At 38.1% G+C, this 57671-nt stretch carries 48 protein-coding genes, 6 tRNA genes, 1 pseudogene and 1 CRISPR repeat array (1 of these 56 running past the window's edge); of the genes and pseudogenes, 38 read left to right on the plus strand and 17 right to left on the minus strand.

The window, feature by feature from the left end; all coding sequences use genetic code 11:
* A protein-coding gene (gene rpiB / locus MHH51_RS01525; RefSeq protein ID WP_147212769.1) for a ribose 5-phosphate isomerase B crosses the window boundary here: on the plus strand, nucleotides 1–88 show its 3' end. The gene continues 395 nt to the left of window position 1, outside the view; 88 of the gene's 483 nt are visible here — the last part of the coding sequence; the start codon falls outside the window, past its left edge; its stop codon occupies nucleotides 86–88.
* Between the two features lie 139 nt (nucleotides 89–227).
* Here the strand turns inward: rpiB and MHH51_RS01530 are convergent, their stop codons facing one another.
* The gene (locus MHH51_RS01530; protein WP_147212768.1) at nucleotides 228–1007 is read right to left on the minus strand and encodes a DeoR/GlpR family DNA-binding transcription regulator; all 780 of its coding nucleotides are present in this window, start codon (nucleotides 1005–1007) and stop codon (nucleotides 228–230) included.
* A gap of 384 nt (nucleotides 1008–1391) precedes the next feature.
* On the opposite strand from MHH51_RS01530, the gene MHH51_RS01535 reads away from it, so the two are divergent.
* On the plus strand, nucleotides 1392–2159 hold the full coding sequence (locus tag MHH51_RS01535) for an SDR family oxidoreductase (protein ID WP_147212767.1): 768 nt from the start codon (nucleotides 1392–1394) through the stop codon (nucleotides 2157–2159).
* Between the two features lie 62 nt (nucleotides 2160–2221).
* Here MHH51_RS01535 and MHH51_RS01540 read toward each other — a convergent pair whose 3' ends face one another.
* Complete coding sequence (locus tag MHH51_RS01540; RefSeq protein WP_147212766.1) at nucleotides 2222–3871, minus strand: ribulokinase; 1650 nt, start codon at nucleotides 3869–3871, stop codon at nucleotides 2222–2224.
* 253 nt (nucleotides 3872–4124) lie between these two features.
* On the opposite strand from MHH51_RS01540, the gene MHH51_RS01545 reads away from it, so the two are divergent.
* The gene (locus tag MHH51_RS01545; protein WP_339284119.1) at nucleotides 4125–5219 is read left to right on the plus strand and encodes an alcohol dehydrogenase catalytic domain-containing protein; all 1095 of its coding nucleotides are present in this window, start codon (nucleotides 4125–4127) and stop codon (nucleotides 5217–5219) included.
* A gap of 60 nt (nucleotides 5220–5279) precedes the next feature.
* Here the strand turns inward: MHH51_RS01545 and MHH51_RS01550 are convergent, their stop codons facing one another.
* The 7 genes from MHH51_RS01550 to MHH51_RS01580 form a co-directional block, all read right to left on the minus strand.
* Nucleotides 5280–6056 (minus strand): SDR family oxidoreductase, encoded by a 777-nt coding sequence (locus MHH51_RS01550; RefSeq protein WP_147212764.1) that lies wholly within the window; start codon nucleotides 6054–6056, stop codon nucleotides 5280–5282.
* 146 nt (nucleotides 6057–6202) lie between these two features.
* Entirely contained in the window at nucleotides 6203–7144 is a 942-nt protein-coding gene (locus MHH51_RS01555; protein ID WP_339284121.1) for a hypothetical protein, read from the minus strand.
* A 264-nt stretch (nucleotides 7145–7408) separates the two neighbouring features.
* Entirely contained in the window at nucleotides 7409–9061 is a 1653-nt protein-coding gene (locus MHH51_RS01560; RefSeq protein ID WP_339284123.1) for a glycerol-3-phosphate dehydrogenase/oxidase, read from the minus strand.
* A gap of 36 nt (nucleotides 9062–9097) precedes the next feature.
* Nucleotides 9098–10105: a 2-hydroxyacid dehydrogenase gene (locus MHH51_RS01565; protein ID WP_147212790.1), complete on the minus strand. Its 1008-nt coding sequence runs from the start codon at nucleotides 10103–10105 to the stop codon at nucleotides 9098–9100.
* 92 nt (nucleotides 10106–10197) lie between these two features.
* Nucleotides 10198–10956 carry a 3-oxoacyl-ACP reductase family protein gene (locus MHH51_RS01570; protein WP_339284125.1) on the minus strand — a complete coding sequence of 253 codons (759 nt, stop codon included), beginning with the start codon at nucleotides 10954–10956 and terminating at the stop codon, nucleotides 10198–10200.
* A 47-nt stretch (nucleotides 10957–11003) separates the two neighbouring features.
* The gene (locus MHH51_RS01575) at nucleotides 11004–11804 is read right to left on the minus strand and encodes a hypothetical protein (RefSeq protein ID WP_339284127.1); all 801 of its coding nucleotides are present in this window, start codon (nucleotides 11802–11804) and stop codon (nucleotides 11004–11006) included.
* Between the two features lie 206 nt (nucleotides 11805–12010).
* Nucleotides 12011–12376, minus strand: a complete 366-nt coding sequence (locus tag MHH51_RS01580; protein WP_260052880.1) for a helix-turn-helix transcriptional regulator — start codon at nucleotides 12374–12376, stop codon at nucleotides 12011–12013.
* 278 nt (nucleotides 12377–12654) lie between these two features.
* On the opposite strand from MHH51_RS01580, the gene MHH51_RS01585 reads away from it, so the two are divergent.
* Nucleotides 12655–13245, plus strand: coding sequence for a class D sortase (locus tag MHH51_RS01585; protein WP_339284130.1), 591 nt, complete (start codon nucleotides 12655–12657; stop codon nucleotides 13243–13245).
* Nucleotides 13246–13300: 55 nt separating this feature from the next.
* Here MHH51_RS01585 and MHH51_RS01590 read toward each other — a convergent pair whose 3' ends face one another.
* The 3 genes from MHH51_RS01590 to fabI form a co-directional block, all read right to left on the minus strand.
* Nucleotides 13301–14542: a zinc ABC transporter substrate-binding protein gene (locus MHH51_RS01590; RefSeq protein ID WP_339284132.1), complete on the minus strand. Its 1242-nt coding sequence runs from the start codon at nucleotides 14540–14542 to the stop codon at nucleotides 13301–13303.
* A 364-nt stretch (nucleotides 14543–14906) separates the two neighbouring features.
* A complete protein-coding gene (locus tag MHH51_RS01595) occupies nucleotides 14907–16334 on the minus strand; it encodes an aldehyde dehydrogenase family protein (protein ID WP_147212796.1) in 1428 nt (475 codons plus the stop codon).
* Between the two features lie 143 nt (nucleotides 16335–16477).
* On the minus strand, nucleotides 16478–17254 hold the full coding sequence (gene fabI, locus MHH51_RS01600; RefSeq protein WP_339284133.1) for an enoyl-ACP reductase FabI: 777 nt from the start codon (nucleotides 17252–17254) through the stop codon (nucleotides 16478–16480).
* A gap of 537 nt (nucleotides 17255–17791) precedes the next feature.
* Between fabI and MHH51_RS01605 the strand changes: the two genes are divergently transcribed.
* The 10 genes from MHH51_RS01605 (at nucleotide 17792) to MHH51_RS01650 (ending at nucleotide 23366) form a co-directional block, all read left to right on the plus strand.
* A tRNA-Glu gene (locus MHH51_RS01605) sits at nucleotides 17792–17866 on the plus strand.
* A 5-nt stretch (nucleotides 17867–17871) separates the two neighbouring features.
* Nucleotides 17872–17947 (plus strand) — tRNA-Val (locus tag MHH51_RS01610).
* 4 nt (nucleotides 17948–17951) lie between these two features.
* Nucleotides 17952–18027, plus strand: a tRNA-Thr gene (locus MHH51_RS01615).
* A gap of 41 nt (nucleotides 18028–18068) precedes the next feature.
* Nucleotides 18069–18153: transfer RNA gene (locus tag MHH51_RS01620), tRNA-Tyr, on the plus strand.
* A 10-nt stretch (nucleotides 18154–18163) separates the two neighbouring features.
* A tRNA-Gln gene (locus MHH51_RS01625) sits at nucleotides 18164–18235 on the plus strand.
* Between the two features lie 197 nt (nucleotides 18236–18432).
* A tRNA-Lys gene (locus MHH51_RS01630) sits at nucleotides 18433–18505 on the plus strand.
* Nucleotides 18506–18940: 435 nt separating this feature from the next.
* Nucleotides 18941–20230, plus strand: coding sequence for a hydroxymethylglutaryl-CoA reductase, degradative (locus MHH51_RS01635; RefSeq protein ID WP_339284135.1), 1290 nt, complete (start codon nucleotides 18941–18943; stop codon nucleotides 20228–20230).
* Nucleotides 20227–21183 carry a mevalonate kinase gene (gene mvk, locus MHH51_RS01640; protein ID WP_147212699.1) on the plus strand — a complete coding sequence of 319 codons (957 nt, stop codon included), beginning with the start codon at nucleotides 20227–20229 and terminating at the stop codon, nucleotides 21181–21183. Before MHH51_RS01635 ends, mvk begins: the two co-directional genes overlap by 4 nt.
* Nucleotides 21184–21266: 83 nt before the next feature.
* The gene (gene mvaD, locus MHH51_RS01645; RefSeq protein ID WP_339284137.1) at nucleotides 21267–22241 is read left to right on the plus strand and encodes a diphosphomevalonate decarboxylase; all 975 of its coding nucleotides are present in this window, start codon (nucleotides 21267–21269) and stop codon (nucleotides 22239–22241) included.
* Between the two features lie 12 nt (nucleotides 22242–22253).
* Entirely contained in the window at nucleotides 22254–23366 is a 1113-nt protein-coding gene (locus tag MHH51_RS01650) for a phosphomevalonate kinase (RefSeq protein ID WP_339284139.1), read from the plus strand.
* Between the two features lie 256 nt (nucleotides 23367–23622).
* On the opposite strand, the gene MHH51_RS01655 is transcribed toward MHH51_RS01650, so the two are convergent.
* Nucleotides 23623–23775: an aspartyl-phosphate phosphatase Spo0E family protein gene (locus tag MHH51_RS01655; RefSeq protein WP_077605006.1), complete on the minus strand. Its 153-nt coding sequence runs from the start codon at nucleotides 23773–23775 to the stop codon at nucleotides 23623–23625.
* 136 nt (nucleotides 23776–23911) lie between these two features.
* On the opposite strand from MHH51_RS01655, the gene sigW reads away from it, so the two are divergent.
* From sigW to glmM, 5 genes are all read left to right on the plus strand, one after another.
* Entirely contained in the window at nucleotides 23912–24475 is a 564-nt protein-coding gene (gene sigW / locus MHH51_RS01660) for an RNA polymerase sigma factor SigW (protein WP_339284141.1), read from the plus strand.
* A 15-nt stretch (nucleotides 24476–24490) separates the two neighbouring features.
* Entirely contained in the window at nucleotides 24491–25132 is a 642-nt protein-coding gene (rsiW, locus tag MHH51_RS01665; RefSeq protein ID WP_147212696.1) for an anti-sigma-W factor RsiW, read from the plus strand.
* Nucleotides 25133–25413: 281 nt separating this feature from the next.
* Nucleotides 25414–26235, plus strand: coding sequence for a diadenylate cyclase CdaA (gene cdaA / locus MHH51_RS01670; RefSeq protein WP_147212695.1), 822 nt, complete (start codon nucleotides 25414–25416; stop codon nucleotides 26233–26235).
* Nucleotides 26228–27460 carry a CdaR family protein gene (locus MHH51_RS01675; protein WP_147212694.1) on the plus strand — a complete coding sequence of 411 codons (1233 nt, stop codon included), beginning with the start codon at nucleotides 26228–26230 and terminating at the stop codon, nucleotides 27458–27460. The genes cdaA and MHH51_RS01675 overlap by 8 nt, the downstream gene beginning before the upstream one ends.
* A 34-nt stretch (nucleotides 27461–27494) precedes the next feature.
* On the plus strand, nucleotides 27495–28838 hold the full coding sequence (gene glmM, locus MHH51_RS01680) for a phosphoglucosamine mutase (RefSeq protein ID WP_147212693.1): 1344 nt from the start codon (nucleotides 27495–27497) through the stop codon (nucleotides 28836–28838).
* A gap of 58 nt (nucleotides 28839–28896) precedes the next feature.
* On the opposite strand, the gene MHH51_RS01685 is transcribed toward glmM, so the two are convergent.
* Complete coding sequence (locus MHH51_RS01685; protein WP_147212692.1) at nucleotides 28897–29463, minus strand: NADPH-dependent FMN reductase; 567 nt, start codon at nucleotides 29461–29463, stop codon at nucleotides 28897–28899.
* A gap of 3 nt (nucleotides 29464–29466) precedes the next feature.
* Nucleotides 29467–30534, minus strand: coding sequence for an LLM class flavin-dependent oxidoreductase (locus MHH51_RS01690; protein WP_339284146.1), 1068 nt, complete (start codon nucleotides 30532–30534; stop codon nucleotides 29467–29469).
* A 365-nt stretch (nucleotides 30535–30899) separates the two neighbouring features.
* On the opposite strand from MHH51_RS01690, the gene MHH51_RS01695 reads away from it, so the two are divergent.
* Nucleotides 30900–32693 carry a S9 family peptidase gene (locus tag MHH51_RS01695; RefSeq protein ID WP_339284148.1) on the plus strand — a complete coding sequence of 598 codons (1794 nt, stop codon included), beginning with the start codon at nucleotides 30900–30902 and terminating at the stop codon, nucleotides 32691–32693.
* A gap of 90 nt (nucleotides 32694–32783) precedes the next feature.
* On the opposite strand, the gene MHH51_RS01700 is transcribed toward MHH51_RS01695, so the two are convergent.
* Nucleotides 32784–33377, minus strand: a complete 594-nt coding sequence (locus tag MHH51_RS01700; protein WP_147212690.1) for an AAA family ATPase — start codon at nucleotides 33375–33377, stop codon at nucleotides 32784–32786.
* A 186-nt stretch (nucleotides 33378–33563) separates the two neighbouring features.
* Nucleotides 33564–34649: a CRISPR direct-repeat array (repeat unit 32 nt; unit sequence ATTTCAATCCACTCACCCATATAAGGTGAGAA).
* Between the two features lie 740 nt (nucleotides 34650–35389).
* Between MHH51_RS01700 and glmS the strand changes: the two genes are divergently transcribed.
* The 9 genes from glmS to MHH51_RS01745 all read left to right on the plus strand — a co-directional run bounded on the left by glmS (nucleotide 35390) and on the right by MHH51_RS01745 (nucleotide 48524).
* Nucleotides 35390–37192: a glutamine--fructose-6-phosphate transaminase (isomerizing) gene (glmS, locus tag MHH51_RS01705; protein WP_147212689.1), complete on the plus strand. Its 1803-nt coding sequence runs from the start codon at nucleotides 35390–35392 to the stop codon at nucleotides 37190–37192.
* Nucleotides 37193–37301: 109 nt separating this feature from the next.
* A complete protein-coding gene (locus tag MHH51_RS01710; RefSeq protein ID WP_048407014.1) occupies nucleotides 37302–38141 on the plus strand; it encodes a heteromeric transposase endonuclease subunit TnsA in 840 nt (279 codons plus the stop codon).
* Nucleotides 38138–40294, plus strand: a complete 2157-nt coding sequence (locus MHH51_RS01715) for a Mu transposase C-terminal domain-containing protein (RefSeq protein WP_339284151.1) — start codon at nucleotides 38138–38140, stop codon at nucleotides 40292–40294. Before MHH51_RS01710 ends, MHH51_RS01715 begins: the two co-directional genes overlap by 4 nt.
* Nucleotides 40269–41963, plus strand: coding sequence for an ATP-binding protein (locus MHH51_RS01720; RefSeq protein WP_063636937.1), 1695 nt, complete (start codon nucleotides 40269–40271; stop codon nucleotides 41961–41963). Before MHH51_RS01715 ends, MHH51_RS01720 begins: the two co-directional genes overlap by 26 nt.
* 10 nt (nucleotides 41964–41973) lie before the next feature.
* Nucleotides 41974–43842 (plus strand): TnsD family transposase, encoded by a 1869-nt coding sequence (locus MHH51_RS01725; protein WP_328005686.1) that lies wholly within the window; start codon nucleotides 41974–41976, stop codon nucleotides 43840–43842.
* Entirely contained in the window at nucleotides 43823–45355 is a 1533-nt protein-coding gene (locus MHH51_RS01730; protein WP_339284154.1) for a Tn7-like element transposition protein TnsE, read from the plus strand. The genes MHH51_RS01725 and MHH51_RS01730 overlap by 20 nt, the downstream gene beginning before the upstream one ends.
* A gap of 260 nt (nucleotides 45356–45615) precedes the next feature.
* On the plus strand, nucleotides 45616–46749 hold the full coding sequence (locus tag MHH51_RS01735; protein ID WP_000649059.1) for a zinc-dependent alcohol dehydrogenase: 1134 nt from the start codon (nucleotides 45616–45618) through the stop codon (nucleotides 46747–46749).
* Nucleotides 46750–46832: 83 nt separating this feature from the next.
* A complete protein-coding gene (locus MHH51_RS01740; RefSeq protein WP_016201446.1) occupies nucleotides 46833–47153 on the plus strand; it encodes a DUF4158 domain-containing protein in 321 nt (106 codons plus the stop codon).
* Nucleotides 47154–47543: 390 nt separating this feature from the next.
* Nucleotides 47544–48524, plus strand: a complete 981-nt coding sequence (locus MHH51_RS01745) for an SDR family oxidoreductase (RefSeq protein ID WP_260052864.1) — start codon at nucleotides 47544–47546, stop codon at nucleotides 48522–48524.
* A gap of 283 nt (nucleotides 48525–48807) precedes the next feature.
* On the opposite strand, the pseudogene MHH51_RS01750 reads toward MHH51_RS01745, so the two are convergent.
* Nucleotides 48808–49185, minus strand: a pseudogene (locus tag MHH51_RS01750) (glutathione-dependent formaldehyde dehydrogenase); the annotation flags it as partial.
* 1232 nt (nucleotides 49186–50417) lie between these two features.
* Here MHH51_RS01750 and MHH51_RS01755 point away from each other — a divergent pair.
* From MHH51_RS01755 to MHH51_RS01795, 9 genes are all read left to right on the plus strand, one after another.
* The gene (locus MHH51_RS01755) at nucleotides 50418–50873 is read left to right on the plus strand and encodes a MarR family winged helix-turn-helix transcriptional regulator (RefSeq protein WP_339284156.1); all 456 of its coding nucleotides are present in this window, start codon (nucleotides 50418–50420) and stop codon (nucleotides 50871–50873) included.
* A gap of 185 nt (nucleotides 50874–51058) precedes the next feature.
* Nucleotides 51059–52411, plus strand: coding sequence for an NAD(P)-binding domain-containing protein (locus MHH51_RS01760; protein ID WP_339284158.1), 1353 nt, complete (start codon nucleotides 51059–51061; stop codon nucleotides 52409–52411).
* A 55-nt stretch (nucleotides 52412–52466) separates the two neighbouring features.
* Entirely contained in the window at nucleotides 52467–52664 is a 198-nt protein-coding gene (locus MHH51_RS01765) for a hypothetical protein (protein WP_042533122.1), read from the plus strand.
* A gap of 92 nt (nucleotides 52665–52756) precedes the next feature.
* Nucleotides 52757–53101, plus strand: a complete 345-nt coding sequence (locus tag MHH51_RS01770) for a metalloregulator ArsR/SmtB family transcription factor (protein ID WP_339284160.1) — start codon at nucleotides 52757–52759, stop codon at nucleotides 53099–53101.
* Between the two features lie 16 nt (nucleotides 53102–53117).
* A complete protein-coding gene (locus MHH51_RS01775) occupies nucleotides 53118–54416 on the plus strand; it encodes an arsenic transporter (protein WP_260053295.1) in 1299 nt (432 codons plus the stop codon).
* A gap of 14 nt (nucleotides 54417–54430) precedes the next feature.
* Nucleotides 54431–54850, plus strand: a complete 420-nt coding sequence (gene arsC / locus MHH51_RS01780) for an arsenate reductase (thioredoxin) (RefSeq protein WP_339284162.1) — start codon at nucleotides 54431–54433, stop codon at nucleotides 54848–54850.
* Between the two features lie 41 nt (nucleotides 54851–54891).
* Nucleotides 54892–55254, plus strand: coding sequence for an arsenite efflux transporter metallochaperone ArsD (gene arsD / locus MHH51_RS01785; protein WP_260053297.1), 363 nt, complete (start codon nucleotides 54892–54894; stop codon nucleotides 55252–55254).
* Nucleotides 55255–55272: 18 nt separating this feature from the next.
* Nucleotides 55273–57042 carry an arsenical pump-driving ATPase gene (arsA, locus tag MHH51_RS01790; protein WP_260053298.1) on the plus strand — a complete coding sequence of 590 codons (1770 nt, stop codon included), beginning with the start codon at nucleotides 55273–55275 and terminating at the stop codon, nucleotides 57040–57042.
* A gap of 51 nt (nucleotides 57043–57093) precedes the next feature.
* Entirely contained in the window at nucleotides 57094–57369 is a 276-nt protein-coding gene (locus MHH51_RS01795) for an adhesin (RefSeq protein WP_260053299.1), read from the plus strand.
* Nucleotides 57370–57671 lie beyond the last annotated feature (302 nt).

Consider the following 57671-nt stretch of genomic DNA (forward strand, 5'->3'; position numbering starts at 1 on the left):
CTCTCAGCGTAAAGTAGATCAGATTGTAGACAGAGAAAGCCAATTTCTTGATCAAAACTTTAAAGATGCGGCAAAAGGCTCCTGCTAATGGCTTTTGCGTAAATAATAGAAGCACTGTATGAATGTTGATACAGTGCTTTTTTATCGTTCAGGATTGTCTGTAACAAAATTCCCGTTGAATCGGATTTTGTTTTTATGTGCCGCAACTTTATAATCAATGCTGATAATTATAATGCAGAAACGACTTGAATATTATGCTTGGCAAGCACCTGTTCGATATCTGGATCAATTGCATTATTCGTAATAAGCACATCTACCTGTTCTGTACTTGCAAATGGAGCACTGGAAGTAATTCCGATTTTAGAATGATCAATGACAGCAACAATTTTCTGTGCTCTATTAACCATCTGTTTTTTTAATTCTACCTCATATAAATTAAAATCAGTCAGACCATTTTCTACTGAAAAACCATTGGCAGATGTGAAGAGAATATCGATATGAAGCTTGTCTAACAACTCTACACCTAATGTACCTTCAATAGTTGAAGACCCTTTTGTCACTACACCACCAATTAAAATAACCGTAATATTTGGGTTGTCCTTTAGCTCTAACGCTGTCTGAATTCCGCTTGTTACAACTGTCAAGCGAATCATTTTCTGGTTAAGATACCGTGCTAATTCAAGAGCAGTTGAACTGGCATCGAGCAAAATGCATTGCTTTTCCTCAATAAGATGGAAAGCTTCCTTTGCAATTAATGATTTTTCTTTCCGGTTTTGCTTTTCACGCACAGAAAAACTTGTGTCAAAGTCGGGCTGGTTTTGTTGGGTTAACATCGCACCGCCATGAGTACGCGTCAGAAGGCCATCCTTCTCCATTTTGTTTAGATCCGTACGCAGGGTTGCTTCAGATACACCAATTTGCTCTGATAATTCTTTAACAGTCAGCCGCTGCTTATCATGCAGGAGCTCCATTATCTTATTTCTTCTTTCCGTCACAAACATTTTCATTATCCGTCATCCTCGTATAAAATTATCTATTCTTAACTCCTAATTTATCACTTAATAACCATTCGTCAAATTCTTACTACTCAAATAAAGAAGAATAAATTAATTTTCAGAATCACTCTATAAGTAAACGCTCTAAGTGGGACGAATAAACGCAGCTCTGGCCCCAGTCCCAGCTTAGTTCTGATCAGTAAAAAAACCTTTGAGTAAATCCTCCTTTTAGCGGTAACTATATATTGTATTGTATCACAAAATGAACAAATAAAATAATAAATGAAAATGTTTGACAAGTTTTTGATAAGTGATAAAATTAAATTGTAAGCGCTACATCAAGGTTTATCAGCTATAAAAGTTTTTAGTCATAAATTAAAAAGGGAGTGTTCATTAATGAGTTTCCAAGGTTATGACAAGGATTTCAAAATTACAGACAAAGTAGCTATTATTACAGGCGGAGCGAGCGGAATTGGACAGGCAATTGCAGAGTTCTATATTGAAAAAGGTGCAAAGGTAGCGGTTTTTGATGTAAAAGAAGATGTTGCGGACGCTGCTAAAGAAATTGGGGGAGAGAATGCTATTGGGGTAAGAGTAGACATTACAGACGGTGAAAGCATTCAGGGAGCAATTGATCAAACCGTAGAACATTTTGGAAAAGTAGATATCCTGGTAAACTGTGCAGGTGTAGCTTTACTGGATGATGCAGAGAACATTTCTGATGACTATTGGCAAAAAACAATTGATTTAAACTTAACAGGTACATTTAAAATGTCACAGCTTGTTGGTAAGCAGATGATTGCACAGGGACATGGCGGAAAGATTATTAACATGGCTTCTCAGGCAGCAATTATTGCACTCGATAACCACGTAGCATATTGTGCAAGTAAAGCCGGGGTTGTTAGTGTAACGAAGGTATTAGCTTATGAGTGGGCACAATTTAATATTACTGTAAACGCTATTTCTCCAACAGTTATTTTAACAGAACTGGGTAAGAAAGCCTGGGCTGGTGAAGTAGGGGAGCAGGCAAAACGTGAAATTCCACTTGGCCGTTTCGGTTATCCGGAGGAAGTTGCGGGTATCGCATTATTCTTAGCAAGTGATGCTGCAAATCTGATCACAGGTGAGAATATTGTAATTGATGGTGGAAATACAATTAAGTAAATAAAATATATACTAAAACAAAAGCAACAGCTTCGTTACAGTAACGGAGCTGTTGCTTTTGTTTATACAGTTTCCTGCTTTTCCTGTATTTCTTTTAAATCTTTCATGACATGGAATAAATGTTTAAATCCAAATTCATCATGAAGCTTGTTATAAATTTTAAAAAGCTCTTGATATTTTTCTACATTTTCAGGGATGGGCTCTACTGTTTTCAGGAATGGCTGCTTCATTTTTGAAATGGTTGTATCCATATCCTTATGAGCGTCCCCTGCAACAGCCCCTAGAATAGCTGCACCAACGCCAGATGCGTAATCACTTGCTGAAACTGTGATTGGGCGGTTTAGCACATCTGCATAGATTTGCATGAGCAGATCAGATTTTTGAGGGAGACCGCCTGATGCGAAAACGTCGTCAACCTCCATGCCCCAGTCCTCATAGGATGCCATAATAATTTTTGTTCCAAAGGCCGTTGCCTCCATATAAGCGCGGTAGATATCTTCCGCTTTTGTATGAAGTGTCAGTCCGATTAAAAGCCCGCTTAAATTACTGTCACTGAGTACAGAACGGTTTCCATTATGCCAATCTAATGCAAGAAGACCAGATTCTCCAACTTCTTTTTTACTTGCCTTTTCTTCTAGCAATTCATAGATACTGATACCGCGTTCTTCGGCTTCATCAGTGTACTCTTTAGGAGCCTGCTTTACCGCGTATCCAAATAAATCACCAACAGCTGACTGACCTGCTTCATAAGCATATAAACCAGGGATAATAGAGTCTTTTACACTGCCGGATATTCCAGGGATTTTTACATGCTTCTCATGGAGCATAATATGACATGTGCTTGTTCCCATAACGAGTGTTAATTGATTTTTCTTTTTGGAGCCGATGCCTAATAACCCGGAATGCGCATCAATGATAGCTGGTGCTACAGGAAGTTTTTCTGGAAGGCCCAGCATCTTACTGAATTCATCGGTAAGTACCCCAGCCTGCTCACCAATTTTTACAAGGCGTCCTTCTAATTTTTCTCGGACGATCGCTGGTAATTCGGGATCCAGTTTTTCATAAAAATCATAATAGAAGCCTTCTTCTTCATTCCAAAATGTCTTAAATCCCCGGCCGCAATTACTGCGGACATTCTCATCGATAAGGTTGGAAATAACCCAATCCCCGGCTTCCATCACATAAGCGGTCTGCTCAAGCATGTCTGGAGCATGATTTTTTACTTCCAGCAGCTTTGGAATCAGCCACTCACTGCTGACATTAAAACCATAATAACCAAGCCAGCGGTCTTTATCCTTTACGGCGGTATTAAAGATGTATTTTGCTTCCTCTTCCGCACCGTGATGTTTCCATAGCTTTGTATAAGCATGGGGATTATTTTTATTTTCTTCTTTTTCATTTAAAGGTGTTAAATTTTTATCTGCAAATACGACAGTGGAGGCTGTAAAGTCAATTCCTAAACCAACAATTTCATCAGGATTTATATTTGCTTCTTTTAAAGCTGCGGGTACTCCGCGTTTAAGAACATCGATATAGTCAGTTGCATCTTGTAATGAGAATGAGGATGGGACAGGGTTCCCGTTTAAGTTTTCTTCTATCGTTCCGGAACGGTAATCTATAACACTCATAGCTGCAATTTCCCCGCTGTTTGTATCAACAATCATTACTCTGCCGGAGCCGGTTCCAAAATCGACACCAATGGAATAGGTCATTTAAAAAATCCTCCCTTTTTGTAAGCGTTATCTAATTTGATTATACTTTAATAGTGTGAAATTTGCTAGTAAATGAATGTAAATGAGAGAAAATAAAAAAGAAAAAATTGACGTGTCTCCATAATCGATTTACTATTAAGATAGAAAGATTTTATCCATAATAAAATGCCTATCAGGCTTTTATATGAAATGTACAAAACTGGGAATTTCGATTTTATTTAAAAAACCAAAATAAAGGAATGAGGTATGCTACATGTCACTAAATGTTATTTCGAATGTCTACCGTTTAACAGCTCCAGGAACTTTTGAAGCAGTAGAGGTGGAACGCACGGTAAGTGGTAATGATGTTGTTGTTCGTCCACATATTGTAAGCGTTTGTCATGCGGATCTTCGTTATTATACTGGTAACCGCAGGAAAGAAGCGTTAGAGGCTAAACTGCCAATGGCTTTATTTCATGAAGGTATTGGAACGGTGACTAATTCAAAACATCCTTCTTTTAAGGAGGGGGATCGTGTTGTTATCGTACCAAGCATTCCAGGTTTTGTTTTAAATAATATATCAAAAGAAGAATGCTGTCGAAATTGCCGTGATGGTGGAGATGATAACTATTGCTTAAATGGTGAATTTCTTGGAAGCGGATACGACGGAATAGGTCAAAGTGATTTAGTTATCAGCGGTGAAAATCTTGTACTTGTTCCGGATGAATTAGAGGACGATACAGCCATTCTGGCAGAATTATGCTCTGTATCGCTTTATGCAATTAATAGAGTGGGAAAATATTTAACAACAGCAAATTCTCCAAAAGTTGCTGTATTTGGTGATGGCCCTGTAGGTTATTTAACAGCTGCTGCACTACATTTTGTCTGTGGAATCGAGAAGGAGAATCTACTTGTGTTCGGCGCAATTGAAGATAAAATTGCTCAATTTGAAAGCTTCGCAACAACAGCACTTGTTCATGACTATGATTTTAAAGCTGTCGAAGGAGTAAATACCGTATTTGAATGTACCGGCGGCAAATTTAGTTCATCTGCTATTAATCAATCTATCGATTTATTAGATTATGATAGCAATCTTGTGTTAATGGGGGTAACGGAAGACTTAGTACCAATTAATACAAGAGATATTCTTGAAAAAGGAATTACTGTAAAGGGAAGCTCTCGCAGTACAGGGAAGGAATTCAGGCAGCTGATGGAGGCATTTAAAAATCCGGGCTACCGTGAAGTTTTAAGTAAATTAATTCCGGAAGAGCATTTTATTGTAGAATCCCCAGAGGATATGCGAAAAGCGATGGAGCATGATGCAAATTATCGCGGCTGGATTAAAACATATCTTACATTAAAATGGTAGAAGCTGAAATAATAACAGCCTTCATTCAATCTGAGAATGAAGGCTGTTATTATTATTTTATTAAACTAAAGTATATCCGCCATCTACTATAAAGTCAGATCCAGTTGCATAGGAGCTGACGTCGCTTGCCAGGAACAGAGCTATTGCCTGCAGCTCTTCTGGTTTTCCAAGACGTTTTTGTGGTGTTGCAGCTTCCCATTCAGCAATTAACGGTTTTAGCTTTTCATTTTTATATAGTAAATCTGTGCCGATATATCCCGGGCTGATTGTATTTACACGAATATTATGATCCGCCCACTCTACTGCCAGTGATTTAGATAAGTGAATAACAGCCGCTTTAGAAGCGTTGTAAGAGCTTTGAGGCTGTGGAATATTAACAATACTTCCTGACATAGAGCCTGTGTTGATAATAGATCCGCCATCGCCTTGTTTAATCATCTGTCTGCCGGCTGCTCTGTTTGTTAAGAAAACAGCGTTTAGATTTAGATTAATGACTTTATTCCAGTCTTCAAAAGACATTTCTTCAGCTGGGATATTCATTGTAATGCCTGCATTGGCAAAAGCAATGTCGATTCTGCCGAATTCGCTTACAATAGTTTCAATCATTGTGTTAACAGCATCTTCATTTGTTACGTCAGCTTGTACAGCAATAACCTTTGGGCCGATAGAAGAAAGCTCTTCAGCTGCTGCCTGGGCAGTTTCTAAATTAATATCGACAATAGCAACATCAGCACCTGCTTCTAATAGTCCTTTTGAAATCGCTTTCCCAATTCCGCCTGCTCCACCAGTGATAAATGCTTTCTTGCCATCTAAACGAAACTTTTCAATAATTCCCATGAAATACAGCTCCTTTTTAAGTGTCAGTCCTGTTTAATCTATTCTATTTTACCATTTTAACTGGTAATTTCCAATTAAAGTACTTTGAATAGACTAAATTATCACTCAAAAGGTAGAGACTTTTTACTCTAAATTATAAAAGAATTTTAAATTAATGGCGCAACAATCCCTAGAATAACAAAGCTCCATATTGCGATTACAATTGCCGGCATATCGACGTGCGTATCAACATGTGTATTGAACAGCCGCTGTACATATTCTCCTGTGATAACGGCAAATAGACCGAAAAGGGCTGCCAGCCACGGACTTCCCAGTGCAATTGCTGCAAAACCCGCAACCATGGATACGTGGTGGGAGACAGGAAATTTTAATCCAAAATATAAGAAAATCAGAGACGCTGCACTAATGGTGAAACCGATGTTGTTTATATCTAAGGCAATTGCTGCATAACCTACCAGACCAGCAAATGAAAATCCCCAAATAGCGTTGAAAAGTAACATTTTTCCTGAGAACGGAAAGCGTTTTTCATTCGCAGGGAAGATACCTGTTAAACCGGAATGACCGAATAAGAAACGCGTAATAATAGCAAAAGTAACAACGGTTAAAGCAATGGTATCAATCGGAATATCTAAAACAGGTCCATATAAATATTGAACTAAATAACCTAAAATACCAAATATTCCCCCAACGATAAGCACCATTGGATCTGTTGTTTTAAACAATGGAACAGTTGTATCTGCACCGTCAACATGTCTGTCATCTTCAGCAAAAATTTTCTCTTTATCCTCATGATCTCCAAGAACAGTCTTTGCATCGACTGGATTTGTAAGAAATGCAGCATTTTCTAAACGTTTTTTACTGATTCTGCCTGCATATGCAGCCGCTGCCACAGCGCCGACAAAGGCTACATGTGGACCGAAAAACGGACCGAAAGCAACATGATCTAAGATCAGTGTACTGCCGGCTGCTACAGCTGCAGCAACGCCGGCCATTCCTAGGAACCCGGTAAAGATAAAGGCTGTCGTACCCCCGATAAGTGCACCAAATACACCGCCGCCAAAAGCAGCTAAAATCGCAACTAAAGTCATTCTAATTCCTCCCTAAATGCATGTTTTTGATAAAAATGGATATTTACTAGGTTTTTACAAATGGTAGTAAATCAAGTTATTTACGTCCAATACAGCTTAAGGATTTAAAAGTTATATTTCTCCATAATTTGGATAAGGGAAAATATTGTGGACGCTTACAACGCGATAAATTAATTATATAACTTGGTAAGAATCTTGTCTACATCTAAATGAAAGCACTTTCATTAATGATTTAACAGTACAAAATTCTTAATGAAAACTTTCTTATTTATCTAAGAAAGTTACTGCTTTATGATGTGTATATAACGTTTTTCTTTTTTGTTCGTCCATAGTATTTTTGTCCCAATTAAGCAGTTCGGCCATTTCCTCAGCTGCTGCATTCAAGGTTTCTAATACTTTATTTGGTTTAAATAAGACATAGCTTGTACGACGATCATAGAAATCTGTTAACGTAGCAGCCATTTCGTTCTCGACAGTGTATTTAACTTCTGCACGTATATTGCGGGATTTTTTATCAAAATCTTTTTTGTCATAGTCTGCTACCTCTTTTAGAAACACCTCTGTATTAGAACCATAACGTTCAACATAGTCTGATATTTCTTGTTTAGAGAAACCGAGCTGCTGGTAGCTTCCATAAAGCTTTTGAATGAGCTGCTCTATTTCCTCAGAAGATGAAAACTTTCCGCCGGTTAAGTGGACAGATTCTGTGATAGAAGCAGTCTTTTTCTCTTTATTCTTTTTTTCTATATATTGCATGATACGCTCAGCCATTTTTCGGTAGCCGGTTAATTTTCCTCCGGCGATGGTAATAAGCCCAGTGTCTGATTCAAATATCTCGTCATGTCTGGAGAGCTCAGCTGAAGATTTTCCTTCTTCGCCAATTAATGGCCGAACCCCGGCCCAACTGGAGATAACATCTGAAATATTTAAGTTTACAGCTGGGAACATGTCTTTGAGGCAGTCTAATAGATAAGTAACCTCAGATTTATTAACATGAATATCCTCGATATCTTCTGTATAAATAGATTCTGTCGAGCCGACATAGGTAGTGTCTCCTCTTGGAATAACTGCAATCAACCGGCCCTTATGCTGAAAATACGTGGACGATTGTACAGGCAATTTATTTCTATCGAAGACAATATGAATTCCTTTAGCAAGAACCATATATTTTCCTTTGATTGGCCGATCCTTTTTCCTGACAAAATCTACCCAAGGGCCGGCTGCGTTGACGATATAATTTGCTGTGATTTTCAGTGTTCTTCCGCTTAATTCATCCTTAGCGACAATTCCTTTCACCTGGTTGTCAGGATTTTGGATGAAGTCTGTCATTCTTACGTAATTAAGCAGCTTTGCCCCGCGTTCTTGGGCCGTCTTTGCAACTTCCAGCGTGAGACGGCTGTCATCAGTGCGATATTCTACATAGACACCACTTCCTTGAACAATTTTCTTGTTGAAAAGAGGCTCGTTTTTCATGGTTTTGCGTTTTCCATAAATGGTATGACGTTCTTCTTTTCTTACACCGGCCAAACGATCATATAAAGTCAGCCCTGCTTTTAAGGTTGCCAGATTATAAGATTCCTTTTTGATAAGCGGAAAATTCATCCGGATAGGGTGCACAAGATGCCTGGCATTATTAAATACAATTTCGCGCTCGCTTCCTGTCTCTTTTACTACCGGGAAGTCAAAATTTTGCAGGTATTTTAATCCACCATGAATTAATTTAGTAGACCTGCTGCTTGTACCTGAAGCGAAGTCATTCTTCTCAATGAGGGCTACCTTGAGACCCCGTGTAGCAGCATCAAGTGCAATTCCAGCTCCTGTAATACCGCCCCCGATAATTAATACATCAAATTGCTCCTGCTCCATTTCTTGGATGACGGAGGGACGTGATAAAGTTGAGAAAGCTTTTTGTTCCATATATATGCTCCTTTACAGATCAAATATTTCTTTATTTTAATGATTAAATAAATCAGATTCCTTTAATAAACGGGTCACTAATAAATCAGGTGTATTTTTAAAGGCATCATTAGTGCTTCCAGCAAGATGTGTTGTCACTGTTACATTATCTAATTGCAGGAACGGGCTGCTTAAAGGAAGCGGCTCGTCATCAAATGTATCAATCGCAGCGCCCATAATTTCTTTTTTTTGTAATGCTTGAATGAGGTCTTGCTCATTTACAAGGCCAGATCGTGCGGAATTAACAAAGATTGCGGTCTTTTTCATTTTTTCAAAATGCTCGTAACGAATCATATGCTTCGTATCTTCTGTTAATCTGCCATGCAGCGTAACAACATCTGCTGTTTCAAGTAACGTATCGAGCTTGTCCACTTGCTGGAAATTTGTTTCTCCTTTGAAATATGGATCATAAAAGACGACGTTCATATCAAAAGCTGCTAAAAACCTCCCTACAAGCTGTCCAATATTTCCATATCCGATAATACCTGCAGTCCGACCGCCTAACTCAGGGATTGTCTCACTATTTGGGAAATTCTTACGCCAGTGTCCATTCCTTAAAGCTGTATGTGCGCGTGTAATATTTCGAATTTCAGAAAGGATTAACCCAACTGCGAATTCAGCAACACTGCGGGCGTTTCTTCCAGGTGTGTTGAAGACAGATATATTTAAATCATTTGCTACGTTATGATTGATATTTTCTGTGCCGCCACGAAGAACCCCGACCAGCTTTAGATTCGTAGCAGCTCTTAATACTTTTTCATTAATTGGAGCAAATTGTGTAATGATGATATCAAATGTATCAATATCACCAAGCAGCGAATCAGGGAGGGAAATGACTTCACTGCCGCCTTGTTCCACGGCTAAGTTATCCTCCTGCAGTGCCTCAATATTTTTATGTGTCCATTCACGGACAGTTACTTCAACACCTTGATTTTCTAATTTTTTAAGTCCGGCCTGCATCATTTCTTTTGGAATGAATAAGTCGGCAAATGCTAAACACTTCATTTACTGGGCATGTTTCTCTTGTTGTCAGGCTCCAAGTGAAACGCCCTTCACCTCTTTTCTTTTTTACATTTTCATCTATTTTTTAATAAGAATCATCGCATCAGCATCCCGCCAGTAGCATCAATTGTTGCTCCGGTGATATAACCGGCTCTTTTTGAAACTAAGAAGGCAGCAATATCAGCAATATCACCAGGCTGTGCAACTCTGCCAAGCGGAATCCGATTCACATAATAAGAAGCGTCCTTTTCTAATTTTTCACGAATCATATCTGTTTCTACAATGCCAAGCGCAAGGTTATTGACGCGGATACCATCCTTTGCATGTTCGCGTGCCATGGATTTTGTGAAAGCTATCATTCCCGCTTTGCTTGCGGCGTAATGTGAATGACCGGTGGTTGAGCCGTGGAAAGCTGCCTGGGATGTTATATTAAGAATTTCTCCTGGCTGTTCTATTTCTAAACAATGGTTTAAGAACGCCTGGGATGTCAGAAATACAGAAGTGAGATTCACATCTAAGGTTGTATTCCAATCTTCTAATTTAATAGATTTCACATAGCCTGTAGGCCAGATTGCTGCATTATTTACCAGAATATCTAATGTTCCGAATGCTTTGATGCTTTGGGAAATAATAGAAACTGCATCATCTGCATTTGCCAGGTTTGCATGAATAGCAAGTCCTTTTTGTCCGGTAGCCTCAATAGCTTTTACCACTTCATCGGCTTTTTCCCGATTGCTTTGATAAGTAATAACAACATTTGCACCTTCATTTGCAAGAGTTAAGGCGATTTCTTTTCCAACACCTCTGGACCCGCCAGTGACAATCGTTGTTTTATTTTTAATTCCTAAATCCATCTTTTTCATTCCTCCTCACTTTTTAAATAACCTCTTGGAAGAAGCTATTATGATGAGTAGTCGTTATACACTTTATTTGCTTCTTCGGCTGTCGCTTCATGATGGATGATCTGGTTTAATGCGGCTACGACAGCTGCAGGGTTTGGGTTCTGAATAATATTACGTCCTACTGCGACACCGCTTGCTCCAACATCCATACAATGGTGGACAAAAGCAAAATAATCAATGATGTTCTCTGTTTTTGGGCCTCCCAGAGCAACTACCGGTGCATTTGCTGATTCTACAATTTCACTATCCTCCGGCTTTCCTGAAAAGCGGGTTTTGATAATATCCGCACCAAGCTCTGTTCCTACGCGGGCTCCAGCAGCAATATAGGAAGCCTGATTAGATTCCTCATTCGTTACTGGATAACCAAAAGGTAATGTTTCGCACATAAATACAGTGTTCCAAGTTTCAGAATCTCTTGCTAATTCACGGGCGATGTTATGAGAGCTTGCTTCATTATCAGCCCCCGGGAAGGTCATGTTAATAACTCCATCCGCACCAAGCTTTAACGCATCTTCAACGGATGCAACATAAATTGTATCAGGAACAGAAGGGTCAAGCAGGCTGGAAGACATATCAGCACGGATCAACATCCCCACATCAGCAAAGGCATCCGCGTGCTTTTTCGCCATTCCGGGTGTAACCAATACTGCATCAAGGCCGTTTTCAACAAGTTCCGGCATTTGAGCAATGGTTTTGTCGATTCCTTGTGTTTGATTTGTAAAGTAGTAACCGTCTAACGCTAAAGTAAGCGTTTTCTTATCTTTCGAAAAAATACGTGCTAATCTTCTGCTTTTAGACATATTATCGCTCCATTCTTACCTTATTTAGTACAGATAATAAAAAAATCCCCCACAAAAAAGACAGATGACTGTCGTTCTTCGTGGGGAATCTTCTCATTATCCCGTACTTCTATTTTGTTATATCTTCATATTAACGAATGAATAAGATTCTGTCAATTTAAATCTAAATATGTACGTTCGTGGAAATTATGGGAGAGGTCATATACCTATTTTTTCCTTCTGCTCTTTTTGAAAAGTATATAATCATATATATCCTGAAATTCCTCCGTAGTGAGGCCCGCTAAATCGCGAAACATAGCATCTGCATCCGGGAATTTTTTCTGAATGCTTGTAACAGAATCGTTTTGCTGATTTGAAACACTGGAGGCCGTACCCTCTGTTCGGCCTAGTAAGTAGTCTGCTGTAACCTTCAGAACATCTGCAATCGCTGTTAATTCACTTCCTTTGATGGGGCGGTCACCGGACTCGATTCTATTCATGACACTAACATTAATATTGACACGTTTAGCCAATTCTTTTTGCGTCCAATTATTTTGAAGGCGTAATTGTATAATTCGTTGACCGGTATTCATGGTGCACCTCTTAATTTCTGTTTTAGAAATTAATTATAACATATGGGAAGCATGAAATTTAATTATAAAGAATTTTTGGATAGATGAGCAAAAATATAGTATAATCAACTTACCTTTAGATGAAAGAATTTATATATTGATTGATTCAGAACGATAAATAACTTTTCAGAAAAATAATAAAGTCTACAGGGCTTGTGGTACATAAGCTTTTGAAAATCCTTCTGGAAAAAGTTTCGTTCTATTTTAATTTGAATTAATTTACCAAGGGAGAGACTTCAATGAGAAGAATAGGAATCCTCTTTATTATCATAGGTGTTGTCTGTTTAGGCGTTTTCGGATATCAAATTATAGGGCACGAACAATCACAGAAACAATCTTTAATTCAGGCGGAGGAAAGAATAGAGCAGGGAGCCAATACGCAGGGTGAAGCCGATCAGGACATAGAAGAAACAATAGAACAATTTGAAGCGGAGACGGACGAAGCGTTCGCTACTTTAGAAATACCAAAACTGGGGAAAATACTGCCTATCGTTGAAGGGACTGACCCGGATTCATTAGACAAAGGAGTCGGGCATCTTTCTAACTCTGTTTTACCTGGACAGGGTGAGCAAATTCTTTTATCAGGGCATCGTGATACCGTATTTCGTGATTTTGGTGATCTGGAAATAGGGGATACGTTTGTCGTACAGATGCCGTATGGAGAGTATACGTATGAAATAAGAGAAACAGAAATTGTTCCAGAGGACGATACTTCTGTTATCCGGGAAATGGGAGAAGAGGTGTTAGTGGTTACGACATGCTATCCATTTCACTTTGTAGGCAGTGCGCCGGAACGTTTCGTCGCCTATGCTTATCCAGTTTCTGAATAATAATGAAACAGCTTTCTTCCAGAGAAATACCATTTCATTGGAAGAAAGCTGCTTTTTAATCGTTTAGCACTGTTTCTAAAGTTTCAATATTTTTTTGCATTAAGCTGAAGTAATCCTCACCATTTTCTATATCTTCTTCAGTAATGGTCTCCATATTACTGAGAACAGCACTTTCGGCACCAATTTCATCCTGGATAATCTCGCTTATTCTGCTGCTGATATTTCTTTCGAATACAACATACTTCAAATCATATTCACGGGCTTTATCAACAATTTCTACTAATGCAGCTTGGGAAGGCTCCTGTGATGATGATAAGCCATGGATACTGATTTGTTCTAATCCATATCGATCTTCCCAATAGCCATAGGCAGCGTGTGATACAATCATTTGCGGATGGTCTGCGTCACCGATGGTTTGTGCTAATTCTTCATCCACTTGTTCTAGCTGTCCTTTTAATTCCTCAAAATTCTCAGTGAAATAGTCTTCATGCTCCGGCATTTTTTCAACAAGAAGGTCTTTAATATTTTCAGCTAATTGAATGCTTATTACTGGATCAAGAAAAACATGTGGATCGCCAATGCCGCTCTCGCCATCATGATTATCAATGAGTAAGTCAACGACACCGGATTCCGTAATTACTTCTCCATTAGCATCTGTGAGCTCCAGCTTCACTTCTAAGGTATCATTAATTTGTGTTTCAAATGAAGGACCGTCTGCATCTTCATTCAGCTGCCAGTCCTCTGAACCCTCTGTACGGAAATACCAGTTCCATTCTTCAATGTCTTCATCGATCGTTGTTTCCGCTTCTAATGAAGCTGTATCGCCACTGTGATAATGGTCATTTATACCGTTAATAATAATATCTCCATTATCTTCTGCTTTTTCCTCGTGATGATGTTCTTCACCTTCATGGTCATGATCATGTTCTGCTTCTCCGCGAAGGTGGATATCCTCGCCAATTGCGGCGACTTCTACCTTTTCACCTTCCAGAATATCCTTTGCTTTTGATGCGAAAGGTTCCATGCCAACGCCGGAATAAATGAATAAATCCTTCTTGGCTAGATCAACCATCTCACGTGAGCTCGGTTCGTATGTGTGCGCGTCTGCATTTGGCGGGTAGATGCTTTCTACATCAACAAATTCTCCGCCAACTTTTGAAATAAAATCTTCTAAAGCAAAAATAGTTGTAGAGATCTCCAGCGTTTCTTTATTTTCTTCCTGACTATTATCAGCTGATTGGCAGCCAGCAAGGAAAAGTATGAGAAAGCTGGCAAAAATAATTGTCCGTTTTATCATGAAATGTACCTCCGTTGTTTAATATTAGAATAACCAATTTAGTTCTTTAAAAAATAAAAAAGCAATGCTGCATAGAATTGCTTCGTTTTGAGGCGCTTTGTGATTGTAGTTTACCCAGTAAAAGTAAAGTAGATTAAATTAAGTTGTGTTGTGAAGATTATTCGTAATCGTTACGATTTAAAATTTACAGGTTTTTAGAACGGATGTCAAGCAATTTTTATACTTTTAACATTAAAAGTTTACTACGCTGAAATGATTTATTTGAAGTTGTGGTTATGCAATATCAAAGAGGCATGCTGAAATTCAATACTTTTGAACACAAAAAAATCAGCAGCATAAGAGCTGCTGAAAATAAGATCAGTATTTAAGAGGGTAAGCCTGTAATTGTTTTTACTTCTAAGAATTCCTCAATACCGTAGTCCCCCCACTCACGTCCAATTCCGGATTGCTTGTAGCCGCCGAATGGAGCAGTGAAGTCAGATTGTCCATCATTGACAGTGATTCTGCCAGAGCGGAGACTTTTTGCGACATGGGTTAAGGTGTCCGGGTTATTTCCGATAACATAACCTGCTAAACCATAAATAGTACCATTGGCTATATCGATTGCCTCATCTAAATCCTTATAGGTGATAACGGAGAGTACAGGTCCGAAAATCTCTTCTTGAGCAATCTTGTCTTCAGGCTTTACATCGGTAAATACAGTCAGCTTGGAATAATAACCTGTCTCCAAGCCTTCAGGTTTACCGGTTCCGCCGGCAACGAGTGTCGCATCGCTGTCTATTCCAGTCTGGATATAATCCTGTACAGTGTTCCATTGCTTCTCCGATACCTGTGGGCCAGTAAAGGTGGATTCATCTTTTGGATCACCTATAGGAAATTCAGATAGATGACGTTTGATTGCTTCGATAAAATCATCATGAATAGATTCAGGGACAATTGCACGTGTTCCTGCTGTACAAACCTGACCTGTATTGCCGGCAATATTGGAAATCGCCTTTTTAGCAGCGTAATCGATGTCTGTATCATCTAATACAATGATTGGAGATTTACCGCCAAGTTCCAGCGCTACTTTTTTAATATCTGGTGCTGCATTTTCCATAATTTTAGTTCCAACTTTACCGGATCCGGTGAAAGATACGAAATCAATATCCGGGTGAGAGCTGATACCATTACCAATTGTATCGCCTGTTCCGGTTACAAGGTTGAATACTCCTTCAGGAACGCCGGCAGCTTCCATCGCTTCGGTAAGCAGCATTGCCGCAAATGGCGTTTCTTCAGACGGTTTTAATACCACTGTGCTGCCAGCTGCAAACGCGGAAGCTAACTTCGTAGAAACTTGGTTTGTAGGGAAATTCCATGGTGTGATTAAACCGGCAACGCCAATAGCATCTTTTTGGACCAAAGAGTTTTCCCGTTTTTCGGTAAACTCAAAATCGCGTACTAGCTTTGCTGCTGTGCGGAAATGGTTTAATCCCATTTGATATTGTACATTTGTGGTAAAAGTTACTGGAGAGCCAAGCTCTGCTATGATTATTTCAATAAACTTGTTTTTCCGTTTCTCATATTCATCTGCAATGCGGTCTAACAATGCAGCGCGTTCTTCTTTGGTTGTTTGTGAAAAAGCCGGGAATGCAGCTCGCGCAGCTTTTACTGCTTTATCGAGATCCTCTTTCGTCCCAGAGCTGATTTCACCAATTTTTTCTTCCGTTGCAGGGTTGATCACATCAATTTTCTCGTTTCCAGTGGAATCAACCCACTGACCGTTAATATAATGCTGTATATAGTTATACATTTTATTACACCCCTTTATATATTTTCCATTAATACTGATTCCCGCTATAAATAGTTATTAAACATAGAAGAAAACTTTGTTTTCAGCCAAAAAAAAACTGCCTTCTCTTTTTAAGAGAGGCAGTTTTGTATATTTTGTAGGAATCAGCCGCCGATAATGTTAAAACCGGCATCCACATGCAATACTTCCCCAGTGATTCCGCGAGAGAGTTCACTAAGGAAGAATAAAGTTGCATCTCCAACTTCATCCTGATCAATGTTACGGCGCAGTGGAGCTTTTTCTTCCACAACATGTGATTTTTCATTAAAATTAGCAACTCCCTTTGCAGAGAGTGTGCGGATTGGGCCTGCTGATACAGCGTTCACGCGAATTCCGCGTTTACCTACATCTTCAGCTAAATAGCGGACGCTTGCTTCCAAAGATGCTTTAGCAACACCCATAACGTTGTAGCCTGGAACAACCTGCTCCGCTCCAATATAAGTTTGTGTGACAATTGAGCCGCCTTCAGTCATTAATTCCTGTGCAGCCTTTGTAACAGATACCAGCGAATAAGCGCTGATTTCTTGTGCCAATAAAAAGCCGTCGCGAGAAGTATTTACATATTCACCTTGCAGTTCTTCACGTTTGGCAAAAGCAACGGAGTGAACTAACCCGTGAATTACACCGACTTTTTCTTTTATTTCATTAAAAGCCTCCTGTACACTCTCATCTGATGCTACATCGCAGGAAACAACTGCTTTTGGTTCAATTTCATGCTTATCTAAAAGTTTGGCTAGTTTTTTATAGGATCTTTCTTGTCTATTCGTAAAAATAAGGTTGGCTCCAGCATTATGTAGAGATTTTGTGATACCCCAGGCGATACTTCTTTCATTAGCAACACCCATTACAACAATATTTTTACCTTCTAATAGTTTTGTCATTTTCATCCTCCATTCAACATTTAACTTAGCACCTATTATAACTGATTAGTACCAGGTGATAAAGTGATAATCTGTTTTTCCTTTTAGATAGAAGAGCATATGTAAATAAAAATTCAGCCTGGGCAAGACTATTACGGAAATATATTTTACTTTCCCGGGAGGACTATCGGTGTATTTTTTAACTGGTTACATGTTTCATTTTATTTTTGTTGAAAAATTAAAGGGTATTATTTAGTAATTTAGCTTATAAAAAAATTTCATTCAGCAGGGAATCATGGTTATTAGTCATAAATAGAGAAATCACTCAAAAGTTGTTTATATTATAGAAGGAAATATTCAAAAGCATGGAATATGTGATGGAATTAAAGCCTCTAAAAACAGCATTGGAATAAGGGACAGGAGGTAATCGAGGAGCTTTTAAAAAATAAAATAAAGTTTTTTTCATTTTTCTCTTTACAAACGGTTGGTTACTCGATATAATAAAATTCGTCAGTTTGCGAGAGATACTTACATAAAGCTTCTCAGACAACGCATCATGGCCCGTTGGTCAAGCGGTTAAGACACCGCCCTTTCACGGCGGTAACACGGGTTCGAATCCCGTACGGGTCACCAATAATGGAGGATTAGCTCAGCTGGGAGAGCACCTGCCTTACAAGCAGGGGGTCGCAGGTTCGAGCCCTGCATCCTCCACCATTATGCCGGCCTAGCTCAACTGGTAGAGCAACTGACTTGTAATCAGTAGGTTGGGGGTTCAAGTCCTCTGGCCGGCACCATTTTTTGTGTATATATTTGAAAGTATGGTTAACAATAATATGGAGGGGTAGCGAAGTGGCTAAACGCGGCGGACTGTAAATCCGCTCCCTCAGGGTTCGGCAGTTCGAATCTGCCCCCCTCCACCATGTTTTTTGTTGGGCCATAGCCAAGCGGTAAGGCATCGGGTTTTGATCCCGTGTACCCTAGGTTCGAATCCTAGTGGCCCAGCCTTTTTTTTATGTCTTTTTTAGGCGGATAGCTTAAATAACAGGAGCCATTAGCTCAGTCGGTAGAGCAACGAGCAAAGCTTCTGCCGAGTAAACTGCGAGTAACCCCGAAGGATTAACTTCGAAGCGTTTGCTGGCAGATGCAGGGGTCTGCTGGATAGAGAAGCACTAAATAAGATATAAAGCTGTTTAAAATGGGAGCCATTAGCTCAGTCGGTAGAGCATCTGACTTTTAATCAGAGGGTCGAAGGTTCGAATCCTTCATGGCTCATTACAAGAATGACAAGTATAAAACACTTTAGGAAAACGGGATAATATTATCTCGTTTTTTTCTTTATAAATAAGTAAACTGTTTTATCCTTATATATATGTATTCAGGTCACTGAGGATTAAAATATATGAAGCGGGAAACAAATCATTAAAGCTCTTGCTTTTTGATATTACGCATAAGAAATAAATCATGAGAAAGTATATATTATAGAAGCATTGTAAGCATATAGACTGGTGTTGTGCATTTTTTTACTTTTAATAAAGTAAAAATTCTTATTTTATTACGATAAAATGATTAACATAATTCCAGTAACGAAATAAGTATCTTCTAAATGAAAAAACGGTAGAATTCGTGTTATAATCAAATATAGTTTAATTTAGTACTTAGTAATAAAAAACATATTTAGATATGATAAATAAAAAGGATGAGCTAGGCATGACCTCTTCAAGAATACCCGGTTTTTATAATATGACGGTAGAAGACAGGCGCGCATTATTACGTGAAGCCTTTTCTTTAACGGATGCAGAAACGCAAAATTTGTCTAACGCAGACGCGCTTACTATTGAAACAGCAGATAATATGATTGAGAATGTCATTGGTACCTATCAATTACCATTTGGATTAGGATTAAATTTTTTGATAAACGGGAAAGGATATGTAGTACCAATGGCTATTGAAGAAGCTTCTGTCGTTGCTTCTGCAAGCCATATTGCAAAAATAGTCAGAGAAGCTGGCGGATTTCAGACAGAGTCAAAGGAAAGACTGATGATTGGACAGATTCAAGTTGTTGGATGTCCTGATTTTCAAGAAGCAAAGCAAAAAATTTTTCAACAAAAAGATATATTAATGCGTGCCGCTGATGATGCTTATCCAAGTATTGTCAATCGCGGCGGCGGTGTGAAGGATTTGGATGTCCGGATTCTGAATGAAGAGGATTCTTCGTCATATAGTAAAATGCTGGTTATGCATATCTACGTAGATACCTGTGACGCAATGGGTGCTAATATGATTAATACCATGGTAGAATCTATTGCTCCAATCGTGGAAGAAATAACCAGGGGAAAGGTTTATTTGCGTATTTTATCAAATTATGCAGACCGCAGCCTTGTAACAGCGAAATGCTTTATACCTCCACATCTGCTGAAAACAGGTTCGTTTTCTGGGGAAGAGGTAAGAGACGGTGTTATTCATGCCTATGAATTTGCTGCTTCTGACCCCTATCGTGCTGTAACGCATAACAAAGGGATTATGAACGGGATTGATCCTGTTGTGATAGCGACAGGAAATGATTGGCGGGCAGTAGAAGCTGGAGCACATGCTTATGCTGCGAGAAATGGTCATTATGGATCTATGACTACATGGTCAAAGGATGAAGAAGGTAATCTTGTTGGTGAAATTGAATTACCAATGTCTATAGGAACAGTCGGAGGAGCAACACGCGTGCATCCGCTCGCTGATTTTTCTTTATCCATTATGCATATTGAATCAGCAGAAGAGCTTGCGCAAGTAATTGTGGCAGTTGGTCTCGCTCAAAATCTTGGAGCGCTCAAAGCGTTGGCAACAGACGGTATTCAGAAAGGTCACATGGCACTTCATTCACGTTCTGTTGCGATTGCCGGAGGAGCAACTGGGGAGATGATTGATGTGATAGCAAAACAATTAGTAGAACAACAAGAAATCCGTGTGGGAAAAGCTAAAGAATTGGTGGAACAGTATAAACAATGAGTGCAGAAAAAGTAACAGCGTCGGAAAAAACAGCTATTGGTATAGCTCATAGTAAGGTCATTTTAATTGGAGAGCATGCGGTTGTACACGGACAGCCGGCAATTGCTATCCCATTTCCTTTAATTGGTGTAGAGACGGTGATTGAGTATGTTCCTGGGGCGGTGAAAATGGACAGTACTTTTTATCACGGTCCCCTGAAGCATGCCCCGAAAGAGCTGGAAGGAATTGTTGAATGTGTATCCAGTTCCTGTGAATACCTTGGGATCCCTTATAAAGACTTATTAATACGAATTAATTCTTCTGTCCCTCCTGGGAAAGGCCTTGGATCCAGTGCATCTGTAGCTATTTCTGTCATTCGCTCTATATTCAACTACTGTGATAAGGAATGCTCAGTAGAGGAATTGCTTCAATTAGCAAATGTTGCAGAAACTTATGCGCATGGAGCTCCCAGCGGGTTAGACACATTGACCATTACCTCAGATAAACCAGTCTGGTATAAAAAGGGAAATCCTGTAGAGCACATCGAATTAGGAGAAGATCTTCATTTTATTGTTGCAGACTCCGGCAGGATTGGTGATACCCGTACATCGGTTGAATCTGTAGCAAATCTGCTAAAAACAGCTCCACAACGTATTCATTCAAAAATAGAACGAATCGGAGAACTGACGCATAATGCGAAAGAAGCCTTAGAAAAGGCGAGTAAACACATTCTTGGGCAGCTGTTAAATGAAGCACAAAAAGAATTGGAAGTATTAGGTGTAAGTGATGCCGGTTTAAATAAATTAATTCACTTTGCCCGTGAAGAAGGTGCTTTGGGGGCAAAACTGACAGGTGGAGGAAATGGCGGCTGTATTATTGCGCTTGCTCAAAATGAAGTGCATTCGAAACAGTTAGCTGAAAAATTACGCCGATTTGGTGCTGCGGCAGTGTGGCCATTTGTATTAAAGAAATAAAGTGAAACTTTATTCAGTAGAAGGTTCTTTTTCACTGCAGTAAATGAATGTTTTGACAGGTATGTAGAAAAGGGGGTTCAAATATGAAGGCGACAGCAAGGGCGCATACGAATATCGCTTTAATTAAGTACTGGGGAAAGCGGAATGAATCATTAATTCTCCCTACCAACAGTAATCTTTCTGTTACATTAGACGGCTTTTCTACAGAGACAACAGTGCATTTTCAAGAGGACTTAAAGAAAGATATCTTTCTCTTAAATGAACAGAATGTAGAAGGGAATGCTCTTGAAAAGGTAGCAGTATTTTTAGATAAGGTGCGGGCTCTTTCTGGAAAAGAACTATATGCACAGATTCAATCAGTAAATCATGTCCCTACTGCTGCCGGATTTGCTTCCTCTGCATCCGGTCTTGCAGCATTGGCTGCTGCAAGTGCGAAAGCAATAGGGATCTCCTTGGATGACACAGAATTATCAAAATTAGCCCGGCAAGGCTCTGGTTCTGCTTGCCGCTCTATTTATGGCGGTTTTGTTGAATGGCAGATGGGGGAGCGTGAAGATGGAGCTGATTCCTTTGCAGTACAAGTTGCAGACAAGTCTCATTGGGATATTCGAATTGCGGCTGTTGTTTTATCAAAAACAACGAAAAAGGTCTCGAGCCGAGAAGGGATGCGCCGTACGGTAGAAACCTCTCCTTTTTATGCAGGCTGGCTGGAGCAGACACCCAAGGATTTACAAGAAATAAAACAAGCAATTGCTGAAAAAGACTTTGAAAAAATGGGAAGCATTGCAGAAGCAAACTGTCTGCGGATGCATGCGACAACATTAGGAGCTAATCCGCCTTTTACATATTGGCAGGACACAACAATGCGAGTGATGCAGACTGTGCAGAATTTAAGAGAAAAAGGGATTCCTGTGTTTTTTACAATTGATGCAGGTCCGAACGTAAAAGTATTATATTTATCAGAAGATGAGGATAAAGTAAAAAAACGTCTGCAATCCATTGAAGGCGTAGAAGATATTATTGTTAGCAAGCCCGGAAGCGGAATCAGCTATCTATAGGAGGAATATACGGTGGCAAAATCAATTACAGTCAAAGTACCAGGAAAATTAATGATTGCAGGAGAGTTTGCCGTATTAGAGCCTTATCAGGATTTGGCGGTGATGGCTGTTAATCGTTTTGTGTATGCTAACGTTTCTGATGCGGACAGTCACCAGCTGACTTTATCCGATTTTTCACTTCATAAAGTCCCGTGGTCATGGCGGGAAACAGATATACATATTGAATCTGGCGACCCCCGGCTGTCTTTTGTGAAGGAAGCACTCCGGGTTACTTATCGTTATTTGGAAGAACAGGGATTACCTATTCGTCCGATGCATGTATCAACACGCAGTGAATTAGATGATACCTCTGGTGTAAAATATGGTTTGGGTTCAAGCGCGGCGATTGTTACTTCAATTGTAGCAGGAGTATTACATTTCCAGGCCCCAAAACTGGCAGAAAAAGATACCATTTTTCGTTTGGCTGCGTTATCTCATGTAATTACGCAGGGGAATGGTTCGGGTGCAGATGTAGCTGCATCCACGTATGGCGGACTGCTGCAATTTTCATCCTTCCAGGCAGATTGGCTTCTTGAGGCATACAAAGAGACAAATTCTATCACTGAGATGCTAAAGAAGGATTGGAAATACTATAAATCCAAGCCGATCGCCTTACCGGATAATGTTTACTTCTGTGTGGGATGGACGGGCAGCGCAGCCTCTACGAAGGATTTAGTGAATCGGGTCCGTTTATTGAAGGTGAATAATGCAGAAGCTTATAATAAATTTTTAGAAGACAGTAAAAATGCAGTCTCCAAATTCTTAACAGGAGCAGAGAATGGCGATCTGCTCCAATTATTTCAGGGGATAAAAGCAAACCGAAAAGCTTTGGATCAAGTAGGAAGAGCAGCTGATACAAGTATTGAAACGCCTGACTTGGCAGTATTGTGTAAGCTTGCAGAGCATCTTGGAGGCGCCGGGAAACCTTCGGGAGCCGGGGGCGGGGATTGTGGAATTGCTTTTATGCCTTCAGAAGAAACAGCAAAAGAATTAGCGCTCGCCTGGGAAAAAGAAGGAATTAAAGTTTTGACGATATCACCTTCTATTGGTGGAGAAATGGTGATTGAAGAGAATGATTCTATATAAAGTGAGAGCCGTTTTGCAATGTATATATTGTAAATCGGTTCTTTTGTTTATGATTTTAAATCACTATTATTTTTAGATTGATTTTGAAGGATTTTATAAAAATTAAAAAAGACTAATGATATGAAGGGAAAAATAGGATATTATTATTCGTAGAGATATACTCGGTTAAAAAAGGATACATTTGGATATATGCAGCTAAAAAGAAGCACAAAAAAAGACATACCTAATACATGTCTTTGAAAAGAAGAGCAGACTCTCAAGAAGATCTTTTTAAATAGGCATAGATTAATGCATCAAGTTTTTCGCTTGTGGCTAAGACGGCTTCGGAGCTTAAGCCTTGCTCTTTAGATAAGGTCATCATTTCTTCTCTGTATTGTTCAATTTTTATGAATAATGTTTTCTTATCCACAAAAGTCACTCCTTTTTTAGTATACTTATCGTTAGGTATACCCTGCCTGAAAAAAAATAAACATTCTTTTGAAAAAGTGAAACCTTACAAGCGGTTGTTTCGTATAGAGAGTACCGCATAATGCGGAGGTAATTAGATGGAACAATTTATAAAGAAAAAAATTATACAAGTAAAAAAAGGAGATCAGTCTGCTTTTTCAGATGTAGTAGCCTTTTATCAGGATAAAATATACCAGCATTGCTACCGCATGCTTGGCAATAAGCATGAAGCGGAGGATATGGCACAGGAAGCATTTATACGTGCTTTTGTGAATATTGATTCATTCGATGAGAATAGAAAGTTTTCTACATGGTTATACCGGATTGCTACAAATTTAACCATCGACCGTATGCGCAAGCGCAAGCCGGATTATCATCTCGATGCGGAAGTAAAAGGAACAGAAGGACTTGATATGTATTCCCAGCTTGCCAGCACGGAACGTCTTCCTGGAGAAGAAGTAGAGAGCAGGGAACTGCAGCGGTATATTCATCAAGAGATTTCACAGTTGCCTTCTAAATATCGAAGTATTATCATGCTCAGATATTTAGAAGAATTTTCTCTAAAAGAAATCAGTGAGATTCTTGATGTCCCTCTTGGTACGGTAAAGACGCGGATTCATCGGGGGAGAGAGGCCCTTAGAAAGAGGCTTCGACATGTGTAAAGGAGCGTGCTTGATGTGAGTTGTAATGAAAAATATATAAAAAGAATGCATGACTATTTAGACGGGGATATTTCTGCAGAAGATGAAAGCCTACTAAGAAGGCATCTTGAAGATTGTGAGGACTGTCAGAAGCATTTTCATGAACTTAATCGGACGATTACTTTAATTCGAAGTGCGGAGCGGATGGAAGCGCCGGCAGGGTTCACCGAGAATGTTATGAGTAAACTGCCGACAGAGAAGAAATCCATGAAGTACAAGCGCTGGTTTAAACGTCATCCAATTCTTGTGGCGGCCGCAATCTTTTTTCTGCTGATGATAGGCAGTCTGTCGTCTACTTTTAATCAAGGAACAGATCAACTTGTGGTTTCAACGCAGGAAGAGCTTGTTATTGACGGAGATACAGTTATTGTACCGGCAGGGGTAACTGTTCCAGGTGATGTCTACGTGAAGAACGGTGATTTGTTAGTGCTTGGAACCGTTGATGGTAATGTCACCTTATTTAACGGAGAGCTCCTGGATAGTGATTCCCAGCTCGATGGAGGCAACCTAATGGCGTCTGCCGGAGGTGTGAATGGGGATCTAGAGACTGTTGATCAAACGTTTGAATGGATTTGGTACCATGTAAAGAATTTTTTTAAAGGATTATTCTCGTTCTAATTAAAAATAGATAAGTATTGAAGAAGAGAGCATTTATATCGCTCTCTTTTTTTAAAGGACACGAACCCTCATGTACTTTGACTGGAAAGAACATCCTTACATTGTTATACAAGTATAAAAAATATGAAGCAGAAAAATGATAATAAACGAAACTACAGACAGGTCTGTTTTTACAAATTTATGATATAATAATTACCGACTGCAATTTCATATAGTCAATGGTAATATAAATAATTTTAAAAAATAAACAGGTAATTCTATTGGGTAAAGGATGTGTGAACATGCTTGATGGGGGATTTGACATTTTAAATCTGCTGCGGATAGGCGTTGATATCGCTCTCGTCTGGTATGTATTATATAAATTAATCATGCTGATCAGAGGAACAAAAGCTATTCAGCTTTTAAAAGGGATAGCGGTTGTATTAGTTGTGTGGGGAATAAGTGTACTGTTAAACTTACAAACCATACAATTTATCACGGGCCAAGTTATTAATTGGGGTGTTGTTGTCATTGTTATTTTATTCCAGCCGGAGCTGCGGAGAGCACTGGAGCAGCTGGGAAGAGGTAATATTTTCGTCAGGTCTGGAAGCACAGCTGAAGAAATTATACAAAATGAAATTGAGGCAATTGTTACATCCTGTAATTACATGGCAAAAAGAAGAATTGGTGCTCTTATTTCCATTGAAAGAGAAACTGGAATTGGAGAATATGCGGAGACAGGAATTCCGATTAACGGAAAGCTTACCCACCAGCTTCTGACAAATATATTTACACCGAATACACCATTGCATGATGGGGCGGTAATCATAAAAAATGAAGAGATTACAGCTGCAGCTTGCTACCTGCCTTTATCCGAGAGTCCATTTATCTCAAAAGAATTAGGCACCAGGCACCGCGCAGCGATGGGGATTAGTGAAGTGACAGATGCCCTGACAATTGTTGTTTCTGAGGAAACTGGATCCATCTCTTGTACAAAAAATGGTGAATTACATCGTGATATTAATGAAGAAAAATTAAGAGAAATGCTTTTAACACATTTATCAATTGTGCCGAAAACCTCTGACAAAAAATTATGGAAACGGGGGAATGGTAAACGTGGATAATTGGTTTAAGAGTAAATGGTTTGTTCGTGTCCTTTCTTTGGCTTTTGCCGTAACACTTTATGCATTTGTCAATGTATCAGAAAATCCGAATTCAGATGCTACGTTCTCCGGTTCAAGCGATGCTACAGAAACCCTGGATAATGTACCGGTCGATATAAGAATTGATCGCGATAAATATGTTGTCAGCGATGTTCCAGAAGAGGTTCAGGTTACTTTACAAGGGAACCGGGGCAGTTTGACGCCGTATTTACTTCAGCGTAATTTTGATGTATACGTTGACTTAGAAGGTCTGGGAGAAGGACCGCATGATGTAGAGCTGGAGCATAATATACCGGGTGATGTGGAAGTATTTATTGAGCCGAAGACGGTTCAGGTCAACATAGAAGAAAGGGCATCTCAAGAGTTTACTGTAACTGCCGATCTTATTAATCAGGACAAAATGGCAGATGGTTATGAGGTAGTTGACTACAGCATCAATCCGGAGACGATAACAATAACGAGTTCCCGGAATGTCATTAACTCTATTGGTTCCGTAAAGGTTTATGTAAATATGGAAGATGTAGATGAGTCGATTAATAATCGCGAGCTTCCAGTGAATGTATATGATGTCCAGGGTAATGAATTGAATGTCAGAATGGAGCCGGAAAGTATTCAGGTTTCCGTGGAAGTAGATAATCCGAGCAAGTCTGTACCACTCTCTGTAGAGACAACAGGCGAATTAGAAGAGGACCTTGAGCTTGGTTCTATTTCTGCGAACACAGATGAAGTAGAAATTTACTCACAAAGTGATGTTCTTGATGATATTTCTGAAGTTAATACAGAACCGGTAGACCTGTCAGAAGTTGAAGAATCTGGCACAGTAGAAGTTCCACTTGATTTGCCGGAAAACGTACAATCACCTGAAACAAATGAGGTGGAAGTAACGATTGAGGTAGAAGGAACAAAAACGATTGAAGATGTACCTATAGAAGAAGAAGGTTTAGGAAATGGACTGGAAGTCTCGTACCCCGACTCTTCACTTGATGTGGAGCTAAAGGGAGATTCTTCACTGGTGAATGATTTAACCGCAGATGATATTCGAGCAGTGCTGGATTTCTCTGATTTGGAACCGGGGGAGCATGAAGTCCCTGTTACGATTGAGACACCTGATGATGTGACTGCTACAGGAAGTGTAGAAGAAATAACGGTTGAAATAATTGATCCAGCTGAAACGGCAGAAGACTAGTTGTATATTGGATGGTCAAAGGAGAGGTATAATAATGGGTAAATATTTTGGAACAGATGGTGTCAGAGGAGTAGCGAATGAAGGCTTAACTCCTGAACTGGCATTTAAGCTCGGCCGCTTTGGCGGTTACGCGTTAACAAAAGGCAGTGAAAAACCGCGAGTCTTAATTGGCAGAGACACACGTATTTCCGGACATATGCTGGAAGGTGCATTGATTGCCGGTTTATTATCCACAGGCGCTGAAGCTATGAGACTTGGTGTTATCTCAACTCCTGGAGTCGCTTATTTAACAAAAGTGATGAGTGCACAGGCCGGGGTTATGATTTCTGCATCCCATAATCCAGTGGAAGATAACGGGATTAAGTTCTTTGGACCGGACGGATTTAAGCTGACAGATGAACAAGAAGCAGAAATTGAAGCTTTATTAGAAAAAGAAGAGGATGATTTACCTCGTCCGACAGGCCCTGCTATTGGGTCCGTAAGTGATTATTTTGAAGGTGGACAAAAATACCTATCCTTCTTAAAAGACACGATTGATAATGATTTTGATGGAATACGCATTGCAGTCGATTGTGCGCATGGAGCAACTTCCAGTCTGGCTACTCACCTGTTTGCAGATTTAGAAGCAGATATTCATTCTATGGGCTCCACTCCAAATGGTCTGAATATCAATGACGGTGTTGGATCGACACATCCTGAAGGCTTGCAGCAATTTGTGCTGGATAAAGAGGCTGATATTGGACTGGCTTTTGATGGAGACGGAGATCGTCTTATTGCTGTTGATGAAAAAGGAAGAATCGTGGACGGCGATAAAATCATGTTTATCTGCGCGAAATATATGAAAGAAATTGGAATGCTTCGCAAGGATACAGTAGTATCCACTGTTATGAGTAATTTAGGCTTTTATAAAGCATTGGAAGAAGCGGGTCTGAAAAGTGATAAGACTGCAGTAGGTGACCGCTACGTTATGGAAGAAATGCGTAACAATGGTTATAACTTAGGCGGAGAACAATCTGGCCATATTATCTTCCTGGATTATATTACAACAGGAGACGGGCTGTTATCCGCATTGCAGCTTGTAAATGTTATGCGCGAATCAGGCAAGCTTTTGTCAGAGCTGGCAGATGAGATGACTATTTTTCCTCAGACATTAATTAATGTTCGGGTAACAGACAAAAATGAAGCTTTGACAAGCCCGATCATCTTAGATGAGGTACAGGCTGTGGAGGAAGAACTGGGAGAGAACGGACGTGTTTTAGTTCGGCCATCAGGAACAGAACCGCTTGTTCGTGTCATGGTAGAAGCGAAGACAGAAGAGGACTGCAAAACATATGCAGAGCGAATTGTAAAAGTGATTGAAAATCATTTAGGTGCTTAAGATAGTAAAAAAATCGTATGAATGCTGCTCATTCATACGATTTTTTTATTGTTTTCGATTAGAAGCCGTAAGAATCCTCTTTCCTTTTTCTAACACATTCGGCTGCCTCAAAAGTATCTAAGGTATCCTCCACTAAACGCTCTAAACGAAAAGATACATCATCATCGATTAATTCCTTTTGCTGAAAACTTTTTTCCTCTATATAGACATAAGTTTGGACGATCTGCGCTTTCATATAGGCCAATGTAGGCTTTAATTGATAGTCAGCTACTAAGTAATGCTTGGAAGAACCAGCTGTGATAAAGAAGCTAACCACCTTATCACGAAATGCACCTGCAGGAAGCAAATCAAAAATATTCTTTAAGCTTGCCGGAATAGATGCCTGGAATACAGGTGTGCCGATAATAATTACGTCTGCCTCCATAATCTTCCTGGTTACCGAGGCTGTATCTCCTGAATAGTCCAGATAGTTACGGCCGTCACTGAATTGCAAATCATAATCTTTTAAATCAATCAGTTGAAATTCTGCTTCTGGATACTTTTCATTGATTTCTTTTGCAACTACATCCATTGCTGTCCGTGTTTTGGATCCGACAATGGATCCAGATAAACCAATAACATTCATTTGTTATTCCCCCTGATTCTTTCCTGTGTACTTGCGAATAGCTGGAAGGATTTCTTCGGCAATGACTTCGATATTTTTTGCCAATTGTTCGAAGGGGACACCGCCAAAGTCCATTTGGGCAAGGTAACGCTGATGTCCAAAAAGCTCATACTGATAAAGGATTTTTTCAATAATCTCCTGTGGACTGCCGACATTGATAACACTCCGTTTATCCTTGGCCTGTGCAAATGCCTGCTTTGGAAAACCTTGACCATTGGTCAGCTTCATTCCTTCATTAATATAAGGGTATATCTGCTTCAGGGCATCCTGGCTTGTTTCTGCCACATGGAAAAAACCAGTAACACCAACCGGAAGCTCTGCTGTATCATGACCGCTCCTTTTTGCTGTTTCCCGATATGCATCAATAACATTTTTAAAAGCACTTGCAGGACCGCCGAGTGTTGCCAGCATCATGGGAACACCGGTATAACCTGCCTTCATCGCGCTGGCAGGAGTTCCCCCGACTGCACGCCAGATTGGCAGTGTGTTATCTTTCGGACGGGGCAGCACTTTCGCATCTTTTAACGGTGCCCGATATTGACCTTCCCAGCTGAGCTTTTCATTTTCATTGATTTGCAGCAGCAGATTAAATTTTTCTTCAAATAATGCTTCATAATCTTGCACGTCATAGCCTAATAAATCAAAAAGTCCAATCCGGGAAGCTCTTCCCGCGATAATCTCAGCACGTCCATCAGAAATTAAATCAATCGCGGCAAAATCTTCATAAACCCGAACGGGGTCAGAGGTGCTGATAATGGTAGACGAGCTGCCAATCTTAATATTATTTGTTGCCTGCGCGATAGCAGCTAACACAACACTGTGCGCCTGTGTGGTGAAATAATCCTGATGACTTTCCCCGACACTGAAAAAATCCAGCCCGGCTTGCTCGGCTAATTTTGCTAATTCAATAATTTCCTGAATACGCTGCTGTGCAGAAATTCGTTTTCCAGTGAAAGGATTGGCTATATGATCTCCCAGGGTGTAAAGTCCGAACTCCATTCCTTTCTTTTGATCAATACGGTATTTTTCCATCATATTTGCTCCTCTAGTGTTTTTAGGTTTTATTTTCTATGCGTTGTTCTGTCCAGCTTAAGTGACAGTGGACTATTTATTATGAAAATACAATTGAAAGTAAGCGGATTGTTGAGTGAAGTATATGGATTGAAAGCAGATGAATAACCAAATCTCCTTCCACAGCTTCTCTTGTTCCGCAATCTGTTATACCTATCACTTTACTATTCAATTGATGAAAATGCAATTAAAGTAGCTTGAATTAAAGATAGTTTATTTTCCACATATCCGCCTTAAGATGGAGAGGAGAAAAGACCGGAGTCGCTGGTTCATTTCACAAATGATGGTATAATATAGAAAATACAGAAAAAAGGAGTGTAAATAGAATGGTCAAATTTCCTAATCCGAAAGTAGAACAGTTCTTTTATACGTATAGTATTTATCACTTTCAATTAAGCAAAGATGAAAAAAAGCTGGTATTCTCAACTAACTTGAGTGGAAAACGTAATCTATGGGCATTAGACTTAAGTAAAGAGCATACATATCCGTTTCAATTTGCCCAAAAGGATGAAGCCTCCTTATTTGTTCAATTTGATCCGAATGGGCAGTACGTGTTAACAAGCTTTGATTCGGATGGAGACGAAAATTATCAAATTTATGCATTGCCTCCAGAGGGAGGCTTGCCGCAGTCGCTGATTACCGGAGCAGAGAATGAAAAGTATTTATTTGCGCATTTGAGTAGAGACGGAAAACGTATTTATTATAATACATCCGAGAACAATCCGAGCTTCTTAAACACACGTGTACGTCATCTGGATACAGATAAAGATGAACTCCTGATAGAAGGAGAAACAGCGCCGACCACGCTTGCGGCTGTATCTGAAGATGAGAAGACCTTGGTATATGAAAGCATGTTTGCGAATACCTATAATAATATTTTCATTCAAAAGGAAGACGAAAAAATTTATCTTACTCCTGATCCAAAAAAAGTGCATGTATCCTATGAACCGGTTTTCACGGATAATAACACAATTTATTTCCCGACGGATTATGAAAGTGAATATACGTATTTAGCAAAGTATGATATCAAGCAAGGGGAATTTTCCAAGGTTCTTGAAATCGAAGAAGAGTCGATAGAGATAGTAAAATACGATAAAGCATCAAATTCACTATATTTGGTAACGGAAAAAGGTGTTGTAGATAAGCTTTATCAGTATAAAGTGAAGTCCGGAGAGCTGAAAGAAATCAGAAAGCCATTTGATATGATCGATCAAGTGACAGTAACAGAATCAGGGGCAGTTTATCTTCTTGGACGTTCAGCGGTAAAACCGGATAATATCTACCGCCTGACGAACAGTGAAAAATGGGAACAGCTCACAGATAATCGTGTTTTAGGAGTTTCCGAAGAGGAGCTTGTTGACCCTGAAATTGTAACCTATAGTTCTTTTGACGGGATGGAAATGGAATCATTGCTATTCAGAGCGAAGCCAGAAAATGCCAATGGCTATACAGTATTTTGGCCACACGGCGGACCGCAGGCAGCTGAGCGGAAATTTTTCCGTGCCATGTTCCAAAGTATTCTAAATCGCGGTTATCATATTTTTGCGCCGAACTTCCGGGGAAGTACAGGTTATGGCTCTTCCTTTGTTAAACTCGTTGAGCAGGATTGGGGACATGGACCACGGCTTGACAATGTAGAAGGTATCAAATGGCTGTTCGACCAGAAAATTACGGATCCAGACCATCTATTCCTGGTAGGGGGAAGCTATGGCGGTTACATGGCACTGCTCTTACATGGACGTCATCCGGAATATTTTAAAGCAGTAATTGATATCTTTGGACCATCTGATTTATTTACTTTTGTCAATTCTGTACCGCCGCATTGGAAGCCAATTATGGAAAGATGGCTCGGCGATCCGGAGCGGGATAAGGAACGGTTTGTGAAGGATTCGCCAGTTACTTATTTAGAAACAATGACAAAACCAATGCTAGTTATCCAAGGTGCAAAAGACCCTCGTGTCGTGAAGGAGGAGTCGGATCAAATTGTTCAGAAGCTGCAGGATAAAGGCCGGGATGTCGAGTATCTGGTGCTGGAGGATGAAGGACATGGATTCTCGAAAAAAGAGAATGAAATAAAAGTTTATAAGCGGATGTTAGATTTTATGGAGAAGCATAAGTAAGTAGAAAACATCAGCAGAGCTTCGGGCAAGGCGAGGAAGGATAGCCTGGAGAGCTGCTGATGTTCTTTTGAATCAATAGATTTTTTCAAGTTATCTAATGTGTTTTATCTGTGTTTTTATGCGGTCTATTCTTCTTTTTAGATGGGAGCGATTGTCTTCTTTTAATACTAAATTTGCTTTTGCTGCAATGATTTCTACAACGCCATCGATGGATAAATAATCTGTCTCTATTTTTTCTCCAAAGGCTTCATCAGCCAGGCTTGTGATACATCTGTCGATTTGCTTAAAGCCCCATGAATTTTTTCTCTCAAGACGTTTCTTTAGCCTGCTTTCAATGACTTCTTTGGAAGCAGATAAAACAAATTTATGCAACTCGATTTTTTCAGATTCGAGATTTCCAGTGATTTCTTCAAAGTAAGATATATCTGTGATTGTCATAGGAACAATAATTGTTCCATCATGGTTTTCAACGATATATTTTATAGTTTTGCGGTTAAATTCTCTCCACATTTCGTAATCTTGAAAGTCTTTCTTTTTTAACTCGCTAGGCAAATTTTGATTGAAGAAGAAGCCGATATTTTCCGGATCATAAACGAAGGAATTTTCTAATCTTCTATGTAATTCATAGGCTGTCTGTGTTTTACCTGCTCCAAAAGCTCCGTTAAGCCAGATTATTTTTGTCATGGGGAGGCTCCTTTTTGGTGTGGTTTATGTAGAGGTAGATGGAAAGAGATGAGCTTGGTTCTTCTTATCTACCTCATATTTATATTCTGTTTTTTTGAGCATTTCTTTGTTGTAGCACCATTTCAATTCGCATAATCGTATAGGATGCGAAACTTTACAGAAGTACCGTCACTAGCTGGCACGATTATTTCAATCCACTCACCCATATAAGGTGAGAACCGCCATCTTTTGCCTTTTTAAATCCTCTTACAGATTTCAATCCACTCACCCATATAAGGTGAGAATCAGGCAGTTAGAGTTGAGGATGACAGAGAATCTATTTCAATCCACTCACCCATATAAGGTGAGAAGTAGAAAAATTAACAACGATTTTCAAACGATTGATTTCAATCCACTCACCCATATAAGGTGAGAATTCGATTTCCACTAATTCACCTGGACGTAACCCTATTTCAATCCACTCACCCATATAAGGTGAGAAACGGAGCAGACGGATTTCCTACCGAATCACAATGATTTCAATCCACTCACCCATATAAGGTGAGAAAAGTGGAGAAAGCGACGGGACAAGCGCAAGCATAATTTCAATCCACTCACCCATATAAGGTGAGAAATCAACCCATCACTTATAAAGGGATTAACTCAAGATTTCAATCCACTCACCCATATAAGGTGAGAAGAACAAAATACAAATAACGCTTTAAAACGTTCGATTTCAATCCACTCACCCATATAAGGTGAGAAGGTCAACGTATTGCTACTATGGGTGCAAGTGGTGATTTCAATCCACTCACCCATATAAGGTGAGAATATTTCCTAATATTTTTAATGTGTAATTTACTCTATTTCAATCCACTCACCCATATAAGGTGAGAAATGAACAAAAAAGACGTCAACAAGCCGAACTGGAATTTCAATCCACTCACCCATATAAGGTGAGAACCGAGAAAATGAGCCGGTATTTTTTGGTACATTGATTTCAATCCACTCACCCATATAAGGTGAGAAAATGCTTATTGACTATGCTTTGAATAATACAAAAATTTCAATCCACTCACCCATATAAGGTGAGAAGTTGGTCGATACCTAATGTTGATGTTTCTTTAATTATTTCAATCCACTCACCCATATAAGGTGAGAATCTTCTATTAACTGTCTTTGATTAGCACTTTTAATTTCAATCCACTCACCCATATAAGGTGAGAATATTTCCTCATAGTGTTCATTTGATGTTTTTCTAATTTCAATCCACTCACCCATATAAGGTGAGAAAGCGGACAACATAACCCCTTGTCCAGCAAGCTTTCAAATAATAAAAAGTGCTAACCTTTTATAAAAAGGAACATAAAGAAGCATTATCCTTAACAAATCCCGTTAGAACCTTATACACATTGAGGTGCTAACCTCCTTAGTAATTCATGTTTGCTTAAGGTTAGCACTAATTTATCCATCCAACTAAAAATTTTCCTGAATCCTTCTTAATATTTTTAATTATACCATTCTGTTCTAATCCTCTTCAAACATTCTTCTGGTCATACTAACCTGCACCTATCCAGTCATTTGTGTATATTCTGCAACATTTCTAAAAGGATTTCATAAACTATTTTAATCGGAAAGGAAGAAAAAGGTTGACCTATAATATGACTTTCCGATAGAATATAGAAAGTTCTTGTTTTCCAAATGTAAAAGTCCGTTTGACAAGAGCAAATAAAAATGGAGAGGAGCAGGAGGAATACAAAACGGAATCTATAATAACAAGCGCCAGGGCTACTCTACGGACGGTAAGGAAGAGTAGTTGACGAGGTCGGGGGTTATCGAATTATTCGGCGGGTGCCTCCCAGCTGTACATCGCAGTTGCCGCTTTATCTTTAAACCATCAGGGTGACTTGGTGAACAAAGAGATAAAGAATGATGTCTTATAAAAAAACAAACACGAGAAAGGGGCAGAACAAGGCCCCTTCGCTTCGAATCGGTCTTTTGTTCCTGCCCCTTCAAACAAGGAGGACATCGACATGTGCGGAATCGTCGGTTATATTGGACAAAATGATACGAAAGAAATTTTATTAACAGGCTTGGAAAAATTAGAATATCGCGGTTATGACTCTGCAGGTATTGCAACTTTAGGTGAAGAAGGTGTACACGTAACAAAGGTAAAAGGACGTATTGCAGTGTTACGTGAAGAAGTAGATAGCAGTGTGGAAGCTACAATTGGTATTGGTCATACTCGCTGGGCTACGCATGGTGTGCCAAGTGTGCAAAATGCACATCCACATCAAAGCTCATCAGAACGATTTACTATTGTGCATAATGGTGTTATTGAAAACTATATCGATCTAAAGAAAGAATTCCTGGCAGATGTTGACTTTGTGAGTGAAACAGACACAGAGGTTATCGTACAGCTTATTGAAAAACTTTATGAAAAGCATAAAAATACCAAAAAAGCATTTGGTGAAGCAATGAGCCTGCTAAAGGGTTCTTATGCTATTGGTCTGATTGATGCAGAAGATCATGATACTTTATATGTATCCAAAAATAAAAGTCCGTTATTGGTTGGGTTAGGAGAAGGATTTAACCTGATTGCCAGTGACGCAATGGCAACGTTGAAGGAAACTAACGAGTACTTGGAAATCTATGACAAAGAAATTGTTCTTGTCAATCGCAGCTTTGTAGAAGTGCAGACATTAGATGGAGAAGTCATCCAACGTGAACCATTTATCGCAGAAATTGATGCAAGTGATACAGAAAAAGGAACATACCCTCATTTCATGCTGAAAGAAATTGATGAGCAGCCAATTGTTATGCGTAATATTATTCGTGAATATCAGAATGAAAAAGGCGAATTAAAGTTAGACAAAGATATTCGTAAAGCCATGGAAAAAGCAGATCGCATTTATATCATTGCAGCAGGAACAAGCTATCATGCCGGATTAGTTGGAAAAGAATTTCTTGAAAAGCTTTCTAACATCCCCGTAGAAGTACACGTTGCAAGTGAATTTTCATATAACATGCCGCTGTTGTCTGAGAAACCATTGTTTATCTTTATTTCTCAAAGTGGTGAAACAGCAGACAGCCGTGCTGTATTAGTTAAGATAAAAGAATTAGGACATCCAGCACTTACATTAACAAACGTGCCCGGATCAACCCTTTCTCGTGAAGCAAATTATACTTTACCTTTACATGCTGGACCAGAAATTGCTGTGGCTTCGACAAAAGCATACACAGCACAAATTGCTGTTTTAGCAGTTCTTGCAGTAGATACAGCGAGAGTAAAAGGTATTAAATTAGATTTTGATCCATTACAAGAGCTTGCCATTGTAGCGAATGCAATGGAGGTTATTACAAACCAAAAAGAAGAGCTTGAACAGTTAGCAAGAGATTATTTTGCTACAACACGCAATGCTTTCTATATTGGCCGCAGTACAGACTATCATGTTGCTCAAGAAGCAGCATTGAAGCTGAAAGAAATCTCTTATATCCAGGCAGAAGGTTTTGCTGGAGGAGAATTGAAGCATGGAACTATTGCTTTAATCGAAGATGGTACACCGGTAATTGCTTTAACAACACAGGAAAATGTAAACTACTCTATTCGTGGAAACGTGCAGGAAGTAGTTGCCCGTGGAGCACATGCGCTTATTATCAGCTCAAAAGGCTTAGAACAGGATGAGGATGCTTTTGTATTGCCTCCGGTTCATGAGCTGTTAACTCCATTAGTAAGTGTTATTCCAATGCAGCTTCTGGCTTATTATGCAGCACTTCATCGTGATTGTGACGTGGATAAACCACGTAACCTGGCGAAGAGTGTTACAGTGGAATAGGTGCAGATAAAAAAGAATAAAATTGTGAATTTAAAATAAAGTCGCGATGTTTATAAAAAAGATGCGAAGCTTTGCCCCTTTGGATATGATTATCTAAAGGGGTGTTTTTGTGTCGAAAAGAAAAAGAACATCTAAAATTGATAAGTGGATTAAAGAGGGTCGAGGAACTGGCAGTGGGGCAGATTATCAGCCTTGGCTTAAAATTCAAGATGTTTCCTCATTAGGTCGGTCAACAAGATTAAAAGGTATAAAAACCGGCAGACAACATGAGTTTTTATCGGATTTGGAACGAAACTACTTTTATTTAACTGAATTTTCTGATGTTATTTTAGATATTCGTGAACAATTTCCTTTATTACCACAAGAAGAGACGTTTGCCATTGCTGAAGAGCTTGGGATTAAACACCCAGCTGATCCAAAAACAGGTGATCCAATTGTTATGACAACGGACTTTTTATTAACAGTTGATAAAGGACAAGGTGTATTTGAAGTCGCTCATACTATCAAAATGAAAGATAAGCTGTTAGAAGAACGTGTGTTAGAGAAGTTTGAAATTGAAAGGGAATATTGGAAGCGTAGAAGCATTAATTGGGCAACTGTAACAGAGGAAGAAATTCATAAGACAATGGCTAGAAATATTAGTTATATCCATGATTATTTTGATATTCGTAGCTATGATGTTTATCAAGAAATGGATGACCAACATATTGAGGATTTATCCATGTCTCTTATGAATCGCCTATTGAATAATTCACGAAGTATCCGTGAAATTACTAATGGGTTTGATGCAGATACACACTTGCCTTTTGGAAGTGGTGTTACACTATTTTATCACTTGCTTGCTAGAAAAATTGTAGTCATTGATATGCAAAAGCCGATTGATTTAGAGCAAACAATTGATATTAAGTGTATTGATGAAGGTAATTTAGAGAAGGTGAAATACGGATGATTTATATTAATCAAGTATTTCAATATGTAATCGATTCGAAAAGGATTCGGGTAATTTATATTAAAGAACCACATGTCTATATTGTTAATATTGACACGAGTAGTGCTATGCCGCAGAGGGAGCTATATTCCAACCTAATTACAGATATGAATCAAGGAGAGCTACTTGCGATTAGTGATCCTTATGCAAAAGTGATTTATGAAAATGATTTAACAGAAGTGCAAATTCGTAAGCGTGAAGAAGATTGGGAAACTATACAAAAATACTGTGTTCCGAATATGCAAGATTTGCTCTACAAAAGAGGAAGAGAAAATAAAATTCGCGAAATCGTTCGGGACAGCAACTTAGGCAAGACAAAGGTTAAAAAGTTACTAACTCGCTATTGGCAACGAGGTATGACCAAAAATGCCATGTTACCTGACTACTCTAATTCGGGTGGTAAAGGAAGAGCGAAGGCTCTAACAAATGCGAAAGTGGGTCGTCCTAGAAAGATAAACATAAATAATGAATATCAAACCGGTATTAACATTACTGACGAGGTAAAGGTCCAAATTGAGCACGTTATCAACAAGTACTACAGGAAAAAGAATAATTACTCTTTAAGAGATGTTTATAATTTCATGCTGCGTGACTTTTACTCTGATCGCTATAAGGAAAATGGTGAGCTAAAGTACCGTATTTGGGAGGCCACTCGAATTCCCTCGTACCATCAGTTTTACTACTGGTTTAAAAAGCTTGAAGACCCGAAAAAGGATATTCAGTTCCGTAAAAGTACAAAGGAATATGAATTGAAACATCGTCCGATTTTAAGTGATTCCAAATCAGAAACAAATGGTCCGGGTACAAGATTTCAATTTGACGCAACCATTGCAGATATTTATTTAGTTAGTTCACTTGACGTAAATAAAGTAATTGGGCGACCAGTTATTTATGCAGTACTTGATGTGTATTCACGTATTATTACAGGTCTTTATGTTGGACTAGAAGGTCCATCATGGATCGGTGCAATGATGGCTTTAGATAATATGGTTGCTGACAAAGTAGGGTTCTGTAAGCAATATGGAATTAATATTACACCTGAGCAATGGCCAACACATCATTTTCCTGAAATTATTATCGCCGACCGGGGTGAGTTTGAAGGCTATTCTGTAGAGAATTTAATTAACAATCTTAATATTAAAATTGAGAATACTACAGCTTATCGTGGAGATTTGAAAGGGATTGTTGAAAGGAAATTCCGTACGTTTAATGGGAAGGTAAAGCAAAAAGCTCCCGGAGCAATTCAAAAGGAATATAGAGAACGTGGAGATCAGGATTATCGCTTAAATGCTACGCTGAATTTAAGGGAATTTACATCTCTAATTATTACAATGGCGCTTCATCATAACCAAAAGGTCATTGATAAATATCCTGTTGAAAAAGAAATGGTGGCTGATGGACTAGTGCCAACTCCGATTAACTTATGGAATTGGGGTATTCAAAATCGTAAAGGAAGGTTAAGAACAGTTGATCGAAATATTCTTCGTCTGAACGTGCTTCCACGTGGGAAAGCGACAATTTCAAGAGCTGGAATTAAGTTTAAAAATCTTCTTTATGGTTCTCGTCAAGCTATTGAAGAGCAATGGTATTTAAAGTTGAAAAATAGAAGTCTAGAAATCGTTTATGATCCACGACATATTGAAAAAATCTATATTCCCCACGATAACGGAATAGATTTTGAGACGTGTATTTTATTAGAGCCTAGTCAGCAATATAAAGGTGACTTCTTGGAGGAAATTGTCTTTCAGCAACATCTTCGGAATGAACTAGAAGAAATGGAACGAACAAATCAAATTCAGCTTACGGTAAATACTGATGCAGCATTGGAAGAGATTATAAAAAAAGCCGTGAAGAACAAAAAAGAATCTTTCAATCAGCCAACTAGTAAGAAAGCTAAAATAGCAGCTATTCGTGAAAATAAGGATGTTGAAAAACAGTTAAATCGTGAAGCTGAAAAGTTTGATTTATTACCTAATAAGGCTAGTGAATCAGCTGACGTAATCGACTTTGTTACAAAAGAGAAGATTGATGAAACACCACCTAAGAAACCAGGCTCACGTCTTATGGAAAAACTAAAGAAGAAGCGAGATGAGGAATTTGGGAAAGACAAATGACATGGTTGTCTTAAAAGGGGATTTTGAGAAAGCTGTCTATAAGGAGCAACTTTTAAATGAATATACCAATAATCCTTTCATCGAAGCTCTTCCACCTATATTTAATGAGGATGATGTGCTAGAGCGATTTATGGTGACTCCACGAATTAGTGAGCAAGATAAGTTAAGTGAAACGAATATTCGTTATCACGTCTTAAAACGTGTAAGGAATTTTATCCAGCCGTTACCGATTCATTTCGAGGTAGAACGTCGATTGTCTACATTGATTCGAAGAGGTTACTTGGCGCGAAATCCATTAGATAGAACATTTCTAGAGCGTGTTCGGGTGTTGCATGAATTGCGTGAAGAAGAGGAAACAGCTCACAAATATATAGATGAACGACTAAATTATATTCGTTCAACTGCCGATAGCTTATCCATTATCGGTATTTCAGGAATTGGTAAAACAACAGCAATTGAACGTCTTTTGCTTATGTATCCACAAGTGATCAAGCATGAAGAATACAAAGGACAACCGTTTAATCGAACTCAAATTGTTTGGCTTAAAATTGACTGCCCGTATGATGGAAGTTTATCTACACTTTGCAAAAGCTTTTTCAAAGCAATTGATGATTTACTAGGCACTCGATATTTAGAAAAGTACGGTTATTTGAACCGTGTGACATCGACAATGTTATTGCACATGACATCGTTAGCAAGTATGTACGGCATCGGTGTTCTAGTAATTGATGAAATCCAGCACTTACTACATTCCAAAAATGAACAGGAAGAAATGTTGAATTTTTTTGTAACACTGTCTAATACAGTTGGTATTCCTACGGTTTTAATCGGAACTTCTAAAGCACAAAAACTATTCAAAGGAAACTTCAGACAAGCAAGACGGGCAGCGAGTGATGGAGCTATTATTTGGGATCGTATGGACGAAAATAGTGAAGAGTGGGAGTTTTTCCTAGAGACACTTTGGGAATTACAGTGTTTAAAAACCCATTCTGAGCTTACAGAGGAGACAAAGAAGGCATTTTATTATGAATGCCAAGGGATTACTGCTGTTGCCGTGAACCTATTTATTCTAGCGCAAGAACGAGTATTATTTGATGAGGACAACCCGGCTGAAATCATTACACCACAAGTATTAAAAAAGACTGCTAGGGAAGATATGCAAACGATTCAACCAATGATGACAGCTATTCGGACGAACAATTTTGCCGATATGATGAAATATGAAGATATTATGATTAACTTGGATGAAGTCATGCTGAATCACAAGCGAAATACTGAAATGACAGGACGTATTCAAGAAGCATTTAAAGAGCGCCAAAATACAATCGAGTATAAACGTCAAGACATGATTGGGAACTTAAGTGTTGAAGTGGCAGCCCTTGGTATTTTTGATAGTTTGAAAGAAAACGATATTAAAAAGCTCGCACAAAAAATAGTTGAGGAAAATCCACTTGATACTGAATTTCATCAACTTAAATCAGATGTGATTCAGCAGGCGATTGCATTAAATCAACAAAAGAAAGATCAAAAAGCAAAGGCAAAAGCAAAAAATGCAGAGATTCTACCATTGCTAAAGCTAAGAAAGCAAGCGTTAGACAAAAAGCAACACCCCTATGAATTATTAAAAGCAAATGGATACATTAAAAATCCTTTGGAGGAATTCTACTAGGAGGGAACGCATGCTGCCATTCTTTACGGATCCATATCCAGATGAATTGATATATTCGGCGATTGCGCGATATCACTTTTACAGTGGAAATATTGATTACAAAGATACATTGGAAGAAGTGTTTCAAAGTCGTTCTGTAATACCGAGTGTAGAGATTGGTAGTCATTTTTCTATATTAGCTGAGCAATTAGGCTCCAACTATTCTGTTGAAAGCTTATTAGCTAAGCATACGATCTACCCTTACTATGCTTCGTTTCTTTCCAAGCAACGCCAGAAAGAACTTCTACAAGATGTTCAAGTAGATGGAAAAGGACTTTATACAAGACTTGGCATAGTTGCAGGAAGCATTTGCAGAAAGAATGGACTCTTTTATTGCCCAGAGTGTGCAACTAATGATATTGAGCAACATGGAGAACCCTATTTTCATCGTGAGCACCAGCTACAAGGGATTGATTTCTGTGCACATCATGAACTGAAATTAATGAAGTATCCTATCGATTTTTCAAAGCAAAGTCGAATTGAGTTTATTCGATTTGATAAAAAGCTATTGAACTTATCAATGATTCAAGAAGTTGAACTAAAAGAGTTTATAGCCATTCAAATTGCTTTAGCAAAGATGGCTTATCAACTGCTGCAAGTTCCAATACATCAATTTTCAAGAGAATCTATTAATCTTAAATATCGTGTTCTTTTACGGGAGCGTAATTTAATAACAACGTCTAATCGAATTCGGCAAAAGGAGCTATACAAAGCATTTCAATCAAAGTTCCCAAAAGGCTTTTTAGATGAGTACGAATCAGCAATCAATGTAAATGATGAATACAATTGGCTGAAGGTCATTACACGCAATCTAAAACGTCATGTACATCCTTTCCGTCATTTGCTTATTCTTTATTTCTTAGAACAAGATTTGGAGTCCTTTTTACAAATTGAAGCTGATACAGGTCCTTTCGGTAGTGGCCCATGGCCCTGTTTAAATAAAGCAGCTAATCATTATAAGGAATTTGTGATTCATGAAGTAAATGTTACAAGGGATTTTAAATCAAATGCACCCATTGGCACGTTTGAATGCTCTTGTGGCTTTATTTACGCTAGAAAGGGTCCTGATAGATTATCTGAAGATAAATATCGTATTGGACGTACAAAAGCGTATGGAGATGTCTGGAAGGCTAAATTACATGAATTAGCAGTTGATGGAACCTACAGTATAAGAGCATTAGCTAGAATGCTTGGCGTGGATTCGAAAACAGTTAAAGGACATCTTGCCTCAGTTGAGAAAATAGAGAAATTACCTGATAAAGTTTTTCCACCAATGTTACATATGTATCGAAAGCAATTATTAAAAGGAATGCAGCAATATCCAAGTTACTCGAGAACACAAATTCGTCAATGTTTACCGAAAGAATATATTTACTTATATCGAAATGATAAAGAATGGCTGTTTGAACAGTTACCTATAATTCAGGCGAAGGAAAAGCCAAAATCAATTGTCAATTGGGACGTACGTGATCGAGAATATCTTTCTAAAATTAAACAGCTTTACAAAGAATTAATTGAACTGGAAAAGCCCGTACGTATCACGATTTCGATAATTGGGAAACGTCTAGGAATCTTATCAAATTTGGAGAAACATCTTGATAAGCTGCCACAAACTGAAAAATATCTAAATAAAATTACGGAATCTATACAACAGTTTCAGATTCGACGATGCTGTAAAATTATTGATCGTATGTTGCTGGAGCAAGAACCAGTTTTATTATGGAAAGTACAGCGTATTGGCGCTGTTAAGTCACATCATTTTCACGAAATAAAACCGTATTTGGAAGAGTATTTACGAACAAAACAGGAAGTGAAAAGTTATGAGCAAACAACAGGTTAAACTAGCTTGGCCTTTTGCTAAAGGTGAAAAAGCACAACTAATATGGATTGGTGAGCCATTTCGATATGATCATAAAATGATAATCAAAGCTTATTTTCGCTCACAAGGTCGTACAGAAGGTATATTAATGGATTGGGGTACATTACCATGCTTAGCAATCCAACATTATTATACTGATGGCATCATAACGGCTAGTCAAGTTTCTGAAAGTGTACAAGAAATCGATATGACTATTTATCCTAATAAAGTTAAATTTCACGAACGCCCTTGGTCTATTCAAGGAAGCAGTGATCCTGCAACTTCCCGTAGTTTCGTGTTCTCTTTTGATGGAAAGAATGTGATTTTACCAGTCATTGAAGTATTGCGTAGCATTTTAGCTCCGAACGGCTTCCTTTTATATCGCTTGTTTGAATCGAATTCATTTCCTCAGTTCTTCACAGAAACATATGAACCTAATAAAATCCATCTTAGCTTTTCATCACAATATGAATTGAAATACACAAAGACAACGTTCATTTATCAATTGGTGTGGTTGCTAACGAATCGAGACCTACGACAAGCCTATGAAAATATAGCATTTACTTGGTTGCAGGAAAAGACTTTGAAGTTCGAATGGAACTTTACACAACCGATTACAATAACAGCTCGTGTAAAGGAGAAGAATAACACGTGTACAGTATTACAAATTGTTAATGTGAAAAATAAAGATATTCCGTACCAACATATTTCGATTTCGCATCCAGAAATACAAAATCAAGAGAAATCCAATGAGGCAAAGAAATACACTTATCGTTTTCTAAATAGACAGGGTGATGAAGAGGGCTTTACATTAGATGAACAAGTAGATGGTTCTACAGAAGACTTTGATCTTGTACAAATGAATCAGTTGAAACATGAATATACATCGGTACCCAAAATCAAACGAATTAAAAGTAGTTCCTCAAAGCAGCGAACGAAAGAAGATGAAAATACTAAGAAATACTATGGCAGCAATGATTCAATTCGATCTACAGCAGACACTGGAGGTCAAAAACTAGCAAGAGGAATAGAACATCAAATGTTATCTGAAATTCAAGTACAAGGTGAATTGCAAGATTTCATTAATGTCCTTAGAATAATGGAGCAATATCCAGAAGTAAGTGCGATACGAGCATTTATAGATGTGTTACCAGAGGGAATTGGAGACCGCAGATTTACGAAATTGAGTGATAATATCACGAAACGATGTTATGTGATTGCAGAAGTATATATGATAAGTGGGAAGAAATTCAATATTATTGAAGTTGAGCGAGAAGATCGCTCTTTATCAATGCTAATTTTATCATCACTTGCAATAAATGATTGGAAATCGATTTATGATAGATTGTTAGTAAACCTTGTGAATGATAGTGGTACGTGGACAAGTAAGTCGCTGAAAAGTATTGAGGAGAGTAGGGTTACAGTGATGAAAGCTAAACACAGTTCTAAAGGGGTTAAGCATAAGGCTGAAATTCTATTAAATAAGTTAGAATAGCAGTGAAGATTTGAGTAAAGGAATAAATGAAATACCTCTTCCCTCAAAGAATAATCCAAATATTTCCCCGAATTAATTCACGCTATATACACTTACAATAACTAATTCGAGAGCTATCACCAATACTTCGTAATCAAAACGGTGCGACTTCTTTAACTTACATAAAACAATTACGCTAAGAGTGACTAAGTATATTATTTACTTTCTTTGTTAACAATAGTTAAGAGTGTTAACAGTATTAGAAATAGGAGGGTGCATTTATGAAGGCTGTAACTTATCAAGGACCAAATCATGTACAGGTTAATCAAGTAGAGGATGCAAAATTAGAAAAAAAAGACGATATTATAGTTAAGATTACTTCTACTGCTATTTGCGGATCTGATTTGCATTTATATCAAGGTAACATGCCATTACCCCCAGGATATATTATTGGCCACGAACCAATGGGTATTGTGGAAGAAGTTGGACCTGAAGTCACAAAAGTAAAAAAGGGAGACCGTGTTGTCGTTCCCTTTAATGTTTCATGTGGACATTGCTTTTATTGCCAACATGAAATGGAAAGCCAATGTGATAACTCAAACCCTCATTATGATTCTGGCGGATACTTTGGTTATACTGAGAAGTTCGGTAACCATCCGGGTGGTCAGGCTGAATATTTAAAAGTCCCTTTTGGAAACTTCACTCCCTTTGTTATCCCGGAGTCATGCGAATTGGAGGATGAGTCACTGCTCTTTTTATCGGATGTTCTGCCAACAGCTTATTGGAGTGTAAAAAATGCAGGTGTAAAATCAGGCGATACAGTTATTGTTCTTGGATGCGGACCTGTTGGGTTGATGGTACAAAAATTTGCCTGGATGGAAGGTGCAAAGCGTGTAATAGCAGTTGATTACTTGGATTACCGGATCAATCATGCGAAAAAGATGAACAATGTTGAGGTATTTGAGTTCACAAAATACCCTGATATGGGCGAACATTTAAAAGAGATCACACATGGTGGGGCAGATGTCGTCATCGATTGTGTAGGTATGGACGGAAAGAAATCACCCCTAGAGTTTCTGGAACAAAAATTCAAACTGCAGGGCGGAACCCTTGGACCTATTCAAATTTCTACTAAAGCTGTCCGAAAGTATGGGACAGTGCAAATGACTGGTGTTTACGGGGGTAACTATAATCTATTTCCATTAGGTGCATTTTGGATTAGAAATATTAATCTTAAAATGGGACAGGCTCCAGTCATTCATTTTATGCCAGAATTGTTTAAAAAAATAACAAATAACGAATTTGACCCAAGAGATATTATCACACACAAGATGTCCCTTGAAGAAGCAAGTCATGGTTATCGAATTTTTAATAATCGTGAGGATGAATGTATAAAAGTCGTTTTAAAACCGTAATCCTCTTCTCTTTCCAAAAAGACTTCATACTTTGTATAGAAGTCTTTTTATTCGACCATTTAGCCAAGAAGGTCAAAAAGTAATTGATAGATACAATGAATAAACTCGCATACAGTAAAGACGAACCTGCTGACCTAGTCAATGTAGCAATTGAAGAGCTAATACATCAAAAATATGAACTTCCCATCTACAATACTTTAAAAGATGCAGCCAATGATGTTCGAAAAAGGTCTTATCGTATGATTTATCATAACTTACTTAATGAAAATCAAAAAGAGAGCGTGAATCAACTTTTCGAGGTATCAGAAGGTTCTACAAACAGTCCATGGAATCAATTGAAAGAGGATGCAAAAAGAGCGACTTTATCACATTTAGAACTCTCGTTGCTCGCCGAGATTGGTTAATGGAAACTGAACATCTCTACAGAATTACTTCATGATATTAAGAATTTGTGGAACAACAAAACGTATTTTTTGTTATTCAGCAATAGGGTCAAATCGTATTATGTGGTTAGCCGGTTTTTTCTGGTTGACCTATTTTTTTAGGTACTATTCTTGAGGTAGCCGGGATTAAAGAACTGTTAAGTAAAAATAAGTTGATCCGTTAAAGGGGTAGAATATTGAGTAAAGCTCCTTGTCCTAAAGGTCAGTTCAATAAAGAAAAAAGGTGTCTCTTTTGAGGAAGAATAAGCTTCTGTGTTGAAAGTAAACCACTTTTTTCAAACTTTTTTAATTTATTTGTAGTGAACAACATAAACATTCTATAGAAGAAAATTATTTCTATAGGAGGTTTCCATGGATCAAAAGGATCAAAGTCGTCAATTAGACCAAATAAAGCAAATGCAACAAATGTTTAAAGCGAACATGAAAACTCAACCTTATCCCATGTACCCTAACTATGGGAAAATCACACGTTACGAAGAAATTCCGATAAGTTTACCTGAACAGCGCCAGCTGCGCCATCCCGGAGTGGAAAAATTTATGGTACCCCTTCCAATTATCGAAAACCCGAACTATAAAGGGAGTGAAAAGTTAACAGGAAAAGTAGCACTTATTACAGGGGGGGACAGTGGTATTGGTGCAGCAGTAGCAATTGCGTTTGCTAAAGAAGGCGCAGATGTTGCTATTTCATTCTTAGATGAACATGAGGATGCAAATAGAACAAAAACGAGGATTGAACAACTCGGACAACGTTGTTTTCTAATGCCTGGGGACTTGCGAGACAAACAACAGTGTATCTCCATTGTAGAACAAACAGTAAATACGTTTGGACGTCTCGATATTCTTTGTAACCACGTTGGTATCCAATTCCAACAACTAAGTCTGCTTGACATTACAGATGAGCAATTCGATGACACCTTCAAAGTTAATATATACTCTCATTTTTACACAACAAGGGCAGCGCTTCCTCATTTAAAACCAGGCAGCTCAATCATTGGCACTTCTTCAGTGGTGACGTATGTAGGTGAGCAGCAAATGATTGATTATACGGCCACAAAAGGCGCAATAGTTGGTTGGACACGTGCCTTGGCTAAAAATGTCGTGAAACAAGGGATCCGAGTCAATGCCGTCGCCCCCGGCCGAATTTGGACCCCACTTATTTCAGCAAGTTTCTCGTCAGACCAAGTCGCTGTATATGGAGCATTTAATCCAATGGAACGAGTTGCCCATCCATTTGAACTCGCACCAACCTTTGTCTATCTTGCTTCTGATGATTCTCGTTTTGTTACTGGTCAAGTTCTTCATGTTGATGGGGGAGAATCCACACATTCCTAATGGAAGGGGGTTACCATTTTGAGATATGAATTTAATCCAGAAGTAAAGCTATTGCTAGTAAACCATTCAAATGAAAAAGTAAGGATGGTCTATATGGAGGATTCCTGGCCCATGCCAAAAATAGGACTGAGACCACCATATTATTGCTACCCAAGTTACGAGCTGAATTATCCAATAATCTAAATAATAACAGACAAAAAGACTTCTATACACAGTGTGGAAGTCCATTCAACATTTCGCTTAGGGTTCGCAATTATGCTAACTTTCAATTCATCCATTTAAACTAATAGGATAACGGTTTTAAAACGACTTTTATACAGTCGTCCTCACGATTATTAAACATTTGATAACCATGACTTGCTTATCCAAGGGCCACTTTGTATGTGGGTCAAACTCGTTATTCGTTATTTTTTCAAAAAATTCAGGCATAAAATGTATGACTGATGCCAGTCCCATTCTCAGATTGATATTCCTAACTCAACCCAATGGAAACACATTATAGTTGCCCCCATAAACATCTATTAATTGGACCGTTCCATATTTTTGCACAGCTTTTGTAGAAATTTGAATAGGTCCAAGGGTTCCACCTTGGCAACTTTAATTTTTGTTCAAGAATCTCCAAAGATGATTTATTCCCGTCAATACCTACACAATTGTGGATTTGAAATAAAGTCGTACCGTTTATAAAAAAGATGTACCGTTTTAAAGAAAGTTATACCGTTTACAAAAAAGTTGCACCGTTTTATTCCTTTTCGATTAAAGGATTCTATGTGAGTTTTAATTAAACTTTTTTATAAAAAGGAATGTTCATTCAAAAAGAAAAGAACCCATTTTGATCAATCTTTTTTCAAAATGGATTCTTTTCTTTTACCGTAAAATATGGATTTGTCGAACGTTTTTGATCAAACTTTATTTTAAAGTTACAAATTTGTGTGCTGTAGAAATTTAAAGCTGCTTAAATAAAATTAACGTTCCTTATAAAAAATAACGTTCCCAAACCCGAAGGTCATCCTGTGCCGATAGAAAATTAAAACGGCTTAAATAATAAAAGCGTACCTTATAAAAAAATAATGTTCCCAAACCCGAAGGTCATGCCGGTATATTCCCACCGAACCTTCGGGTTTTTTACGTTCAAAATTAGTAGAAAATCCAAAAATAGATCCCGCTCCATTTCATCCGTTCTCCCGCTGCTACAGTCCCAAATAATCACTCAATATCCCTTCAATATTTTTTCAATAAGATTTTTCCAATACCAATCCAATATATAATCCGCTTCTATTTTAACCCGCTTCAATCCCTTGTCAGGCATGTGTTCAATATGATTTCCAATATCTTTTCTGCTGTCTTTTTCATACATAAATCCGAAGGATTGTTCCGTCTTTTTCCTCTGTTTTTCTGTTCAATATTCTTCAATACGAATCCAATATTATTCCAATATTTTCGAAAGACCAACACCTTTTCTTTGTTCATTTTCGGATGAAAAGCGGGTGGATAATACCGGAGGTATTCCAGTAGAAAAACCACCAGAAGGAACGTAATTTTTTTATACAAAAGGGTGAAAATTTGGTACACAAGTGGCTGAAAAGCGGCCAAAATGGAGGAACGTAATTATTCTATTGAAGAATTTGGAAATGAGGGGTGAGAGCTTGGGGGAGAAGCGGTTGAGGGGGATTTTGGTGGGGTGTTGGGTGGTAACGTTAATTTTCGATGGGGACATCTCTTAACGTCTCTCGCTTTTTATAGTCCAATTTGAACTTGAATAATTATATCCGTTATTAAGCTACAATTCATAGCGAGAAGGTGAAAAGGAATATTAAAAATAATTTCTTTTAGTATGTTTGTTAGTTGACAAAGTCAATTATTGATAATATCATTTGAATTGAGGTGACAATAATGAATACAGAAACAACTGAAATAAGAGAAATTCTTCAACAATTAGTTCGGGATTTTGGTTTGTTACAGCGTGAGGGGTCTGAATGTTGTGGGATAACAGTTCAGCAAAGTCATATTATTTATGAGTTAGATAAATATCCTCGTATCTCTTTGATGGACTTAGCTGAGAAATTATCAATGGATACTGGAATGCTTAGCAGACAAATTAACAAATTGGTGGAATTAGATTATGCATCTCGAATGTCTGACCCAAATGATAGACGCTATATAGTCTTGTCACTTACTGAAAAGGGACAAATGAAGGCAAATGAAATTTCTGATCAAATGAATCAATATATTGAGCAGATACTAGGGCAAGTTCCAACTGATAAAAGAGATCAAGTTATAGATAGTTTGCAAATTCTGCAAGTTGCTATGAAAAAGAATGAAGGTTCAGGGTGTTGTGCCACTATATAAATAGTGGTTTCTTTATTGATATATAATTGACTTTATCAAATATTGACATAAACAAATATGTCTAGGTGATACATAATGAACCATAAAAAGCTATAAGCAGAGATTTAATTCAATGCTTAGATATTTAATTAAGAAGACGTGTGACCATGAAAAATAATAAGTAAAAATTTAGGAGGATGATGAACATGAAACAATATATAGAAATTAAAACAAATTGTTGCCAACCGCCGCAAGAAGAAAGACAACAAGTAAACAGTAATCAAAATAACTTGCATCTACCTATTGCAGTTATTGGTGCTGGTCCAGTAGGTCTTGCCGCAGCATCCCATTTGGCCAGTTACGAACAACCTTTTATTTTATTGGAATCTGGTTCTCAGGTGGGAGATAATATCTTAACATGGGGACATATTCAAGTCTTTTCACCTTGGAAATATAATATGGATAAGTCGGCATTAAAACTTCTTAAAAAGCAAGATTGGAATGTACCGAATCAAGATGAATTGCCTACTGGTAAAGAGTTAGTTGAACAATATTTAAAACCGTTAGCGAATACACCGGAAATCAATAATTCCTTGTTTATGAATACAAAGGTTATTTCCATTAGCCGCAAAAATACAGATAAAATGAAAACAGCTAATCGAGCTCAACAACCTTTTGTAATTTATGCAGAACAAGGTAACGAACTGGTACAATTTGAAGCAAAAGCGGTCATAGATGCGACCGGAACCTGGGGAAACCCTAATCCTGCAAATTCAAATGGAATATGGTTAAAAGAAGAGAAAGTTATAAAAAATCAAATTTTCTATGGCATTCCAGATATTCTTGGTAAAGATAAGGACTGTTATCTAAACAAGCGTGTTGCTGTTGTTGGAAGTGGTCATTCTGCTATTAATTCGTTATTGGAATTAGCAAAATTAAAAGAAGAACATCCTGCAACGGAAATTATATGGGTGTTAAGAAAAAATAGCGTAAAAGAGGCATTTGGAGGAGAAGAACTGGATGCAATTGAAGCAAGAGGAGCATTAGGAAGTCGTATACACAACTTAGTAGATGCAAATATATTTGAAGTAGTTACTCCTTTTAGAATTCAACGTATACATGGAAAAGAAGGCAAAATAGAGCTGACAGGAGAATCACATGGAGAGTTAAAAACTATTTCAGATATAGATGAGATGATTGTTAACACTGGCAATCGTCCAGACTTCTCATATTTGAGTGAGCTGAGAACCAGTTTTGATACAGCAACAGAAAGTGTTAAAGACCTTGCGCCTTTGATTGATCCTAATCTCCATAGTTGCGGAACAGTACGCCCGCATGGAGAAAAAGAGTTGCGACAACCTGAAAGGGATTTTTATATTGTGGGAGCAAAAAGCTATGGGCGGGCACCAACATTCCTAATGGCAACTGGACATGAACAGGTTCGATCCATTGTAGCTTATTTATCGGGGGATTATGAAGCCTCTGAGAAAGTCGAACTGGAATTACCTGAAACGGGTGTATGTAGTACGAATTTAAATGCAGCTCATTCGTGTTGCTGAAATAAAAGAAAAAAGGGAAAGTATCATTTACTTTCCCTTTTTGGAGGTGGTCTGAATGATTATTAATAAAGGCGGAGATTTAAGCAAAGAATACTTTATGGCATATTTTTCTTTGCTTATGAACAGCAGACAATGTACCTTAGAGAAGGCAAAGGAAATAACGTTTGATCGTCTATTTCGCAATGATGAAAATACGTTTGGAAATATTTCTTTTCAACATTTTATGGAAGCCTATGAGGAATTAAAAGAATAGGGAATAAAAATTGCACTAAATTTTTTTATTTGAATATATAAGTGTATAGTTATATACTTATATTATTATTTTAATAAAAAGGAGGAAATCAAATGCTGCAAACTACAATCGAATTGGAGAAAGCTGCCAGTATTTTAAAACTACTGGGCGATAAAACAAGGCTCACTATGCTGAAATTAATTGATGAACAAACTTGTTGTGTTTGTGAGTTCGTTGAAATATTTCAGTCCAGTCAACCATCCATTAGCCAACATTTACGAAAACTGAAAGATTTGGGGTTAGTGAAGGAAGAAAGAAAAGGACAATGGATATTTTATACGGTTAATAGTAAGAGTGAGTATTATTCATTTATCAAACCGATTTTGGATCAATTACCAGATCAAGATGATAAATTAAAAGAACTGAAAGAGAAAGGTACACGCATTTCCTGTTGTTAGGTTTGGAGGTCTTATTTTGTCAGCAACACTTATACTCGCCATTATAATTTTTGTTTTAACCCTAGTTCTGGTCATTTGGCAGCCAAAGAATTTAAATATCGGCTGGTCTGCCATGGGAGGAGCTGTTATTGCTTTACTCGTAGGAGTAGTGGGATTTAGTGATGTATTGGAAGTCATTGGTATCACATGGAATGCAACATTATCATTTGTAGCCATCATTCTTATTTCATTAGTATTAGATGAAATTGGATTGTTCGAATGGGCGGCATTACATATGGCACGAATTGCAAAAGGGCATGGAATCAAAATGTTTGTCTATATTAGCATTTTGGGTGCGATTGTCGCAGCTTTATTTGCGAATGATGGTGCAGCACTTATTCTAACACCGATTGTACTTGCAATGGTACGTCATTTGAATTTTAAAGAAAAAATGATTTTTCCATTTATCATGGCAAGTGGGTTTATCGCTGATACAACATCCCTGCCGTTTATTGTTAGTAACTTAGTGAATATCGTTTCAGCCGATTTCTTTGGTATTGGATTTGTCGAATATGCTTCAAGAATGATTATTCCAAACTTATTTTCTTTAATCGCAACGATTTCGGTATTATTAATTTATTTTAGAAAAAACATACCTAAAAATTATGATGTATCAAAATTAAGAACACCTAGTGAAGCGATTCAGGACTTAAAAATGTTTCGTTTATCATGGTTTGTACTTGGTGTATTAGTAATTGGGTACTTTACGAGTGAGTTTATCCATGTACCTGTTTCCATTATTGCTGGGATCATTGCGATTTTCTTTATTATGATGGCAAGACGCAGTACCGCTGTTAATACAAAAGAAGTAATTAAAGGTGCACCATGGAATATAGTATTCTTCTCCATTGGAATGTATGTAGTGGTCTATGGACTCGGTAATGCTGGATTAACATCTGCGTTAGCAGGTATAATTCAAACCGTAGCCGATCAAGGCCTATTTGTTGGAACAGTTGGTATGGGATTTATTGCAGCGTTTCTATCCTCCATCATGAATAATATGCCCACAGTCATGATTGACGCGTTAGCCATTGCGGAAACCAATACATCTGGTGTGTTACGGGAAGCTCTTATTTATGCGAATGTAGTCGGTTCAGATTTAGGACCAAAAATCACACCCATTGGTTCTTTGGCAACATTAGTATGGCTGTATGTACTATCACAAAAAGGCGTTAAAATATCATGGGGGACTTATTTTAAAACAGGTATAATTTTAACCCTTCCTATCTTATTAATTACATTAGTAGGATTATATTTAACACTGATTCTATTTTAACAAGGAGCATGATTATGTCTAAAAAAACAATTTATTTCTTATGTACTGGGAATTCTTGCAGAAGCCAAATGGCTGAAGGTTGGGCGAAAAAACACCTTGGAGATACTTGGGAAGTGAAAAGTGCAGGTATTGAAGCACATGGTTTAAATCCAAATGCAGTAAAGGCAATGCAAGAGGTCAATATTGATATTTCTAAACAAACCTCCGATATTATTGATCAGGAAATCTTAAATAATGCAGACTTTGTTGTCACTTTGTGTGGGGATGCTGCGGATAAGTGCCCAATGACACCACCACAGGTAAAACGTGACCATTGGGGATTTGATGACCCAGCAAAAGCTCAGGGGAATGAAGAAGAAAAATGGGGAGTATTCCAACGGGTTCGTGATCAAATAGGAGAAAGAATCAAGCGTTTTGCGGAAACAGGAGAATAATAAAAGTATATGTTTATTTTATATTAAATGGAGGGATTTAGTTGAAAAAAGTTGAGATATTTGATCCGGCAATGTGTTGTTCAACAGGTGTATGTGGTCCATCGGTTGATCCTGAGTTAACGAGAATAGCCTCTGCGGTATATTCTTTAGAAAACAAAGGATTTAATGTGAAACGGTATCAATTAACGAATAATCCTGATAAGTTTGCTCAAACACAATCAGTAAATAGCGTTTTGCATGAAAAAGGCCCGGACGCATTACCTGTTGTTTTAGTAGATGATCAGGTTGCGAAGGTTGGGACCTATCCAACGAATGAAGAACTTGCAGATTGGCTGGGTGTAGCAGCGGAAGAATTAACTGAAAAAACCAAAGTCCGACTTTCATTAAATCTAAAAAAACAATAAACAGAAAGAAGTGAAAATATGTTTCCGTCTTTCAAACCTCAAGATGTTGTACAGACACCGTTTTTATTTTTAACTGGAAAAGGTGGAGTTGGAAAAACGTCAACTGCATGTGCAACAGCTGTAGAATTAGCGGATAGTGGAAAAAAAGTTTTACTAATCAGTACCGATCCAGCATCTAATTTACAAGATATTTTTGGGATTGAATTAACAAACTCCCCAAAATCCGTTCCTTTGGTAGAAAATTTATATGCCAGTAATCTAGATCCTGAAGCATCAGCCAAAGCATATCGTGAAAAAGTAGTTGGTCCATATCGCGGCGTATTGCCTGACACCGTTGTAGCTACAATGGAAGAGCAGCTATCAGGAGCGTGTACGGTTGAGATAGCTGCATTTGATGAATTTACAACGTTACTAACAAATACAGAAGTGATAAATCAATATGACCATATCATCTTTGATACTGCACCAACAGGGCACACATTACGTCTTCTGCAACTACCGACTGCCTGGAACGGGTTCTTAGAAGAAAGTACACATGGTGCTTCTTGTTTAGGGCCTTTATCCGGGCTTGCAGATAAGAAGAATCTTTATTCCAATACTGTTGATGTTCTTTCAGATGCTGATAAAACCAACCTTATATTAGTAACAAGACCGGATACTTCCTCTTTAATAGAAGCAGATCGGGCATCGAAGGAACTTAAAGAGATTGGTATAAAAAATCAAACGCTTATTGTTAATGGGCTTCTTCAAAGCTATATGAAAGGTGATGAAATATCATCAGCTTTTTATCAGAGGCAAAGAGATGCTTTAAATCAGATGTCTGTTAATCTAAAACAGATAACAAGTTATTCGTTGCCGTTTGTCTCTTATTCTTTAACAGGAATTGAGAATTTACGTTATTTATTTAAAGAACACGTCATTTCTGTAACAGAAGAAAATCAGGAGAATAAAATAGGGGAGCTACCAAATCTAAATGATGTTATAACGGATTTTTCATCTAGTAACACCAGAATAATTTTTACGATGGGCAAAGGAGGTGTAGGTAAAACTACCGTTGCTTCTGCCATTGCCGTTGGTTTGGTAGAAAAAGGGCATCGTGTTCACTTAACAACAACCGACCCTGCGGCTCATTTGCAATACCAATTCCAAAACTACGAATTAAATCAGAACCTAACAATTAGTAGTATTAATCCTAAAGATGAAGTAGAAAAATATAAAACAGAAGTATTGACTAATGCTGGTAAAGATTTAGATGAAGAAGGTCTGGCTTATTTACAAGAGGATTTAAATTCACCATGTACCGAGGAAATTGCAGTCTTTCGTGCATTTGCTGATGTAGTAGCTCAATCGGAGAATGAAATTGTTGTCATTGATACTGCCCCGACTGGTCATACCTTGCTTTTATTAGACGCAGCACAATCATATAGTAAAGAAATAGCAAGATCTACTGGTGAAGTACCAGAAAGCGTAACAAAACTGCTTCCTAAAATTCGGAATCCTAAAGAAACTTCGGTTGTCATTACTACTTTAGCTGAAGCTACTCCTGTGTTGGAGGCTTCAAGATTACAAGCTGATCTAAGACGGGCAAATATCCATCCAAAGTGGTGGGTAATTAATCAAAGTTTATTTGCCACTGATACAATGGATCCTATTTTAAAAGGTAAAGCGGCCTCAGAGAGTGAATGGATTCATGAAGTTAATCAAAATTTAGCTGATAGATGTGCTGTTATTCCTTGGCTTAGTGAAGAAAAAGTAGGTTATGAGAAGCTAAAAGATTTCATTAAGTAGCATACTAAGAAGTACTGTGAAAAAAATTTAAAGAATAGGAGTGGATTTTTCATGAAGATTACTGATACTGCCAAGCAATTATTGGAAAATGTATTAACAGAGAATAATGCGGAGGGTATACGCTTATCTTCAGTAGCCGGCTGTTGTGGACCGCAATTTGAATTATCTTTAGATACACCTCAAGCGGATGATAAGCTGGAAACGATTAATGGCATACAGGTAGCCATTGATGCACAAATTTCAGGTACAGAGGAATTAACTTTAGATAAAGAAGAAAGTCAGAATGGTGAAGGATTGGTACTAATAGGTGCCAGTAACTGTTGTTAAAACATAAGGTGAGGTAGTATTTTCTAGCTGTTTCTCTTCTACACTGTCCCTATATAAAATTAACATTCCTTAAATATTAAAAGCGTACTTTATAAAAAAATAAAGTTCTCAAACCCGAATATCTTCCCGGTATATTCCCACCGAACCTTCGGGTTTTTTCACGCCCAATTTCAGTAGAAAATCCACAAATAATCCCCGCTTCAAATCGTCCGTTTTTCCCGCTACTACAGCCCAAAATAACCACTCAATATCTTTCCAATATTATTTCGATAAAATCTGTCCAATACCAACCCAATAATCAA

Origin of the sequence: Oceanobacillus sp. FSL K6-3682 (assembly GCF_037976165.1) — a bacterium.
In the GTDB taxonomy this organism is placed as follows: domain Bacteria; phylum Bacillota; class Bacilli; order Bacillales; family Amphibacillaceae; genus Oceanobacillus; species Oceanobacillus sojae.

Excerpts from the sequence above, each read along its gene's own strand:
- MHH51_RS01530 (WP_147212768.1), bottom strand. The coding sequence starts at position 1,007 with ATGAAAATGTTTGTGACGGAAAGAAGAAATAAGATAATGGAGCTCCTG.
- MHH51_RS01535 (WP_147212767.1), top strand. The coding sequence starts at position 1,392 with ATGAGTTTCCAAGGTTATGACAAGGATTTCAAAATTACAGACAAAGTA.
- MHH51_RS01540 (WP_147212766.1), bottom strand. The coding sequence starts at position 3,871 with ATGACCTATTCCATTGGTGTCGATTTTGGAACCGGCTCCGGCAGAGTA.
- MHH51_RS01545 (WP_339284119.1), top strand. The coding sequence starts at position 4,125 with ATGTCACTAAATGTTATTTCGAATGTCTACCGTTTAACAGCTCCAGGA.
- MHH51_RS01550 (WP_147212764.1), bottom strand. The coding sequence starts at position 6,056 with ATGGGAATTATTGAAAAGTTTCGTTTAGATGGCAAGAAAGCATTTATC.
- MHH51_RS01555 (WP_339284121.1), bottom strand. The coding sequence starts at position 7,144 with ATGACTTTAGTTGCGATTTTAGCTGCTTTTGGCGGCGGTGTATTTGGT.
- MHH51_RS01560 (WP_339284123.1), bottom strand. The coding sequence starts at position 9,061 with ATGGAACAAAAAGCTTTCTCAACTTTATCACGTCCCTCCGTCATCCAA.
- MHH51_RS01565 (WP_147212790.1), bottom strand. The coding sequence starts at position 10,105 with ATGAAGTGTTTAGCATTTGCCGACTTATTCATTCCAAAAGAAATGATG.
- MHH51_RS01570 (WP_339284125.1), bottom strand. The coding sequence starts at position 10,956 with ATGGATTTAGGAATTAAAAATAAAACAACGATTGTCACTGGCGGGTCC.
- MHH51_RS01575 (WP_339284127.1), bottom strand. The coding sequence starts at position 11,804 with ATGTCTAAAAGCAGAAGATTAGCACGTATTTTTTCGAAAGATAAGAAA.
- MHH51_RS01580 (WP_260052880.1), bottom strand. The coding sequence starts at position 12,376 with ATGAATACCGGTCAACGAATTATACAATTACGCCTTCAAAATAATTGG.
- MHH51_RS01585 (WP_339284130.1), top strand. The coding sequence starts at position 12,655 with ATGAGAAGAATAGGAATCCTCTTTATTATCATAGGTGTTGTCTGTTTA.
- MHH51_RS01590 (WP_339284132.1), bottom strand. The coding sequence starts at position 14,542 with ATGATAAAACGGACAATTATTTTTGCCAGCTTTCTCATACTTTTCCTT.
- MHH51_RS01595 (WP_147212796.1), bottom strand. The coding sequence starts at position 16,334 with ATGTATAACTATATACAGCATTATATTAACGGTCAGTGGGTTGATTCC.
- fabI (WP_339284133.1), bottom strand. The coding sequence starts at position 17,254 with ATGACAAAACTATTAGAAGGTAAAAATATTGTTGTAATGGGTGTTGCT.
- MHH51_RS01635 (WP_339284135.1), top strand. The coding sequence starts at position 18,941 with ATGACCTCTTCAAGAATACCCGGTTTTTATAATATGACGGTAGAAGAC.
- mvk (WP_147212699.1), top strand. The coding sequence starts at position 20,227 with ATGAGTGCAGAAAAAGTAACAGCGTCGGAAAAAACAGCTATTGGTATA.
- mvaD (WP_339284137.1), top strand. The coding sequence starts at position 21,267 with ATGAAGGCGACAGCAAGGGCGCATACGAATATCGCTTTAATTAAGTAC.
- sigW (WP_339284141.1), top strand. The coding sequence starts at position 23,912 with ATGGAACAATTTATAAAGAAAAAAATTATACAAGTAAAAAAAGGAGAT.
- cdaA (WP_147212695.1), top strand. The coding sequence starts at position 25,414 with ATGCTTGATGGGGGATTTGACATTTTAAATCTGCTGCGGATAGGCGTT.
- glmM (WP_147212693.1), top strand. The coding sequence starts at position 27,495 with ATGGGTAAATATTTTGGAACAGATGGTGTCAGAGGAGTAGCGAATGAA.
- MHH51_RS01685 (WP_147212692.1), bottom strand. The coding sequence starts at position 29,463 with ATGAATGTTATTGGTTTATCTGGATCCATTGTCGGATCCAAAACACGG.
- MHH51_RS01690 (WP_339284146.1), bottom strand. The coding sequence starts at position 30,534 with ATGGAAAAATACCGTATTGATCAAAAGAAAGGAATGGAGTTCGGACTT.
- MHH51_RS01695 (WP_339284148.1), top strand. The coding sequence starts at position 30,900 with ATGGTCAAATTTCCTAATCCGAAAGTAGAACAGTTCTTTTATACGTAT.
- MHH51_RS01700 (WP_147212690.1), bottom strand. The coding sequence starts at position 33,377 with ATGACAAAAATAATCTGGCTTAACGGAGCTTTTGGAGCAGGTAAAACA.
- glmS (WP_147212689.1), top strand. The coding sequence starts at position 35,390 with ATGTGCGGAATCGTCGGTTATATTGGACAAAATGATACGAAAGAAATT.
- MHH51_RS01715 (WP_339284151.1), top strand. The coding sequence starts at position 38,138 with ATGATTTATATTAATCAAGTATTTCAATATGTAATCGATTCGAAAAGG.
- MHH51_RS01720 (WP_063636937.1), top strand. The coding sequence starts at position 40,269 with ATGAGGAATTTGGGAAAGACAAATGACATGGTTGTCTTAAAAGGGGAT.
- MHH51_RS01725 (WP_328005686.1), top strand. The coding sequence starts at position 41,974 with ATGCTGCCATTCTTTACGGATCCATATCCAGATGAATTGATATATTCG.
- MHH51_RS01730 (WP_339284154.1), top strand. The coding sequence starts at position 43,823 with ATGAGCAAACAACAGGTTAAACTAGCTTGGCCTTTTGCTAAAGGTGAA.
- MHH51_RS01735 (WP_000649059.1), top strand. The coding sequence starts at position 45,616 with ATGAAGGCTGTAACTTATCAAGGACCAAATCATGTACAGGTTAATCAA.
- MHH51_RS01745 (WP_260052864.1), top strand. The coding sequence starts at position 47,544 with ATGGATCAAAAGGATCAAAGTCGTCAATTAGACCAAATAAAGCAAATG.
- MHH51_RS01755 (WP_339284156.1), top strand. The coding sequence starts at position 50,418 with ATGAATACAGAAACAACTGAAATAAGAGAAATTCTTCAACAATTAGTT.
- MHH51_RS01760 (WP_339284158.1), top strand. The coding sequence starts at position 51,059 with ATGAAACAATATATAGAAATTAAAACAAATTGTTGCCAACCGCCGCAA.
- MHH51_RS01765 (WP_042533122.1), top strand. The coding sequence starts at position 52,467 with ATGATTATTAATAAAGGCGGAGATTTAAGCAAAGAATACTTTATGGCA.
- MHH51_RS01770 (WP_339284160.1), top strand. The coding sequence starts at position 52,757 with ATGCTGCAAACTACAATCGAATTGGAGAAAGCTGCCAGTATTTTAAAA.
- arsC (WP_339284162.1), top strand. The coding sequence starts at position 54,431 with ATGTCTAAAAAAACAATTTATTTCTTATGTACTGGGAATTCTTGCAGA.
- arsA (WP_260053298.1), top strand. The coding sequence starts at position 55,273 with ATGTTTCCGTCTTTCAAACCTCAAGATGTTGTACAGACACCGTTTTTA.
- MHH51_RS01795 (WP_260053299.1), top strand. The coding sequence starts at position 57,094 with ATGAAGATTACTGATACTGCCAAGCAATTATTGGAAAATGTATTAACA.